The sequence below is a fragment of the Mycoplasma sp. 394 genome (assembly GCF_054353895.1).
On sequence record NZ_JBTHHL010000010.1, the window covers coordinates 1 to 43,459 of the forward strand.

The 43,459-nt window shown below is 26.6% G+C and carries 39 protein-coding genes; 24 read left to right on the top strand and 15 right to left on the bottom strand.

Translation table 4 applies throughout. The features are described 5' to 3' along the window. Window positions 1-108: 108 nt before the first annotated feature. Window positions 109-597, top strand: coding sequence for a hypothetical protein (locus tag ACXYRQ_RS03670; RefSeq protein ID WP_458597758.1), 489 nt, complete (start codon window positions 109-111; stop codon window positions 595-597). A 247-nt stretch (window positions 598-844) separates the two neighbouring features. Here ACXYRQ_RS03670 and ACXYRQ_RS03675 read toward each other — a convergent pair whose 3' ends face one another. Next, window positions 845-1,279: a hypothetical protein gene (locus tag ACXYRQ_RS03675; RefSeq protein WP_458597760.1), complete on the bottom strand. Its 435-nt coding sequence runs from the start codon at window positions 1,277-1,279 to the stop codon at window positions 845-847. Continuing rightward, entirely contained in the window at window positions 1,255-1,932 is a 678-nt protein-coding gene (locus ACXYRQ_RS03680; RefSeq protein WP_458614848.1) for a Fic family protein, read from the bottom strand. The genes ACXYRQ_RS03675 and ACXYRQ_RS03680 overlap by 25 nt, the downstream gene beginning before the upstream one ends. A gap of 140 nt (window positions 1,933-2,072) precedes the next feature. Here ACXYRQ_RS03680 and ACXYRQ_RS03685 point away from each other — a divergent pair, with 140 nt between their 5' ends. Next, window positions 2,073-2,435, top strand: coding sequence for a hypothetical protein (locus ACXYRQ_RS03685; protein WP_458597764.1), 363 nt, complete (start codon window positions 2,073-2,075; stop codon window positions 2,433-2,435). 151 nt (window positions 2,436-2,586) lie between these two features. Here ACXYRQ_RS03685 and ACXYRQ_RS03690 read toward each other — a convergent pair whose 3' ends face one another. Both ACXYRQ_RS03690 and ACXYRQ_RS03695 read right to left on the bottom strand, forming a co-directional pair. Next, complete coding sequence (locus tag ACXYRQ_RS03690; RefSeq protein WP_458597766.1) at window positions 2,587-3,321, bottom strand: MAG0110 family membrane protein; 735 nt, start codon at window positions 3,319-3,321, stop codon at window positions 2,587-2,589. Between the two features lie 8 nt (window positions 3,322-3,329). Then, entirely contained in the window at window positions 3,330-3,863 is a 534-nt protein-coding gene (locus ACXYRQ_RS03695; RefSeq protein WP_458614849.1) for a hypothetical protein, read from the bottom strand. A 44-nt stretch (window positions 3,864-3,907) separates the two neighbouring features. Here ACXYRQ_RS03695 and ACXYRQ_RS03700 point away from each other — a divergent pair, with 44 nt between their 5' ends. Next, complete coding sequence (locus ACXYRQ_RS03700; protein WP_458607528.1) at window positions 3,908-4,513, top strand: ribonuclease HII; 606 nt, start codon at window positions 3,908-3,910, stop codon at window positions 4,511-4,513. On the opposite strand, the gene ftsH is transcribed toward ACXYRQ_RS03700, so the two are convergent. From ftsH to ACXYRQ_RS03720, 4 genes are read right to left on the bottom strand one after another with little or no spacing between them, the layout of a single operon-like run. Next, entirely contained in the window at window positions 4,510-6,498 is a 1,989-nt protein-coding gene (ftsH, locus tag ACXYRQ_RS03705) for an ATP-dependent zinc metalloprotease FtsH (protein ID WP_458614850.1), read from the bottom strand. The genes ACXYRQ_RS03700 and ftsH overlap by 4 nt on opposite strands. 36 nt (window positions 6,499-6,534) lie before the next feature. Further along, the gene (gene tilS / locus ACXYRQ_RS03710; protein ID WP_458614851.1) at window positions 6,535-7,389 is read right to left on the bottom strand and encodes a tRNA lysidine(34) synthetase TilS; all 855 of its coding nucleotides are present in this window, start codon (window positions 7,387-7,389) and stop codon (window positions 6,535-6,537) included. A gap of 7 nt (window positions 7,390-7,396) precedes the next feature. Further along, window positions 7,397-7,957 (bottom strand): aminoacyl-tRNA hydrolase, encoded by a 561-nt coding sequence (gene pth, locus ACXYRQ_RS03715; protein ID WP_458614852.1) that lies wholly within the window; start codon window positions 7,955-7,957, stop codon window positions 7,397-7,399. A gap of 1 nt (window position 7,958) precedes the next feature. Further along, entirely contained in the window at window positions 7,959-10,355 is a 2,397-nt protein-coding gene (locus ACXYRQ_RS03720) for an ATP-dependent DNA helicase (RefSeq protein WP_458614853.1), read from the bottom strand. 251 nt (window positions 10,356-10,606) lie between these two features. Between ACXYRQ_RS03720 and ACXYRQ_RS03725 the strand changes: the two genes are divergently transcribed. The 12 genes from ACXYRQ_RS03725 to ACXYRQ_RS03780 all read left to right on the top strand — a co-directional run bounded on the left by ACXYRQ_RS03725 (window position 10,607) and on the right by ACXYRQ_RS03780 (window position 21,193). Beyond that, window positions 10,607-12,022: a helix-turn-helix domain-containing protein gene (locus ACXYRQ_RS03725; RefSeq protein ID WP_458597779.1), complete on the top strand. Its 1,416-nt coding sequence runs from the start codon at window positions 10,607-10,609 to the stop codon at window positions 12,020-12,022. 135 nt (window positions 12,023-12,157) lie between these two features. Further along, complete coding sequence (locus tag ACXYRQ_RS03730; RefSeq protein WP_458597781.1) at window positions 12,158-13,276, top strand: DNA polymerase III subunit beta; 1,119 nt, start codon at window positions 12,158-12,160, stop codon at window positions 13,274-13,276. A gap of 1 nt (window position 13,277) precedes the next feature. Continuing rightward, window positions 13,278-13,499, top strand: coding sequence for an RNA-binding S4 domain-containing protein (locus ACXYRQ_RS03735; RefSeq protein ID WP_435129510.1), 222 nt, complete (start codon window positions 13,278-13,280; stop codon window positions 13,497-13,499). A 155-nt stretch (window positions 13,500-13,654) separates the two neighbouring features. Beyond that, window positions 13,655-14,803 (top strand): type 2 glycerol-3-phosphate oxidase, encoded by a 1,149-nt coding sequence (gene glpO / locus ACXYRQ_RS03740; protein ID WP_458614854.1) that lies wholly within the window; start codon window positions 13,655-13,657, stop codon window positions 14,801-14,803. 9 nt (window positions 14,804-14,812) lie between these two features. Next, the gene (locus tag ACXYRQ_RS03745; RefSeq protein ID WP_458614856.1) at window positions 14,813-15,064 is read left to right on the top strand and encodes a hypothetical protein; all 252 of its coding nucleotides are present in this window, start codon (window positions 14,813-14,815) and stop codon (window positions 15,062-15,064) included. After that, complete coding sequence (locus ACXYRQ_RS03750) at window positions 15,055-16,203, top strand: MFS transporter (protein WP_458597789.1); 1,149 nt, start codon at window positions 15,055-15,057, stop codon at window positions 16,201-16,203. The genes ACXYRQ_RS03745 and ACXYRQ_RS03750 overlap by 10 nt, the downstream gene beginning before the upstream one ends. Continuing rightward, window positions 16,196-16,924 carry a glycerophosphodiester phosphodiesterase family protein gene (locus tag ACXYRQ_RS03755; protein WP_458614857.1) on the top strand — a complete coding sequence of 243 codons (729 nt, stop codon included), beginning with the start codon at window positions 16,196-16,198 and terminating at the stop codon, window positions 16,922-16,924. The genes ACXYRQ_RS03750 and ACXYRQ_RS03755 overlap by 8 nt, the downstream gene beginning before the upstream one ends. A gap of 10 nt (window positions 16,925-16,934) precedes the next feature. Further along, window positions 16,935-18,452 (top strand): glycerol kinase GlpK, encoded by a 1,518-nt coding sequence (gene glpK / locus ACXYRQ_RS03760; RefSeq protein WP_458613970.1) that lies wholly within the window; start codon window positions 16,935-16,937, stop codon window positions 18,450-18,452. A 7-nt stretch (window positions 18,453-18,459) separates the two neighbouring features. Next, window positions 18,460-19,218, top strand: coding sequence for an MIP/aquaporin family protein (locus ACXYRQ_RS03765; protein WP_458613969.1), 759 nt, complete (start codon window positions 18,460-18,462; stop codon window positions 19,216-19,218). A 9-nt stretch (window positions 19,219-19,227) separates the two neighbouring features. After that, window positions 19,228-20,211, top strand: a complete 984-nt coding sequence (gene dhaK, locus ACXYRQ_RS03770) for a dihydroxyacetone kinase subunit DhaK (protein ID WP_458597797.1) — start codon at window positions 19,228-19,230, stop codon at window positions 20,209-20,211. Next, window positions 20,202-20,813 carry a dihydroxyacetone kinase subunit DhaL gene (gene dhaL / locus ACXYRQ_RS03775; protein WP_458614858.1) on the top strand — a complete coding sequence of 204 codons (612 nt, stop codon included), beginning with the start codon at window positions 20,202-20,204 and terminating at the stop codon, window positions 20,811-20,813. Before dhaK ends, dhaL begins: the two co-directional genes overlap by 10 nt. Continuing rightward, window positions 20,813-21,193 (top strand): PTS-dependent dihydroxyacetone kinase phosphotransferase subunit DhaM, encoded by a 381-nt coding sequence (locus tag ACXYRQ_RS03780; protein ID WP_458597801.1) that lies wholly within the window; start codon window positions 20,813-20,815, stop codon window positions 21,191-21,193. The genes dhaL and ACXYRQ_RS03780 overlap by 1 nt, the downstream gene beginning before the upstream one ends. Window positions 21,194-21,219: 26 nt before the next feature. Here the strand turns inward: ACXYRQ_RS03780 and ACXYRQ_RS03785 are convergent, their stop codons facing one another. Continuing rightward, window positions 21,220-26,988: a coiled-coil domain-containing protein gene (locus ACXYRQ_RS03785; protein WP_458614859.1), complete on the bottom strand. Its 5,769-nt coding sequence runs from the start codon at window positions 26,986-26,988 to the stop codon at window positions 21,220-21,222. A 203-nt stretch (window positions 26,989-27,191) separates the two neighbouring features. On the opposite strand from ACXYRQ_RS03785, the gene upp reads away from it, so the two are divergent. The 8 genes from upp to der all read left to right on the top strand — a co-directional run bounded on the left by upp (window position 27,192) and on the right by der (window position 37,185). Beyond that, window positions 27,192-27,818 (top strand): uracil phosphoribosyltransferase, encoded by a 627-nt coding sequence (gene upp, locus ACXYRQ_RS03790; protein ID WP_458613965.1) that lies wholly within the window; start codon window positions 27,192-27,194, stop codon window positions 27,816-27,818. A gap of 7 nt (window positions 27,819-27,825) precedes the next feature. Further along, window positions 27,826-30,141 (top strand): class I tRNA ligase family protein, encoded by a 2,316-nt coding sequence (locus ACXYRQ_RS03795; RefSeq protein WP_458614860.1) that lies wholly within the window; start codon window positions 27,826-27,828, stop codon window positions 30,139-30,141. A gap of 8 nt (window positions 30,142-30,149) precedes the next feature. After that, window positions 30,150-32,840 carry an endopeptidase La gene (lon, locus tag ACXYRQ_RS03800; RefSeq protein ID WP_458614861.1) on the top strand — a complete coding sequence of 897 codons (2,691 nt, stop codon included), beginning with the start codon at window positions 30,150-30,152 and terminating at the stop codon, window positions 32,838-32,840. Continuing rightward, complete coding sequence (locus ACXYRQ_RS03805; protein WP_458597810.1) at window positions 32,840-34,330, top strand: APC family permease; 1,491 nt, start codon at window positions 32,840-32,842, stop codon at window positions 34,328-34,330. Before lon ends, ACXYRQ_RS03805 begins: the two co-directional genes overlap by 1 nt. After that, on the top strand, window positions 34,300-34,740 hold the full coding sequence (gene msrB, locus ACXYRQ_RS03810) for a peptide-methionine (R)-S-oxide reductase MsrB (protein WP_458613961.1): 441 nt from the start codon (window positions 34,300-34,302) through the stop codon (window positions 34,738-34,740). The genes ACXYRQ_RS03805 and msrB overlap by 31 nt, the downstream gene beginning before the upstream one ends. A 64-nt stretch (window positions 34,741-34,804) precedes the next feature. Further along, entirely contained in the window at window positions 34,805-35,227 is a 423-nt protein-coding gene (locus ACXYRQ_RS03815; protein ID WP_435129568.1) for a hypothetical protein, read from the top strand. Then, a complete protein-coding gene (cmk, locus tag ACXYRQ_RS03820; RefSeq protein WP_435129571.1) occupies window positions 35,217-35,885 on the top strand; it encodes a (d)CMP kinase in 669 nt (222 codons plus the stop codon). The genes ACXYRQ_RS03815 and cmk overlap by 11 nt, the downstream gene beginning before the upstream one ends. After that, the gene (gene der / locus ACXYRQ_RS03825) at window positions 35,878-37,185 is read left to right on the top strand and encodes a ribosome biogenesis GTPase Der (RefSeq protein ID WP_458614862.1); all 1,308 of its coding nucleotides are present in this window, start codon (window positions 35,878-35,880) and stop codon (window positions 37,183-37,185) included. Before cmk ends, der begins: the two co-directional genes overlap by 8 nt. A gap of 247 nt (window positions 37,186-37,432) precedes the next feature. On the opposite strand, the gene ACXYRQ_RS03830 is transcribed toward der, so the two are convergent. The 4 genes from ACXYRQ_RS03830 to ACXYRQ_RS03845 all read right to left on the bottom strand — a co-directional run bounded on the left by ACXYRQ_RS03830 (window position 37,433) and on the right by ACXYRQ_RS03845 (window position 41,027). Further along, window positions 37,433-39,298 carry a GmrSD restriction endonuclease domain-containing protein gene (locus tag ACXYRQ_RS03830; protein ID WP_458597819.1) on the bottom strand — a complete coding sequence of 622 codons (1,866 nt, stop codon included), beginning with the start codon at window positions 39,296-39,298 and terminating at the stop codon, window positions 37,433-37,435. A gap of 91 nt (window positions 39,299-39,389) precedes the next feature. Continuing rightward, the gene (gene frr, locus ACXYRQ_RS03835) at window positions 39,390-39,941 is read right to left on the bottom strand and encodes a ribosome recycling factor (protein WP_458607544.1); all 552 of its coding nucleotides are present in this window, start codon (window positions 39,939-39,941) and stop codon (window positions 39,390-39,392) included. Continuing rightward, window positions 39,941-40,660, bottom strand: a complete 720-nt coding sequence (gene pyrH, locus ACXYRQ_RS03840; RefSeq protein WP_458614863.1) for a UMP kinase — start codon at window positions 40,658-40,660, stop codon at window positions 39,941-39,943. Before pyrH ends, frr begins: the two co-directional genes overlap by 1 nt. A 211-nt stretch (window positions 40,661-40,871) precedes the next feature. Beyond that, on the bottom strand, window positions 40,872-41,027 hold the full coding sequence (locus ACXYRQ_RS03845; protein ID WP_458614864.1) for a hypothetical protein: 156 nt from the start codon (window positions 41,025-41,027) through the stop codon (window positions 40,872-40,874). Between the two features lie 111 nt (window positions 41,028-41,138). Between ACXYRQ_RS03845 and ACXYRQ_RS03850 the strand changes: the two genes are divergently transcribed. After that, complete coding sequence (locus ACXYRQ_RS03850) at window positions 41,139-42,350, top strand: IS3 family transposase (protein ID WP_458614865.1); 1,212 nt, start codon at window positions 41,139-41,141, stop codon at window positions 42,348-42,350. Window positions 42,351-42,386: 36 nt separating this feature from the next. Here ACXYRQ_RS03850 and ACXYRQ_RS03855 read toward each other — a convergent pair whose 3' ends face one another. Both ACXYRQ_RS03855 and ACXYRQ_RS03860 read right to left on the bottom strand, forming a co-directional pair. After that, window positions 42,387-42,944 (bottom strand): hypothetical protein, encoded by a 558-nt coding sequence (locus tag ACXYRQ_RS03855; RefSeq protein ID WP_458614866.1) that lies wholly within the window; start codon window positions 42,942-42,944, stop codon window positions 42,387-42,389. 177 nt (window positions 42,945-43,121) lie between these two features. Beyond that, on the bottom strand, window positions 43,122-43,459 hold a 338-nt coding region (locus ACXYRQ_RS03860), incomplete at its 5' end, for a hypothetical protein (protein ID WP_458614867.1).

Sequence of the window (43,459 nt, forward strand, 5' to 3'; positions counted from 1 at the left end):
TAATAAAACAAAAAGATTAACAGAATTAATTGTTAATCTTTTTGTCCTACTTTAAATTTCTTTGTTTTTTTTTTTTTTTTTTGTATTCTAAATAAAGAAAGGATTATAATGCTTAAAGCTTTGCAAAAACTCAATTTATCTGCTGCTATTTTGTCAGTTATTACTATAACTTTATGAATATTAACAACTATTTTATATCCTATCAAACAAGTTATTGATAGTAGAACATACAATGCATTATTCATAAATATGTTTAATGTTATTCCCACTTATGCTTCTATAACTGTAATAAATGTAGTTATTTATTTAGTAATATTCATCTTAATTATAATAATTTTTATATTATCATTTAGTCAGGAAGCTTCTGAAATCGGAAATATAAAAGTTATGATATTTGTTAACCTTGGATTAATAATTTTTTCACAATTTTTTGCTTGAATCCCAATGATTTCTTTATCAGCTATGTTTATTCATATTGCTATTACAGTAATGTTATTTATATCATCAATAGAATTAGAAGATATAATTAAGCAACAGACATTCAAAAAGACAACAACAAAGATGCATTTCAAAAAGTTTTGGCATAGTAGAAATTAATTTTGCTCAATTTTAGTATTTATGCATTTTTGCTTTAATATAATCAAAACAAAGTATTTCTTGATAAATTGCTTTGTTTTGATTATATTTAATATTTATACACAAGATATTAGATATTTGGTTTAGTTATAATATAAATGACTATCCTAGAATAATATTAAGTTTGAAAAAATACATATAATACAAACAATTAAAGTCTATATAGAATAGTAAAAGACCAAATAAAACAACACAAAATTGTGTTGTTTTATTTGGTTAAAAAATTAAAGTCATAATACTCATACTTATAAAAAGAATCAAATTCTTTTTTGTTAGAGAAATTCTTATTAAAATTAAGTTGGTATAATGGTGATTTATAGTTATTTAAACATATTTGATTATATAAAATAAAACTCTTATAATTACTCAATTTATAATTTTGGACTTTTTTATATAAATCAAAATGATTTTTATAAATTATTCTAATGTTATTTATATTTAAAAGTTTTACTGATTCTTTATACATCTTCACCCATTTTAAAATTAAATTAACATTCATTTTAAAGTCGGGTTTAGTATATATCATTTCTTCCTTTAAAAGTTCAGAAACAAACCGATAATTATAATTATTTTTATCTTTTACTTCATAAAAATATATATATTTAACTACTAAATCTTCTATAATATCTTGTCTTTTAAACATATATTACCTTTAGTTTTTAAAACAAGTCGTTTTAGCGGTTTAATATCACCTCTAATATCATACTCACTTAATGCTTGATAATATTCTTGTTTATAATCTGGATCTATATATAAAATATCCAAATTATGTTGAAGTTGCATCAAGAATAATATTGCTCTTCCTGTCCTTCCGTTTCCATCACTAAAAGGATGTATTTTTTCAAAATTACAATGATATTCTAAAATATTTTCTAATTTTTCGGTTGTTGTTTTTATTATATTTTCAAATTTAGCATTTAAGTTTTGTAATTTATATTCTACAACCGAATAATCACAAAGTCTAACATACGAACCACTAATTGCAACATTATGTCTTCTAAATAATCCTTTATTTTCTATAATATTATTCATTATAATACTATGAATTAGTTTTATTGTTTCGTTATCTATTTTTAAATTATTATAATTATCCAAAATATATAAAATTACTTCTTTAAAATTTAGTAACTCATACACTTCTCTTAGTTTTTTAGTACTGTATTCATTAAAATTTATTTGTTTTTGTGATAATAATTCCTTTGTTTGTTGATATGTAAATGTATTATTCTCTATCGCACAAGAACTATGAGTTAATTTTAAAGCAAGTATTTCGATTTCTTTTTTGTTTTTTTTCATCTTTATTTAATTATATATAAAAATATTTAATAATAAAGCAGTAAAGTAGGACGTCGGGGTGGTGCTCCCGAGCGTCATTCTTTAATATTTTGCTTCAGTTTTTTTTTTTTTTGTATTATTAAGTTATAAAGAAAGGAAAAATGAAAAAAATATCTAAAACTTATAATTTATCATTAACATCTACGATATTAAGTTATGTTATCATCTTATTTATAACACTTGTTTTTGTCTTTTACTTAGCAATGATATTTGGCGGTTTTCCATATGTATATATTGTGTTTTTGGTTTTTGTTATTCTATCTATATTAACTTATATACCAGTGCTTGTTTTAAATACAATAATATTTGGTTACCAAATTAATAACAAAGAAAAACAAGATATAACTTATTATTCTATATCTATATTTGTTCTTACTTTACTTGTTCCGGTTTTATTTGGTTTATTTATTATCCCTGTAGCAATATTAAATACTATGTTATCTACTAAGATTAATAAAAACTAACAATTTAAGTGAGAAATCAAAACCATTTGAACAAAAAGCAATATAAAACATCACAATGTGATGAACCAAAATGCAATCTAAAAAGCTACACTATAAAAATTAAGTTATTGTGTAGCTTTTTAGATTGCATTTTGGAAATAAGTATAACCACTTATTTTTTACTTGCTCCCATTATTAACATTAATAATTGTAATAATATCGATGCTGCATTAACAAATAATCTTATACCAACACTTAATGCATATTTAAATTGAAAATTAGAATCTGTATAGACCACATAATTTAATTCTTTACGTACTTGATATATATCAGCTGCTGTCATCGCTGCAATCAATACAATAGCAACTGCTGAATAATATCAAGTAATACCAAAAACAAATATTGATATAAAAAACATTACAATTAAAGCAATTGATAATACACCTATGAAAGCATATAAGAATTTTATTTTAATTACTTCAAAATAACCTATTAATCCAAAAACTCCAATAATTAAAATTGGTAATAAACTTATTCCTAGAAATCTAACTGTATCTAATTTATAAACTTGTAAAAAGAAAAATAAAATTCCCGTAAATATTAGTATCCAAGTCCCTAACTGAAACAAATAATAAAAATAAATAAATTTACTTTTAATTTTATATAAAAAACCTGATACAAGCGATAAAACAAACAATGCTGCTAAACCTACTCATAACATTATAAGTGCTATTTGGGGGTTATTATTTCTTCTTAAAAAATATTGAATCACTAACGAAATTGTTATAACAAAAGCAAAAGAAAAACCTAATACTGCTAATGAAATTCCTCATAATTTTGCCTTCTTTTTTCTTTCAATATTTATATCTATTTCGATTCCTGATGCATTTAAATTTATATCATTCATATTACTCCTTACCTCTCTTCTTCATTAATATTTTCAGCTGTTAATTTTAATTCATATGGACATGTTAATAATTTTTGATCCTTGCTAAATTGCACATATTGTGATTGTTGTGGGTTATATCTACGATTATATTCACTTCCGTCTAAAAATTTCACTTTTAACAGCGGAACATTTAGAATATCACGTTCTTCTTTGGGTTTGGATAGAATAACCACAGGATATAGTTCTAACTCATAACCTGTTAATATATTTTTCTTTATCATCTTTATTTCTTCTTCTCAAAAGAAATTAAGAATATTTTGATAATTATGTTTTAATATATCATCCTTTTCTTGATCAGTTAATTTTTGATATTCTACAATATCTTTATTAAATAAATCATTAAAGTATTTATAAAACTCTTCTTCTTTAAACAAGTCCTTTTGTACTTTTTTATACTCACTTAAAAATAAATCGAATAATCTTAAGTCTTCAGAAAAACCAAAAATATAATGAGATGTTCGACCACATTTGTTACATTTTGCAGTTACATATGATGCCATTTTTTCTCCTTTTGTAATTATATAATAAATTATAAAATATTGTTATGTTAAACTTTGAAATAGAACATCTTGGTGAATATGATTATATTGCTGGTTGCGATGAAGTCGGTCGAGGTTGTATCGCCGGACCTTTAGTTGTTGCTTGTGTGATGCTTCCAAAAAATTATCTTAATAAAGATATAAAAGATTCTAAACAAATTGCACCAAACAAAAGAATTCAACTATCTAATCTTATTAAAGATATTGCTATAGAATATAAAATAAAATTTTATGATGTTTTTGATATAAATAACTCAAATCCAAAAGCAATATCAAAACTCGGAATGAAACAATGTATTGAATCATTTAAAAAAACACCCCAGATAACGATTACAGATTATGAAAAAATTGATCTTGATATTAGACAAATAAACTTGGTTAAAGGTGATAATAAAGCTCTCTGTGTCGCTGCTGCATCCATACTAGCAAAAGTTGCAAGAGATAAATATATGATGAATTTACATAAAATACATCCTGAGTATCATTTTGATAAAAACAAAGGATATCCTACTAAAGAACATTTGCAAGCCTTGAAATTATTTGGTATATTAAAAGATTATCACCGAATTAAATATAAACCTGTTCTAAATTTAATACAAAAAAAGAACTAATCTTGTTCTTTTTCTTGCTCTGTTGAGAAGATTAAATCATCAACACTTTGATCACTTGAATCACTTTCTGATGAATTATTATGTTCAGGTGGTAATTCAAGATGTTCAGCTATATAAGATATTTCTTCAGCAATAATTGTTTCCTTTTGAAGCAATAATGTTTTGATTAATTCTAATAATTTTGTATTTTCTGAAATTGTTTGATATGCACGACGTTGTGCTTCTAAAATAATCTTTCTTATTTCTAAATCAATTTCATGACTTACTTGGTTAGATAAAGATGAATTTGTAGCAAGGGTTTTTCCTAAAAACGGACTTCCATTTTCTTCATGATATTTTATCGGACCTAAATCACTCATTCCAAATTCTGTTACCATACGACGAGCAATGTTTGTCGCTTTATCTATATCATCAGAAGCACCTGTTGAAATATTATCTTTTCCATAAATAAATTCTTCTGCTGCTCTACCACCCATAAATGAAGCAATAGATGCTAAAAGTTCTTCTTTAGTATAATTATATTTTTCATTTTCAGGCATCATTAAATTATAACCACCTGCTTGCCCACGTGGGATAATGGTAATTTTTTGAACCTTATTACCTCCTGGAATTCTTATCCCTACAACAGCATGTCCTGCTTCGTGATAGGCAACTGCTGTAAGTTCTTCTTTAGTAATTGTTCTTGATTTTTTAGCAGGTCCTGCCATAACACGATCAATTGCTTCATCTATAATTTCTAAAGTTATTAAATCTGATTTTTCTCTTATAGATAACAAGACTGCCTCATTAACAACATTTTCCAATTGAGCACCCGAAAATCCCGGAGTTCTTCTTGCGATGTTTGAAAACAATACATTTGATGCAAATCTCTTTCCTTTTGCATGAAGTTTTAGAATTTCTTCTCTTTCTTTTATATCAGGTAATCCAACTGTTATAACACGGTCAAAACGACCAGGTCTAGTTAAAGCAGGATCCAGAACATCAGTTCTGTTTGTTGCAGCAACAAATAAAAGTCCTGAGTTTTCTTTTATCCCATCCATTTCAACAAGTAATTGGTTTAATGTTTGCTCTCTTTCATCGTGGCCACCACCTATACCTGATCCACGTGTTCTACCGATTGCATCTAATTCATCTATAAATATAATTGCTGGTGCGTTTTTTCTTGCTTCTGCTATAACTTGTCTTACCCTTTTTGCACCCATACCAACAAATAACTCAACAAAATTAGAAGCAGAAACAAAGAAGAACGGAACATTTGCCTCACCTGCTGTAGCTTTTGCTAATAAAGTTTTTCCGGTTCCGGGAGGTCCACCTAATAATATGCCATGTGGCATTCTCGCACCAGAATCTTGATATTTTTTGGGATTTTTTAGATAATCAACTATTTCAGAAATTTCTTCTATTGGTTCTTTGTTTCCTGCTATATCACTAAATTTTTTATCAGATTTGATTATTTGAGCCGGATTTTTTTCTCCAAATGCTCCACCTTGACCTGACATCATTTTTGCTTGAGCTCGATATACAAAATATATTATTCCAATCAATAACAATGTTGGAATCAAACTAATAAATAAATTTAAAGCAACATTTGGTTTTGGTGCCTGCACTCCCTCTATCCCTTGTGATGTGTCACCAAAAAATGCATCTGATAATTTAATATTAGAGTTTATATCTTTTAAAATTGATTCAAATAAGTTATAACTTCCATAGATAACATAATTACTTTGTATAATAGAACCATCAACCACTTTTTGATTAAAAGTTGCAGATATTGTATTAGAAAAACTATCAACTCTCATTTGTGTAAAATAAGTTGAGTGGTTTTTATCAGAAGCAGCTGCAACTACTTTTTGAGCTAATTGAGTTAAACTAATTGTTTCTTCTTTAGAAGCTAAAAAACTTGTTATTAGAAAATAAAGAATGATTGCGATTATTATAATACTTATAATCGTTCAAAATACTGATTTTCTGTTTTTTGAAAACATTTTTCTCCTTTATATTAAATTATAAATTGTTTTTCTTTATTCTTTTGCAATTATTTTTCCTTTTTTCTTCCGTAATTTGTTTTTATCATTTAATTTAAATTCACTTGTTCTTTTTTTTGAGAGTATAAATTTTTCAATCGCTTGTATCTTTTTGGATGATAATTCAATATTATCAAAATTTGAATGTATAAATTTATATATTAATTCTTGTTTGTTTAAAAAAAAACGAAATATTTCTTGAGCAAAATTTGATTCTAATCATATTTTATATTCTTTTTCTGTTATTTGGTTATTTTTGTGTATTTTTCTGTTTTTTCAATAAATAGTAATTAATATTAGTATTTTTTGAAATTTGGACAATAATTTATTTTTATTTCTTTGAATATTTCTTAAATATTTATTCTGATTATTTGTATAATCAATATGAAAAGGTATATTATATTTTTTACATTTTTTTAGTATAGTTTCCTTAAAATAACGAAAAAGAAATGGTCTATATATATTCATATTAAATAAATAACTTTTTTTTCGTATCCCTAATAAAGAAAATATTCTATTACTTGCTAATTGCATTTGTGCTGTTTCTAAATAATCATCTAAATTATGTGCAATATAAAGTATATTACGATTATATTTATAATAAATTTCTTTAAAAAAGAAATATCTTTTTTCTCTTGCTCAATCTTGAAAATTCCCTGAGATATAATCACTTTTATTTAAAACTAGTTTTTCTAATTTAATTTTGTTTTTATTACAAAAATCTGTAACTATTTGCTCATCTAAATAACTATCTTCCCTTTGATTATAATTAATATACGCAACAACAACATCTAAATGTTTATACTTATTTAACATATACATGCTATCAGGTCCGCCACTAACGGCTAACAAAATTTTTTTATATTCCATTGTTCTTTTGGTTAAACTTATTCATTACTGTTTTTATATCATTAAACGCATATGAGATTGCTGCTTGTGCTGAAATATTTAAAATAGGTTTTATTATTTCAAATTCTTCTTTTGTGAATTTTCCTAGCACAAAATCTTTTAATTCTCCTTGAAAAGGGGTTTTTATTCCTATACGAAGTCTTTTAAATTCCTGAGTCCCTAATTGGTCAATTATATTTTTAACACCATTATGACTTCCTCCAGAACCACCTATTTTAATAGTTGCTCTTCCTAGTTCATAATCTTTTTCATCGTGAATTACCATTACGTCCTCTGGTGATATTTTAAAAAAACTACACATTGAAGAAACAAAGCTACCTGATAAATTCATAAAGGTTTTTGGTTTTGCAATAATTAAATCATCGATTTTTACAAAATCACCATTAAATTTTGTTTTATTTAATGATATATTCAATTTATTACAAATTTCATCTATTACTAAAAAACCTGCATTATGTCTTGTATATTTATATTCAATCCCTGGGTTTCCTAAACCTACTATTAATTTCATATTAATCCTTCAATAAAATCTGCATATTTGTATATATTTCTTTTTCTTTTGTAAATTGCGGAACTAAAAGTTGTGAATATAAAAATTCAGTTGGAGAAAATATTCATATTTCATTTATTGCACGTGAAACCGCTGTATAAACAAGTTTTCTGTTTAACATATGTTTAAAATTATTATTTATTATAAACATTACTGCTTTTGTTTCACTTCCTTGAAATTTATGAACTGTTATAGCATAAGCTAAATTAATTTCAGCATTAAATTCTTCTTTATTATAAATAATTTTTATATTTTTATTTCCTTGTTTAAAAGTCACTGTTATTTGACTCTTACCATCAATTATCTTTTCATCAGTTATATATCCTATATCACCATTTGAAATATTTTTATCATACTTATTAACTAATTGAATTACTTTATCACCTATTTTATAAATAACTTTATTATCATTAAAATTAGTTGAATGAATAATTCTTCCTTTTGGATTATAAAGTTTTTGTATCAAATTATTTATTTTGTTTATCCCATATAAGCCTTTATACATAGGACACAATATTATAGAATCATTAATACCATATTTATTTAGAATTCCTTTATATATATTAACTATATCTTTTTCGAAGTTTTTATAAATAACAAAATTAACTTTTTCTTTCTTTATCGAATATCCCATTCAATCATTTCAGTTATTTTCAAATGTTAGAATCTTATTAAATATATTTGTTTCAGAAGGTAAATAATCTGTTGATACAACCTTTTCATAGAGTTGTTCATTTATATAATTTCTTTTAAATAACTCTTTTATATATTCTTTTATATTTTTTGTATATCTGATATCTTTATAATTACCAAGAAAATTTATAAAATCAACATATGATTTAATCTCTAACGAATCACTTCTATAAAATTTTTCTAATACTGTTGTTTTTATTTTTTTACTATTTATTAAATCATTTAATATATAACCAGGCCCTATTGCAGGAAGTTGATCCTTATCGCCTAACAATACTATTTTTTCTAAATTTGGACAATTATTAAGTAGTTTATAAAACAAATTTATATTAACCATACTAAACTCATCGATTATTATAACTTTTGCTTTTTCTGCATCTTCGTTTTCTAAAACTTCTTCTTTATCATCTTTTATTTTTAAAAAACTATGAATAGTTCTTGCATAAAAATGTCCTTTAGATGATAAATTTGAAGCCGCTCTACCTGTTGGTGCTAAAATAAAAAAATTAGATTCAATTTTATAATCGTTTTGTTTTAAGGTATTATAAAAATGTTTTATCAAACTACTTTTACCTGTTCCGGGGTTTCCCGAAATAATTGAAACATTATGATTTATAAAAGCAAAGTATGCGTCTCTTTGTTCGTTTGATAAATAATTTAATTTATCTTCAGATTCTTTTTTTAGTATCAAAGGTTCTTTTTTATCTATTTTAACTAATTTATCAACTATAAATTCTTCTTTTTTTTGCATTTCGACACGACAATACATAAAATGATCATTAATTAAATATTTTAATTTTGTAAGTTCTTTTAACCTGTTTTTTACCTTTTCTTGGTAATCTGGTAATTTTTCTAAGGACATCATAGTCAGTGTTTTATCAACAATTTCTTTTGAATTTATATAAGTCGAATTATTGTCTTCTAAATCTATAAATGCTGTATGAATAAAAGCATCTAATCTTTCTTCGCACAACTGATTTCAACCAAGCAAAATCGCAAAACGATCTATGTCATATAAATTGTACGAATCTTCAAGGTAAAGTTTATACGGATTAAGTAATTTATATTTTTTTATAAAATCCTCTAAATCTGTTTGATATTTAATTTTTAGAAAAGTATATAAATTTACTAAATCATTACCATAAAAAAATTCAATATTTTTTCTATATTCTTCTGAATCGACAGATGCGGCATTTAACACTTTTTTTACTGAATCACTATTATGTTTATAATATTTAACAGAATTTTCTATTTGAACATCTGAAAGAACACTTTTTAAAATTTTGCTATTCTTTTCTGGATCTTCTAAATAGTCAAAAAACTTCCTTCCAAATTGTTCAAATATTTTTTTTGCTGTTATTTTTCCTACTTTAGGTATCTTTTCTATATGTTGTTTTAATTCAACATCTATATCAACATACTCAATAACAGGTATATATGATGTAAGTTTTATTCCTTGTCTATTATCTTTGTAATTTGATATTTCATAAGTTATTTCATATTTTTTATATAACTCAGGAACATTTTTTCTTGCATAAATTGCTTTTTTTTGTTTTTTTTCTGTTGATTCAAAAATCATAAAAGCTCATCCTTGACTAAAACCACCAGAAATTATTTTTACAAACTTCCCTGTTTCTTTATAAATTGAATCATTTTTTTCTTTCATATATTATTAAATTATACTTTTTTATTTTATATTTAAATGGTTTTAAAGATTAATTATTAATAGACTTATCAACATAATATATTCGATTTTTTATTAAGTTATTAACAATTTAAAAAAATGTTGTTAATAAGTATTAATATATCTATATTTTAACAGTAAAAGTTGTGAATAACTTTTATATTTGCTTGGTATTTTATCATTATTTTTAATTATTCTTGTAAGTGTATATTATTTACTTTATAATTTAAATTATGAATGATGAAGTTGTTAAAAACATAAACAATTATGAAGATGTTAAACTCGATTCATTGACTGAACAACTTAAAAGTTATTTAAGGAACGAAATAACAGACAATGTTATTTGAAAGTCTTTCTTTTTTAAGATGAAAATCATTGATTTTAGTAGAAACATATTAGTTATATATATACCACTAGAACAAGAGCAATCACTTTTAGGATTAAATGGTTTTTATAAAGAAATTTTTGATAAAGCAATAAAGGAAATATTTGGAACACAAGTTTTTTATAAATTAACAATAAAAAACAAAACAGAATATCAAAAAGAAACAGAAGAAGAACAAAGAAAAATCAATTCTAAAGTTATCACAAAAGAAGAAAAGAAAAAATTATCAAACAACTTTGTTCGAAATCAAACATTTGATAATTATTTAAAAGATGGTTTTAATGAAGAAGTTGTTGAAATTTGTCAAAATTTAATTAACAATCCTTTTGGTTTGAATACTTTATATATTTTTGGTAGTTCTGGTATAGGAAAAACCCACCTTTTACATGCGATAGGAAACGAATTTGTTAAAGCAAGTAAAAAAGGTTATTATATTTCTCCAAACTCTTTCACAAGACAAATTTCTTCTTTATTAATGTCAAATGAATCTTTAAAGATTTCTAACTTAATTAAGTTTTTTACAGAATTAGATTTAGTTGTTTTTGATGATTTTCAACTTTTTGGTGATGGACAAAAAAAACAAACTAAAAATTTCATATACGAAATTATAGATGGAAGAATCCAAAGCAATAAACTTACAGTAGTTGCTGCTGAACTTAATATACATGACTTAGAAAATAAATTTGATGACAGACTTATAACAAGATTGGAATCTGGTTTAATTACTAAAATTAAAAATCCAAACGAAAAAGAAATGTATAACTTATTGGGTTTTGTTCTTAATTTAGAAGGTTTTGATTTTCATATATTAGATGAAAATTCAAAACAATTTATAGTTAAAAATCACTTTAGTTCAATTCGTGCTTTATTGGGTGCAGCTAAACGTGTTTCTTTTTCTCGAAACAAACTTATTAATACAAATTATGTTTATGATGTTATTCAAAAAATTTTCGCTGATGTTGTAAGACAACAAGTAGAAATTAATTCAGAAAGTATTATTAAGGCTGTTGCTAAATATTATCGAATATCTGAAAAAGATATATATGGTTCATCTAGAAAAAAAGAAATAGTTGTTGCAAGACATATAGCTATCATATTAGTGAATAGTTTTCTTTCTCTTTCATCCACAGAAATAGGAAAGATATTCAACAAAGATCACACAACCATATTAAATGCTATTAAAAAAATTAACAATGACGGATATGACAAATCAATTCAAAAAACTATCGAACAACTTTCTCGGGAAATCCGTGGTTTAAAATAAACATTTATACATAAATAAATAAGTTGTGAATAATTCAAAAAGTTAAATTTTTAGGGTTTTTATAGCTAATTTTATACTTTTTAGTTTTTAAAGCACTTATTCACAAGAAATTATATAAATAATAAGGAGAAATTTATGAAATTTACAATATCAAAAAATGTTATTGATAATAATATAGATTTTTTATGTTCTTATAACGATAATAATGATGCTTTTGTTCCGTATCGTGGTATTTATTTTAAAATAGATGCTGATAAACTTGTTTTGATTTCAGCAAAAAATAACTTAGCAGCTAGAATTATAATTAATGTAGATGAAAAAGATTTATCAGTAGATGAAGCAGGAATATTTTTAATTAGTTCAAACATATTAAGAACCATAATTAAAAAAATGGATAATAGAATAACATTTGAAAGTTATGGACAAAATATAAAAATTTATGACAAGACAACTAAATATACATTAACACAATTAAATTCTGATTCATATCCTTTTATCAATTTCGATTTAAAGAAAAATCAATTTACTATAAAATCAAAAATTTTAGAAGAAGCAATTAATAATGTTTCAATATCTACTTCACAAGGAACAAACGAAAGATTAACCGCGCTTTTATATAAATGTATAAATATAAAAAATACTGATATAAATAAACTACGTTTGACAGCAACAGATAGTTTTAGATTATCAAGTTTATTAATAAATATAAACAAAGAAATAAATATAAATGTTATTATTGAGGCAAAAAATTTAAAAAAACTTATTTTCAAAGATATGCCAGAGGAAATTGTAGTGTTTTTTGATGAAGAAAAAATTGGTATATCTGCTGATAACTTAGTTATTTTTACTAATTTAACAAAACTAAATTATCTTGATATAAATAATTTTATAACACCTGTTTTTTCTAAAACATTAAGTATAGAAAAAGAAGAATTTTTAAAATTAATAAATAAGGTTGTTTTTTATAACTCTGATAAAGTACGTAGATTATCATTTTTTATAAATCAAGAAGAATTAAAACTAAGTTTTGAAGTCCCTGAACTTGGTATATCTCAAGCATCAACAAAAAATATTACTTATAATGGAAAACCTTTAGAAATGGATATAGATTTTCAATTTATTAAAGATGCTGTTTCTGTATTACCAAACGGAAAAATATACTTAAAAATAAACGAGACAAATGATCGTATTTTTGTTCTTTCAGATGAAAACAAAAATCATATACAACTAATTACTCCTATAAGAAGGTATTAATATGAATATAAAAATAAAAGGTAAGTTTATCAAACTGGGACAATTTCTTAAAAAAATAGAAGAAATAGACTCAGGTGGACAAGCAAAATTATATTTACAAGAAAATAACATAAAAATAAACGGAAAAACCCCGGAAGGAAGAAGTTCAAAAATATATATAAATGATATTGTTTGAGTAAATAATGATGTATACAAAATAACAAGTATTGATTCAGAAATATAAAATCTAAGAAAAATCTTGGATTTTATTTAAAAAACTCATATTTATGGCAAAAATAAGGAAATAATTTCTTTTAAAAACAAAATAATTCAGTTTTTATTATTAATTAATAAAGATAATAAATAATTTTTCTATAATTAATATTATAGGAGGATATTATGAAATATGACGTTGTTATTATTGGTGGTGGTATTATCGGTGCTTCGATAGCATATGAACTATCACAATATAAATTGAAAACTTTACTTTTAGAAAAAAATCCAGTTTTTGCTGATGAAACATCTAGAGGTAATTCAGGAGCAATCCACGGAGGTTTTGATCCAGAACCAGGTAAAGTAGAAGCAAAATTAAATGTTTTAGGTAATCAATTATGAAGAGAAAAAATATTTAAATATTTAGATTTTCCTAGAGCACAAGTTGATTCGTTAATTTTAGCCTTTAACGAAGAAGAAATGGAACATGTACATATGCTTTATGAACGCGGAATTATAAATAAAGTTCCAGCAGAATTTATGAAAGTTCTTACAAAAGAAGAAGTTCTTAAAAAAGAACCTAATGTAAACCCAGAAGTTCGTGGAGCTCTTTTATGCACAAGTTCATGAGCAATAGATCCTGTTCGAGCAACATATGCGTTTTTAGGTGCAGCAGAAAACAACGGTGTTGAATTAAGAAATAATGCAACAGTTAAGGACATCGAGTTTGATGAAACAGACTTTAAAATTCATATAAATAAAAAAGAAGTAATAACTGCTTCTGTTGTAATTAATGCTGCTGGACACTATGCAGACATTTTAGCCGAAAAAGCAGGTTATGGTGATTTTAAACAAACAACCAGACGTGGTGAGTATAGAATTCTTGCACGTTCTGAAGGTGGTGTGGTTAATTCTATATGCTTTAAAGTTCCTACAATTCACGGAAAAGGCGTTATCGTTGCACCTATGCTAGATGGGCATGTAATGGTTGGACCTACAGCAGAAGAGGGTGTTCCAAAAGATCAAACTCGGGTTGTGACAAAAGAAAAATTTGATTATATCGGTCAAATAGGAACAAAAATTATTCCTTCACTTCGTTTAGATCGTACTATTATGACACTTGCCGGATCGCGTCCAATTGACATAGAAACAAATGATTTTGTTATAAGACCAGCAAAGAAAAATGCAAGATTTATAAATGCAGCAGGAATGCAATCACCAGCTATTGCTTCTGCTCCAGCTATTGCACAAGAAATAGCAAAATTAGTAGAAAAAGCGGGATTGGGATTAGAAAAGAAAGAACATTTCAATCCTAAATACAAAGTTAGATTTTAAAAGGAAGATATGATTAGTAAATTTAAAGGACTTACATACAAACAAATCATTGCTTTAGTTATTTTAGCAGCTTGTGATGTGTTTGTAATTGCAGCTCCATATTATATTAAAAATATAATACCTAATTTACACACATATTTGAATATACGTGAAGATCAAGTTGCTTCCCTTACATCGATAATAGGATGAGTTACCTTAGTTACTCAATTACCGGGGGGGTCCTTGCCAACAAATTCAGTTCAAGATGATTGTTGTTTATAGCAGTATTTTCAACAGGAATAATAACTTTTTGGTTTGGTGGGGTGATTTGAAACTCAAGTACATATTCAAAAGAAAGTGTGTTTATTCAATATTCAATTATATTTGGATTATGAGGTGTTTCATCAACACTAGTATTTTGAACACCTTTATGAAAACTTGTTTCCCAACAAACAACTAAGGAAAATCAAGGTTTAGCATACGGGATACAGGGAACAGCAAACGGTTTAATCGGATTATTATTTGTGTTCTTTATTGGAATTATGATTACTACATACTGAGCACCAAAGGATGTTAGTTCACATATACCATTTTCAACTTATGCATTCTTAATAGCATCATTTTTAGTGGTTACATCAGTGCTTGTATTAGTTTTAGTTCCTGAAAAACCAATGCAAAAGAATAATGATAAACTTTCTTGAGCAAAGGTTAAAAAGAACATTTTAGAGGTTTATAAAGCCTTAAAAAACTGAAAATTATGAGCTTTATCATTATTTGTAATGGGTATGTATACTTTCCAAAGTGTCTTTGCTTACTATTTGTTACAATTGATTCAAAATTCATATTCAGCACCCGTAATACTTGTAACTGTTTTGGGTGGATTAAGAACATATGGACTTAGAACGATTGTATCAACATTTATAGGTCGTTGAGCAGACAAATTCAGAAGTTATATATTATTCTTATTAATTACAACAGGAATAGGTATTATTGTTTTAGGAATTATTATTCTACTGGGATTTGCACCTAAATCAGCCTCTGTTGCTGTGATAGTGATAAGTAGTATTTTATACTTATTAGCAGGAATTTTATCTTGAGCTATGGTTACATTAAGATATACACAAGTTGGTGAAATACATATTGAAAAGAATTCTTATGCTTCATCGATTGGGATTTTATCATTCATTGGATTTTCAACAGATGCTTGATTATATAATGTAACAGCTGCAGTGGGTAAAAGATATACAGAAAATAATTCGACAAATACATCTCAAACAGGATATCAAATTATTCTTGTGATTACACTTGCAATAGCGATTATCGGACTAATTGCAGGTGTTATAGTTCATATCGCTAACAGTAAAGAACTAAAGAAACTCGGAAAAACAAATTATAGATGGAGAACATTAGAAAATGCTTAGTAAACAATTAATTTTAGGACACAGAGGTTATTCGGGTATTGCACCTGAAAACACAAAGTTGTCATTTGAAATGGCATATCAATTTAATTTTGATGGAGTTGAACTTGATGTTCATTTAACAAAAGATAAAGAACTTGTTATCATCCATGATGAAACAACAAATCGAACATCATTGACATCGAAAGAAATTGAATTTACAACATTAGCAGATCTTCGTAAAGATGATCATTCAAAATTCTTTAAATTTAAAACTCAACCACAAACAATTTTAACCTTAGAAGAATTTTTAGATGCATATATAGACAAATTTAAAGTAATTAATGTGGAAATTAAAACCGATCAAAAAGAGTATAAAGGGATTGAAGAAAAATTACATAAATTATCCGAAAAATATGGTGATAAATACTTTGAAAAAATAGTATTTTCATCATTTAATTTCCAAACCTTAAGAAATATGCACAAAATTTCTTCAAAATACCGTTTAGGATTTCTTTTTTGAACACAAACACAATTTAATTCTATTTCTGTTACAGAGATTAAAGAAATTTGCGAATTCTTAAATCCTCGATGGGTTTTATATGATAAAGATAAAGAAAAATATAAAAAAATCAACTTACCTTTGATGTTATGAACATTAAAAGACAAGAAGAAATTTGATGAATATGCTAATGATTCATTGGTTTATGCTCAAATAAGTAACTATAAATTCGAAAAGAAATAATAGAGGTTGTATGACAGATAAATATATTATTACACTTGATTCAGGTACCACATCATGTCGCACATTAGTAGTCGACCATGATGGGAATATAAAAGCAAGTGCTCAAAGTGAATTTACTCAATATTTTCCTAAATCAGGTTGAGTAGAACACGATCCACTTGAAATATGAAATACACAACTTTCAACTATGCAAAGTGCTAAACATGCAGCAAAAATTAAATCTCATGATATTGCAGCATTAGGAATTACAAACCAACGTGAAACAGTGGTTTTATGAGATAAAGAAACAGGATTACCTGTATATAATGCAATTGTTTGACAAGATCGCAGAACAGCTGAATTTTGTGACACCTTAATAAAAGATGGTAAAGAAGAAATGTTTCGTTCTAAAACAGGATTAATTATTAATCCATATTTTTCAGGAACAAAAATTCGTTGAATCTTAAAAAATATTAAAGAAGCTCAAGAAAAACTTGCACAAGGAAAATTGCTTGCAGGAACAATTGATACATGACTAATATGAAAATTAACAAATGGAAAAGTACATGCAACTGATGTATCTAACGCTTCTAGAACATTGTTATTCAACATTCATACACTTGATTGAGATCAAGAAATTTTAGATTTATTAGAAATACCAAAATCAATTCTTCCTAAAGTGAAATCATCATCAGGACACTTTGGGGTGGTAAGTCCACACCATTGATCAAATAAAGCATTAGGGCAAGTTCCTATTACAGGCGTTGCTGGTGACCAACAATCAGCATTATTTGGACAATTATGTACTGAAGTTGGTATGGTTAAAAATACTTATGGTACAGGATGTTTTACACTTGTAAATACCGGTAATGAGGCAGTTGATTCAAAAAACAAACTTCTTACTACTATTGCTTGAAAACTAGGTGATCAAAAAGTTGTTTATGCCCTTGAAGGTTCGGTTTTTGTTGCCGGTGCAGCGATTCAATGACTTCGTGATTCGGTTGGATTGTTATATAACGCAGCAGAATCAGACTTTTTTGCTTCATTAGTAAACGATGATCAAAGAGTTTATGTGGTTCCATCATTTACTGGTTTAGGAGCACCATATTGAGATTCATATTCTCGTGGAGCAATTTTTGGTTTAGAACGTGGAAGCAAACGTGAACATATTATTAAGGCAACCTTAGATTCTATTGCTTATCAATCAAATGATTTGATTTCGGCGATGCAAAAAGATTTAGGTAAACCAATTGTGGCTTTAAAAGTTGATGGAGGTGCATCTAATTCTAACTACTTGATGCAGTTTCAAGCTTCAATTTCAAATTTAAAAGTTGAAAGACCTAAAAATATTGAAACAACTGCCTTAGGTGCTTCATATTTAGCTGGTTTAGCGGTAGGTTACTGGAAAGATTTAGAAGAAATTAAACAAATAAATCAAATTGACCGTGTATTTACACCATCATTTAGTCAAGAAAAGATTAATCACTTGCTTAAAGGTTGACAAACAGCGGTTAAAAAGACATTAAATTGAACTAAAGATATAGAATAGGAGAAATATGGATTATCATTTTTGATTAACGGTATTATCAGAATTTTTAGGTACAATGGTGCTTATTATTTTAGGTAATGGTGTTAATTACTCTGTGTCTGGTAGAAAAATGTTTGCAAATCAACCAGGAAAATGAACAGTAATCATTTTTGGTTGAGGTATAGCAGTTATGGCGGGTGTTTTAGTCTCAAGATCTCTTGGTGGTTTCGGACATTTAAATCCTGCTGTAAGTATTTATGGTGCGATAAGCAATAAAGATGCAACCTTATTGATATATATACCGTTTCAATTATTAGGTGCGATGGTAGGGCAAATAGTTTTAGATTTTATAAATTGAAAACACATTCAAGAAACAGAATTATCCGCTATACGAAGTTCACATTGCACCGGACCAGCATATGATAACAAAAAAGACAAAGCATTAATTTTTAACTTTTCTTATGAATTAGTAGGAACATTAATGTTGGTTGGAGTTATTTTAGCATTTAATCGTGGTGCAGCAGCAAAAGATGTTGCTAGTTTAGGTCCTTTACCTGTAACTTGATTAGTTGTAGGTATCGGTGCTTCTATCGGTGCTTCAACTGGATATGCTATTAATCCGGCACGTGATTTTGGACCAAGAATAATTTATTGATTCTTAGAATCGATAATTCTTAAAAAACGTAAAAGTGAACATATAGGAGCAAACTGAAAATATTCATGATTACCTGTAGTAGCACCATCATTAGCAGGAGCAATAATTGGACTGTTTGCGTTAATTCATTAGAAAGTTATTATGAAGAAAATATTAAATAACCCACAAAACATAGTTGATGAAATGTTAGAGGGTTTTGTAAAAGTTAACAAAAATGTTAAAAGAGTTACTGGATTTAATGTTATTTATAATCCAAACTTTGATAAAAACAAAGTTGCTTTAATTTCTGGGGGTGGTTCAGGACACGAACCAGCACATGCCGGATATGTAGGACAAGGAATGCTTGCAGCAGCGGTTGCTGGTGAAGTATTTACATCACCTACACCTGATCAAGTTGAATCAGCAATCAACCAAATAGACTCACAAGTAGGAACATTACTGATTATCAAAAACTACACAGGTGATAAATTAAACTTTGAAATAACTAAACAACTTGCACAAGCAAATGGAAAAAATGTTGAAAGTGTTTTAGTTGACGATGATGTTGCTGTTGAAAATTCAACTTGAACTATTGGTCGTCGCGGAATTGCTGGAACAGTTTTTGTACATAAAATAGCAGGTGCGGCAGCTGAAAAAGGATTAAATTTATCAGAAGTAAAAAGAATCGCAGAAAAAGTAATTAAAAATGTAAGAACATTCGGGATTTCACTAAATTCAATTTTTATTCCTACCACAGGTAAAGAATCGTTTTCTTTAAAAGAAGATGAAATAGAATTTGGATTAGGGATTCATGGAGAACCTGGAGTAAAAAGAGAAAGAATTAAATCATCAAAAGAAATAGTTAAAGAAATGTTAGATTTAATATTAAATGATTTAGATTATAGCAATTCTGATGTAGCTTTAATGGTAAATGGACTTGGTGGAACACCAGAAATGGAATTATATATTGCTGCTAATGATATTCATAATTATCTACAAACAAAGAATATAAATATTTATAGCAGTCATTTAGGTAATTTTATGACTTCCTTAGAGATGCAAGGATTTTCTATTTCACTACTTAAATTAGATTCTGAACTAAAAGAAATGCTTGATGCACCAACCGAGGTAAGAAATTGGAAGTAAAATATCAGAACTTAGTTGATGCAATGCATCAGATAAATATAGATTTGCAAGATAATCAAGATTATTTATCTTCGCTAGATCAAGCGATAGGTGATGGTGATCATGGATTTAATATGGTGCGGGGTTTTGTTAAAGTTGCTGAAATTAGACCTAATAACCTTGATTTAAGTGGTTATTTAAATCAAGTTGGTAGAACTTTGATGTCAGTTGTTGGAGGTGCTTCTGGACCTTTGTATGGTATGGCATTTTTACAAAGTGGAAATACACTTAGAGGAAGTGAGAAGTTTGACTTTGTTGAATTTAAAACCTTAATTAAAACCTTTGCAGCTTCACTTGAAAAACTTGGACGAGTTATACTAAATGAAAAAACAATGTATGATGTTTGAAAACCACTTGCAAGTTATTTAGAAAATAAAAATAACTTGCAGCAAAAAGAAAAAGATAACTTAATAGAGTTTGTCAAATCACTTTCTGATAAAACTAAAGAAATGCAAGCAAACAAAGGAAGAGCATCATATTTAAAAGAAAGATCGATTGGAACTGTTGATCCAGGATCTTATTCAAGTTATTTAATACTTAAAAACCTAATTAAGGTGCTTTAATGAAATTGTTTATTATTGTTAGTCATTATTTAAAACTTGCACAGACTATTAAAGAATACTTGTTAAAAATGTTGCCTATAAAAAAAGAAAATGTTAAAATAGAAGCAATAGGTGGGATAAATGAAGAATTAGGTACAGATCCTTTTAAAATTTTAGAAGTAATCAAATCTAATCCTGATATAAGTGAAATATTTATCTTCCCTGATTTAGGTTCTGCTGTATTATCAGCTGAATCAATGATACCTATGATAGAGGATAAAAAAGTATTTATCAGTAAGGGAGCAATTGTTGAAAACACATTTGCTGCATATGTTTTAGCCAATGCAGGTGCAGACTTTGAATCTGTTTGTCAAGCAAGTTTAGCACCTTTACAAAAATAAAACCAAGTTTATAAAACTTGGTTTTATTAATTATCAAATGGTTTAAAAAACCAAGGAAGTGGGTACATATTTGGATTTATTGCATTCATTTTCATCATATATGAAGCAAGTGATCTAGTGTTATTTAATATTAATGGATTTTGTCCATCTCAGTTGATCCCAAAATAATTATAAAAGTTTTTGCTATAGGTTCAACTTTGTAAAAATCTTAAAGGAGCACCAGAATTTATAGTAGAAATATAAATATTATCAGCACCCATAACACCTGTACCAGAATTACCGGCATTAAAATATGCAGGTGTATATCCATCTTGTCGGTTAAATCCGACATTTTGATCACTAAAGATAGCGCGATTTAATAAATATCCATTTTCTTTTGCATAAGGATAACCATTCATTACAAACTGAGCCCGAACTGAGGTGAAGAATTCTAGATTTTGCCCATTGGTATTAAGTTTTAATGGAGGTAATTTATATCAGTTTTCAAACCATGCTGCTCGAACGTATAGTCCACTGTTATAGGCTTGTTCGATTACAGGTTTAATATCAACGATAGCAACTGTCATATCAGCAAATGCAGGATTTTGTCCATTTAAATCAAGTTGTTTTAAACCTGTTCAAACTATAGCAGCTTTAATGTTTTTTGGTGTATAAACATCGTTTTGACCAGCATCAACATTGTTTGAATAGTTATCTAAAGCGATATTCATATATCTACCTGCTTCAAAACGATTAGGTAAATTGTTTCCTTGCAGCGAATCTATATTGAATTTATTACCACCTTCAACATGGTTGTTAGTAATAATGTAAAATAAACCACTGTTTGGATCATCATTTACTTTTGCTAGCATTGTAGCAGTTCCGCGAGAATAACCAAACGTTCTAGATTTTGCATTATTAACTAAATCTATATTTACATCATTTTCTTTTCAACTACGATGTAAGAATTCGTTATCTTGCAAATACCCATCATGTAGTTTAAAATCAACATTTTGGTTTGGATTATATCAACTTAAATCGTATGCTTTCGGATCACTTATGAATGTTATCGGTTCGTTTTCTTGGTTGTAATCTAATTTTGTATAATCAAAAATATTTGTTTTTACACCAAAATTTTCTTCAACATTGTTTTCATATTCAATATGTATTGCAGCAGCATTTGATGCAAGCAGAAATGCCTTGTTTGGATCAAATTCATCAAACTTATCACTGTTATAAAATTTCGCATCACCGATTCCGTATAAGTATCTTAATAAGTTACCAACAACTAATTTATACTTTGCATCAGTTAACTCGAAAACAAAATTAATATCACCTGAGTCATTTAATGTAGTGGTCAATGAAAAAGGTATATGAGGAAGTTCTTTTGAAACTTTTTCATAAAAAACATTCGATGTATGTGAATTTATAGTGATGGTTTTTTGGGTTTTTAATTTATCGTAATCTATTTCAAAATCATATCCACCTTTATTTTGGTGATCTCTATCAGAAATTCTTGATTTTCTTTTTGCGTTTTGAACTAAAACATTTCCAAAAAGATGTAAATATATTTTTCGATGGTTTGAATTATTGGATTCAAAAGTTTTAGCAAGATATTTAGATTTTAAAGTTCAATGAGCAGCATTATTTTCCTTGTCAAAAGTTCATAATGCATCTTTATAATATAATTCAATTTCCCTACTTCTAAAAATTGAATTTTTCTTGTATACAGTTGTTAAAGGTTTTTCTTTTGAAATATCTAAATCAACTTTAACTTCATTATTAGAGTTTCCTAATAAATATCATGTTCTACCGAAAATAGTTCTTCCTGGTTTCTCGTATTTTAAGGTTATATAGATATTATCGCCTGCATGAACAAGTTTATCAAGTTTAATATAATCTTTTGCAACCGTATAATCATTGTATGTTAGCGCTCTTGGATTTATGGTAATAAATTGACTAAAATTGCTTGCAGAAAGATTTTTAGCAACAAAGATGCTTGATAAAGTTAAATCGGATTTTTTAATATTATTTAATATAACTTCAGGATATAATTTATCTTTATAATCGTTTTTTAAATTAACCAATGTGATAGAGTGATTAATATGATATCTTTTGTTTGTGTTTGTTTTATCTATAAATCCTAATTTAAATATCATCTTTCCGTATTCAGGATTTTGAACATCGTAGAAATAAATAAAATATTTTTTATTTATTTCATTCAAATTTAAATTATTTGAAACATCTGTTGATAAAGATATATCATCTTGATTGTATTCGTTTTTGTTGACATTTTCTTTTTTGAAATTATCACTTTCATCTTTAAATTCTTCGTTTTTTTCAACAGATACAGCCGTAGTGTTTTTAAAAGTAAGTAAGTAATTAAGCATTATCTGTGCATTTTGTCTCACTATATCAGTTGGATCTAAAACACTGTATTTAACTTCGTTGTGTCCTGTAAATTCAGCAAGGACTTTGCGATATTCAAAGTTTTTACTATTAATTTTATTAATGGTATCTTTATCTTTTTGATCAATTTCGTTATTTTCTCTTCGTGAAGGTGTTGGTTTAAAGTCATCATCAGTAAATTTGTTATTATTTTTAGGTTTTATATCGCGATATTGAATAGGTTTTCAATATTTGATATCTAGCGTTAAATTATCATAATCACTTTGATTTAATTTGATTTCATTACCATTTTCATCCTTAATTGAGAAAGTAATTAAAGCATTATTGGTAAAATGCTTACCAACTGATTCGATAGTGGATGATTTAGCATATATCTGATATTCACCTATTTTAGGAAGTATATAGACATCATTAAATGTATCTTCAGGGTTCCTTTGGATAATTGAATAATTATTATGTGTGTTATTTAGGTTTTTGATTTTTATAAGGTTAAAGAGTTTTGAACCAGATTTATCCTTAAAAATTTCAAAAATCTTATCAAGTGCTTTTTGCTGTTTTTGTGTTAAATTATCAATTCTATCAAAATTTTGTGTTGTAAAACGAAGCGAGATTTCTTTTTTTAATTGTCCTTTTGTAACAATGAAATTAAATATAGCAGATGATTTAGTTGGATCTCCTGGATCGATTTCGAAAAGATGATTATTGGTGGTTTTTAAATCAATCGTAGCATCAGAAGATATATTATAATTAACTCAAGGATTGTTTTCTTTAAACCACATTAAAATAATGTTTTTTATTTGCGTTGCTGAAAGTTTATTTGAATGATCTGCTGCATCATCAAGTAAAGGAAAATTTTTCTCGTTGTTTTTTGTTGTTGGTTCAACAAAAAAATCTTTATTATTAAATTGACTCTTTATTTTTTCATAAAAAGGTTCAATGTTATGTTTTCAAAATCATCATCTAAATAAACCTGCTTTTGTAAAAGCATTGTGGTATTCTTTGTATTGTCCATTGCTTCCTGTTTCGTTGTAATATTTTGTGTTACCTAAATAAATAGGGTTAACATAAAGATTTACAGGTTTATAATAATCGCTTTGTTTGAAAGCATTATTTAAGGAAATAGAAGCATCAAAAGTTTGATTATCTTCAGGTAAAAAATATATTGAGTTTAAACTTGATACATTTAATGTTTTAATTATATGATTATTAAATAGTAGTTCTATATTCAAATTTAATTTATTATTTAAATCAAAGAAAGTAGTTGAATTTTCTTTGATTTTAAATTTAAAGTAGTTGTTAATATATGTTTGTTTGATAGATAAGTTATCTTTAAGAATTTGTAATGTAATATCACTTTTTTTATAAAGACCTAAATTAAAATAATTAATATTATAGATTTCATCGAGATTTTTAATCGACGATTCATTAATAATGTTATTTACATCTTTTTCAGTATTATTAATGCTTAATTCACTTGTTACATCACCGCTTCAGACATTATTTTTAGCAGATGCATGATATGTTAAAATCAAAGTATTTTTATTATCATCTTTTAAATTTATATCAGTTAATTTATAGTTAAATTGATTACTTTTTGGCTCTTGTAACCATAATTTTGTATTTTTAAGATTAAAAGAAAGAGAAGTTAAATAACGATTTAAATCATATTTTGAGAGTCGATCATCAAGTTTTACATTAAGTTGTTTTTGTGCTTGTTTCTGATAATCATTGTTATTTTGATTATCTTTTTTATCTAATAATGAATCGAGTTTTTGCTTTCATAGAGCTAAGTTATTAATAAGTGTTTCCCTTAGATTCAAGATATGATTTAGATCGAATGTTTTAAGTTTTAAATCAGAAGAAAAAAACCTTAAAACAGCAGCAGAAAGTGAATTTAATTGATTTAAATCATCTTGACTGATATTGGATTTATCTAACTGTAATTGAGTGCTATAAGTTATGTTCAACTTGTTAAAAATATCTATAAACGAACTTAATTGATTGGTCTTTTGATTAATATCAGCAGCTATTTTTTGTGTTGATATATATTCATCAAGTTGCTTTTTTAAATCATCTGAAAAATTATTATTATCTTTGATTTTGTTAAACTCAGATAAAGCATTTTGGTAAACTTGATTACCGTTTATATTGTTTAAAAAAGAAGAAATTAAACTTATATATGTATTTAGTTTTTCTAGATAATTGTTATCTGTGACTATATTTTCAATGTTTTTTAATAATTTTGAATTAGAAGCATCATCAAATGAATTTTTTGAAATTTGTTCATCTAATTTAGTTTTATTATCGCTGTTTATATAGTTAATATCATTATCTGTTTTTAATTGATTATATTTATCTAAAAGTATATTTAATTTTTCTTTTTCTTTGTTTAATTTATTTGCTCTACTTAAAAGTGTATTAATTTCATTGGAAATTAATACATTATCAATAGCATTAATAAATTGTGATTTAGTATCGTTTGTTAAAAGATTGAATGAAGTTATTTGATTTTTTGCTTGATTTTTAAGATTGTTTAGTTGAGTATTTGATTTATTTTTGTTTTTTAAACTATCAATTTCAGCATTTATTTGCTCTAAAATACTTTGATATTGTATAGTCAATTTGTTAATATCATCAAACTTTTTTGTTGATATATTTAATGTGTTAAATTGTTCAAAATATTGCTTGAGTTCTGGAACATTTTGATGAGAATTTTTGATATTGGAAATTTCATCAAAAACAAATTTATTTGACTGTAAAATAGTCAAAAAAGAATTAAAACCGTTAATTCCATTTTGTTTTAGTAAAATTTGTAAAAATTTATCATTTGATAAATCATAATATGAAGAAAATTTACTTATTTCTTGTAAAAAAGTGTCATATTTTGCTTTAAATTTTACATAATTATCAATGGTAGAACTAATTTGAGCATCTTCATTAATAATTTTGTCCTTATATTCATCTATGTTTTTTGAATTCACACTTTTCAATTGATTAAGCAACTGGTTAATTGATTCATCTACATTTATATTTGAATTGATTAACGTAAAATATTTGGAAATATTTGCATCTGATAAATATGTTTTTAACTGTGAAACCTTTAAAAAAGCATTTTTTCAGTCCGTTAAATAATTTTTAAAAGATGTTAAAAACTTATTGAAATCTTTTTCTTTTACATCCTTTATAATCTTTCTTAAATCAGGTTTATAAGCGTTTGTTTGTGTTGGTAAACCTTTTCATTCTATAGTTTGTTCTATTTTAATAACAGACTGATTTTGATATTTCTTTTGTGATTCCAATGTTAAATTATTATGAGTTAAACCCACTCCTAAACCTACTGCTGTTGCTAAAACAGCAGAAGATGCTAATGTAGCAGCAGTTATAATTATTTTTGTTTTCTTTTTCATAATTACCTATATTTATATATTTATATTTTAGATTATTTAAAAATATAATGAAATTTCTTATAAAGTTCGCATTTAGTCCTTTTTTTGGTTCTCTTTCGATAAAAATAAATAATAAAAATGCAACTGCATTTATAAATAATTAGAAAAATATAAAAAAGTATATAATATAAAAATATTTATATAATGTGAAATTAGGAGAAATGATGCTTAAAATTTTAGAACACCCACTTATTAAAATAAAACTTACTAAATTACGTGATAAAAATACATCACACAAAGAATTTAGAAGTAATTTAAATGAAATAGGTTCGCTAATGGTTTATGAAATTATGCGAAATTATAAAACAAAACCTAAACAAATTACAACTGCTTTAGGACAGGACTTTGTTGGTGATACATTTTCAAATGAAATAGTTTTGATACCCATTTTACGTGCTGGATTAGGTATGACAGAAGGTTTACTTAATTTAATTCCACAAGCAAGAGTAGGACACATTGGAATGTATCGAGATGAAGAAACCTTACAACCAAACGAATACTTTTTTAAGATGCCTAATGTTCCAAAAGATAGTTTAATTATAGTAGTTGATCCGATGCTTGCTACAGGAAATTCAGCAGTAGATGCGATTAGACGGATTTATCAAGAGGGTTATACAAATGTACAGTTAGTGTGCCTAGTTGGAGTTAAAGAGGGTGTTAATAATGTTTTAAGTCATTTTGGAGAAGACTTTCATATATATTTATCTGCACTTGATGCTAGGTTGAATAATAAAGGTTATATCGAACCTGGTTTAGGTGATGCAGGGGATAGAATTTTTGGAACAAAATAGGAGCAGAATGTCTTATAAATTTGAAGAAATAGAAAAAAAATGACAAAAATATTGACTTGATTCTAAAAATTTTGAACCTTCAAATAATTTTACATTACAAAAGAAATACATAGTTAGTATGTTTCCGTATCCTAGTGGGAAAATCCATATGGGACATGTTAAAAATTATGCTATAAGTGACGCGATGGCACGTTTTTATCGTCGTCAAGGGTTCAATGTATTTCATCCATTTGGGTGAGATGCGTTTGGTTTACCTGCTGAAAATGCAGCAATAAAAAATAATATTCATCCTAAAAAATGAACTTATGAAAATATTAAAAATATGGATGCTGAGTTAAAAAGACTTGGTTTATCTTTTGCCTGAGATCAAGAATGTATTACAGCAGATGCAACATATACAAAATGGGAACAATTTTTATTTATTCAACTTTGAAATAAAGGTTTGATTTATAAAAAGAAGAGTTTGCTTAATTGATGCGAAAATGATAATACAGTTTTAGCAAATGAACAAGTAGTTGATAATAAATGTTGACGTTGCAATGAAAATGTTGTGCAAAAAGAAATGGATACATATTATTTAAAAATAACTGAGTATGCTGATGAACTTTTAAATGATTTGAAAACATTAGAAAATCATTGACCCCAACAAGTTTTGACAATGCAAAAAAATTGAATTGGTAGAGAAGAAGTATATAAAATTATCTTAGAATCTGCAAATAAAGATTTTGAAATAGTTGTTTTTGAAAAAGATTATCAAAATATTGTAAATGCAGACTTTTTGGCTATAAATTTTAAACACCCACTTGTGAAAAAACTAAAAAATCAGGGATTTTTTAACGAAAAAAAACAAAAAATACTTGGTGAAATAAATAATTGTGTGATTAACAAAATTTTTGGTAAGAAATTGTCAATAAAAACACCATTTCAAGTTATTAATCCAGTTACTCATGATTTTTTAGACGTTTATATATCAGATTTCGCAAGTTTTTCTGCAAAAGAAGCACAATTTGCTTCAAGTAAGAATGAAAGTCATTTATCATTTATGAATGCAAATAGCATAAATGTAAAAAATACAAGTAAAAATTATGTTGTTTTAGAAAGTGAATTAAAAAAGGTAGTTCGATATAATCTTAGAGATTGAGGAATTTCAAGACAAAGATATTGAGGAACACCAATTCCGTTGATTCATTGTCAAGTGTGTGGAACTATACCAGTTCCCGAATCGGATTTACCTATATTATTACCCGAAAAAGTTGAATTCACTGGAAAAGGAAATCCTATTTTAACAAACAATGAATGAGTAAAGATTAAATGCTATCGTTGTGGTATGGGTGCAAAACGAGAAACAGATACACTTGATACATTTTTTGAATCAAGTTGATATTGAATGAGATATACAACACCGCAAAAACAAAGAAATAACAACTTATTTATCAATGAAAATCTAAATTACTGAAATCAAGTAGATGAATATATTGGTGGTATAGAACACGCGATTTTACACCTTTTATATGCTAGATTTTTTTCCAAAGCACTTTCTGACCTTGGTTTAATAAATTATCGCGAACCTTTTTTAAATCTTTTAACACAAGGAATGGTGTTAAAAGATGGTGCAAAAATGTCGAAATCAAAAGGTAATGTAGTTGAACCAAAAGAAATGATAGAAAAATATGGTGCAGATGCAACCAGATTGTTTGTTTTTTTTGCTGCTCCACCAGCAAAAGAATTAGATTGAAGTGATGCAGGACTAAATGGATGTTTTAAGTTTTTGAATCGACTAAGTGATAGGATTAATGAATTGCCTGAAAATACAACCTTAGATGAAATAAATATAGAAAAGTTATCTTCACAAGAAAAGAATGCAAGAAGAAAACTTTATCAAGGGATGCAAAAATATTTAGATGTCTTTAACAAAAGAGAAAATGAATATGCATTTAATACTGTTATTGCATGAGTAATGGAAACATTTAATGAGTACGATACGATTAAAGATGTTGCTTTATTAAAAGAGATGTATTATGTCGTTTTGAATATTTTAGAACCTTTTGCTCCACACCTTGCTTGAGAATATTCAGAAAAATATTTTAATTTAAGAAACTTAGATGATTTTAGTATAGATGAATCAGCATTAATTGTGAACGAATTAAGTTATGGTATAACCGTAAATGGTAAAGTCCGCGGGGAAATATTGGTTGATATAAATTCAAGCGAATCAGAAGTTATAGAGAAAGCACAAAAAGAAGTTACAAAATGATTAGAAGGAAAACAAATTATTAAAAAAATATTTATACCTAAGAAATTAATTAATTTTGTCATAAAATAAGGAGAATAATGAAAAATAAAAACATATACCCATTATTAGTTGTTGATACAAACTGAATGTCTTTTCCAAAAGGTATTCATCAAATAGAAACAGATGCATTTAATTTGTATTCATCTGGCGCTTTAGTTATTCCTAAAACAAATATAGAACATAAATTTGTTATTTCGTTTACAAATAATGAGCATGAATTAGAAAGTAAAGCAGTATTTGTTAAATTCTTAAAGGCAGAACCACTTGAACCTCCTGTAAAAGATTCAGAACGAGATCAAAAATGTATGTTGACATATGAAGTTTTAGGTTTTTTTAACATAAAAGAATATGGTTTCGCAGAAACAGATGAAGATGGTTATGTTTTGTTAGAAACTTATCAACCTGTTAAAGAAGGAGATGGAGATAAACTATATGAAGAACAATTAGTCAGAGTTTGTTCGGGTGAAGTAAAGTTTGTTCCTGAAGAACCTAATTCTGATGAAACAAATGAAGTTTATAAATTTGACTTATTACCACAAAATCATGATTTAGATGCAATGCTTTCTGCTTTAAAAGGGATAAGGGATACTGAAAAAATCCCTGGTATAAAAGAAACACAATCAGTTAATATTATTTTTCAATATAATCCGATAACAAAAAAACCATATACAACCGATGACCTTTCTGCACTTATTAATTCATATTATCCGAACTTTGAATTAAAAACAAGAGAAGAAAAAATTAAGTTTTTATTTACTTTTTTATCATTTTTATCACCCGAAATAAATGAAAAGTTTGCTGCATTTTATAAATTTAACATTATTTCTTTAATGAAATTAATTGCATCCGCAACAGGTATGATGAGTCAAAATGTTGATATAGAATCACAAATGACTCAAAAGATGACAGATAAAATGGCAAGTCAACATAAAGAATATGTACTTCGTGAAAAATTAAAATATATACAAGATGAATTAGAAGGAATGAATGTTGATCCAAGCGATGATGATGATTATGCAAAAGAGTTAAAAGATAAAAATAAATCTTTCCGTTACCCTGAATCAGTAAAAAAAATTATTGCTGAAGAAACAAAGAGAGCGAACGAAATGATGGCTACATCACCAGAAGCAAATATTTCAAAAACTTATGTCAATCATCTCAAAAGACTACCATGAAGACTTACACAAAAAGAGTTATTAGATTTAGATCATGCTAAAAAAACTCTTTCTAAGTATCATTATGGACTTGAAGAAGTTAAGCAACGTGTTTTAGAATATATCGCTGTTATTATTAATACAGAAAGAAATAAAAAGAAAAAAGAAAATAAATTACCTTATGATGAAAATTATGAGATTGATATGAATTTGTTTAAGGATTCTAATAAACAAAATGATAAAACATTTAATAATGTCCCTATTATTTGTTTAGTTGGGCCACCTGGGACAGGAAAAACATCGCTTTCTAAAGCAATTGCAGAATCATTATCCAGAAAGTTTGTAAAAATTTCTCTTGGAGGAGTGCATGATGAAAGCGAAATCCGTGGACACAGAAGAACCTATGTAGGAGCAATGCCGGGAAAGATTATTAAAGCTATTTCACAATGTTCTGTTTCTAATCCAGTTATCTTATTAGATGAAATTGATAAAATGGCTTCAACAAATAAAGGGGATCCGGCATCTGCGATGTTAGAAGTTTTAGATCCAGAACAAAATACAAAGTTTCAAGATCACTACTTAGAACATGAATACGATTTATCTAAAGCAATTTTTATTGCGACTGCTAATTATTACGAAAACATTCCTCATGCTTTAATAGACCGAGTTGAAGTTATCGAATTATCTGCTTACACATTAACTGAAAAATTAAAAATTGCACAGCAACACTTGATGCCAAAAGTAACAGAACAAGTTGGGGCAAGTAGCAACTTTATGCAGATTTCTGAAGACACAATGAAATACATTATTCAAAACTATACCAAAGAAGCCGGAGTTCGTGGATTAAAACGTGTCTTAGATAAATTAGCACGCAAATTCGTGCTTAAAAAACTCGAATTACCAAAACTAAAAAATAAACAATTCGAGGTAAAAATAAATGATTTAAAAGAACTTTTAGGACCCGAAAAATTTAAAGATAATGAAAATGATGGATACAAAACCCCTGGTGTAGTTAATGGTTTAGCATATACATCAGTTGGTGGATCAACCTTGCAAATTGAAGTTAATACTTATCCAGGAAAAGGAGAAATTAAATTAACAGGTTCATTAAAAGATGTTATGAAAGAATCTGCTAATATATCACTTTCATATGTGCGTGCAAATGCTGCTAGATATGGTATTACAGACTTTAATTTTGATGAAACAACAATTCATATTCATGTGCCTGAAGGAGCAGTACCAAAAGATGGCCCAAGTGCAGGAGTGACATTTACCACTGCATTAATATCAGCATTATCACAACGAATTGTATCATCTGAAATAGGTATGACAGGTGAAATAACTCTTAGAGGTAATGTTTTAGATATCGGTGGCCTAAAAGAAAAATCATTTGCTGCCGCTTCTAAAAACTTAAAATATGTTTTTATACCTACAGGAAATGTAAAAAACTTAATTGATGTTCCTATGGAAATTAAAGAAAAGTTAACTTATATTCCTGTATCTAATTATGAAGAAATATATGAAGTAGTTTTTGAGAAGAAGAAACCCAAAAAACAATTAGAGTTTAAGCAATAGTGAAAAAACATTTTAGTGAAAAATCATTTACTTTTTTCACTATTAACTTTATTGTTGGTTTAGGTTTCCTTACAACTTTTTCAGAAATACTAAATATAGGATTTTACGGATATTTAGTTATTGCTCTTTGCTTGCTTACAATGACAGGAACAGCATTAGTATTTGCTCGTTTGGGGAATGCTTTTAAAGAACATTATGGTGGTTCATATGCTTATGCAAGACACCTTGATTCAACCTTGTTTGAAGAACAGTCAAATGTTGAAAACAAATGATATAAATTTAAAAAAGGTTTTGTAAAGAATTTTTGTTATTTCATTGGTTGAAATCAATTCTTACAATCACCTGTTTTATCATCTGTGTCACCTTTGTTTTTAGCGCAAACTTTTGAATTAGTAATACCTAAAACTATTTCAAATTATATAACTATAATATGGATTATAAGAGTCATTGCATTTATCTTCTTTGGTGCATTGATATTGATATCAACCAAAGGATTATCACTTAATACAAAAGTTGTATTTTTAACATCTGCTGTAAAATGAGCATTTTTGTTGATAGGTTTTGTAAACTTAGTATATCTTTCGGTTATAAAACCTGGTGGATATACAGTTGTTTATGAAACAACAAAAAAAGCAACATCTACAATGATTTTTGGAAGTATTTTAGTTTTTATTTTTGCTTTTGCAGGAATTGAAGATATGGCTTCTATGGCAAAGGACGCAGAATTTAAAAATTTTAAAAGAATTTTATTTGTTTCCCTAGGAATTGTAGCAGTTGTTTACCTAGCATTTTATAGTGTTTATTTAGCAATAAAGTTTGATTCAAATAACAATGAATTTTCACAAATTTATTATCTTGTAATGAATATTACAGGAACGATTGTGTTTATTATTGGATTTATATTTAATGATATAGGGTATAAAATTACACAAACGGTATCTACAGCAAGAAAGTTAATTCCGCTTGCATTAGATAATCATATTAATCCAAAATATGCAGATCATAATAAACACGGTGAATACCGTAATGCAATCATTTTAACAGCAGTTATTACATTTATAGCAATGCTTGTTTTATGATTAGTACCAACCCTTTTAAGCAAAACAAAAGATAATGATAACCCGTTCTTTACAGCTGTTATAAAAGTAAATAGTTTAGCACTGTTAATTGAAGATACTTTAACAGCTGTTGTAGCATTAATTTTAGAAAAAAAGAAACAAATATCTAAAATCCCGTGATGAGAAAAAACAATATATATAGTTAATATTTTATGAATTTCAACTTTAATTTTATTTTTCTTAGTACCAAACATATTAGGTAACAACTGAGATGAGACCAACACCTTTGTTGTAGTTGTATATCTATCATTTGTTTTGATAGGATTTATAATAAAATGAATGTGAATTTATAAACAAAAGAAACCGAACAACTTAAAAAAGATAATTTTTTGAAAGGAAATATGGAACAAAAGAAAAAAGAACAACGTTTAAAAGAACTTACAGAATTACAATATAAAGTAACTCAAGAAGGATATACAGAACATCCATATTCGAATGAATATGATGAACATTTTGAAGAAGGAATTTATGTGGATATCGTTGATGGAACACCACTTTTTAAATCACAAGATAAATTTAATTCAGGATGTGGGTGACCAGCATTTAGTAAACCGATAGATGAATATGTTGTAACAGAACATAGCGATTATTCACATAATATGATTCGAACTGAGGTAAAAAGTAAAAATGCTAATTCACACTTAGGACATGTATTTAATGATGGTCCAAGAAAATTAGGTGGACTTCGGTACTGCATTAATTCTGCATCATTGCGTTTTATTCCCGTAGATAAATTAAAAGATGAAGGTTATGAAGAATACCTTGAATTATTTAAAAAATAACTGTAAAGCACTATAATGTGCTTTTTGTTATTTCAAAATATAAAAAATAAAGTAAAATAACTATATGAATTTTAATGGTTCAAAAGTAGATGATTCAAACGAAGATAAGGATGTTTTAGATAACCTAATTCTGCTATCTCAATCAGGAAATGATGAACTAAAAAAAGAGCAAAAATGATTCAAAAAGAACATTAATTCAGCTTATAAATATCAGCAAAATGTTAGTATCGAATCCAAATTAATAGAAAAACAAGAAGTTTTTGATTTCGATTTTAATTATTTGTATAAAGAATTATTACAAGGTTATATAGACTTAAAAATTAAATTCGATAAACAAAACGACTCATATGTAGATGATATAGAATTTATTGAAAAAGATAAAGCACAATATTTAATTGATACATTAGCTTCAGAAGAACACAATATATCAAATACTACAAAAGTAAGAATAAAGAAAAAGAAACTTGGAGGTAGTGATGAAAGTTAATATTGCAATAGATGGGCCATCTGGAGTAGGTAAATCCACAGTAAGTAAGCAAATAGCAAGCAGATATGGTTTCACTTTTATAAATAGTGGTAGTGTATATCGGGCAATCGCAAAAAACACCATTGATAATGGTGTTGATTCTCGTGATCAAGAAAATGTTATTAAGACATTACAAAAAGGTATGATTAAACTGCTAGAAAATGACAGAATTGAATTAAAAGGAATTGATGTATCAAAAGCTATAAGGGCCGATTATATCTCACAAATAACTCCGTCTGTGGCTAAAATTCCTGCAGTGCGAGAGTTTGTGGTTGATTATATTCAACAACTTACTAAAAAACGTAAAGGATATATTATCGATGGGAGGGATACAACTTTTAAAATTATGCCCCATGCTGAAGTAAAAATCTTTTTATGAGCAGAAGAAGAAGAAAGAGCAAAGCGTAGAATGAAGCAAAATCAGGAATTAGGTTATAATACAGGTTTTGCAGAAGTGCTTTATGAAGTAAAAAAACGAGACGAACAAGATATGAATCGTGAAGTTGATCCGTTACATAAAACTGAAGATGCAGTATTTATTGATTGTACTAATTTAGAGATAGAAGAAGTGATAGCAAAGATTATGGATTTGGTTAAAGAAAGGTCAAAAGATGCATAATACAGTTGCAATTATCGGAAAACCTAATGTAGGAAAAAGCACCTTATTTAATCGTATTATAGGTAAAAAGATATCAATTGTTTATGACCAACCAGGTGTTACAAGAGATAGATTGTATGAAAAAATTACTTGATCAGGTCATGAAATCAAATTAATTGATACCGGCGGAATTGAAATTGAAAATAAACCTTTTCAAGAACAAATCCAGATTCAAGCAAAAATAGCGATTGAAGAAGCAGATGTTATTGTTTTTATTTTTGATGGGACAAACGAAATAAGTAATGATGATTTATTCATAATGAATATTTTAAGAAAGAGCAATAAACCTATTATTGCTGTGGCAAACAAGCTAGAAAACAACCAGCAATTTGATTATGGATGATATGCTTTAGGAGTTGAGCATATTTATTCTGTTTCTGCATTACAGGGTGAAGGTGTTGGTGAAGTTTTAGATAAGTGTTTAGAATATCTTGATTTCAGCGATGAAGACCAAAATGATTATTTTAATTTAGCGATTATCGGAAAACCTAATGCTGGTAAAAGTTCGCTACTTAATAACTTGACTAAAGAGTATCGTTCAATTGTTTCAGAAATTGCAGGAACCACACGAGATAGTGTTAAATCAACTGTTGAAATAGACCATAAACTATATAATGTGATTGATACAGCAGGAATAACAAAAAAATCAAAATTAATTGAAAGTGTTGATCATTATGCTTTAATGCGAGCGATGAATTCGCTATCAGAAGCTGATTTGTCTTTGATAGTAATCGATGCGACACAACAAGAAGTATCACATTTTGATTCTAGAATTATAGGATATGCATTAGAGAATGAAAAACCAATAATTGTGGTAATAAATAAATGAGATTTAGTTGAAAAACAAACAAATACAATGGCTGATTATGAAAAGAAAATGAGAAATAAATTTCATTTTGTTCCATGAGTTCCTTTTGTATTTATTTCAGCAAAATTTAATCAAAGAATTAATAAGTTGATAGTAACTTTATCAGAAGTTCGTGAAAATATGGAAAGAGATATAAAACCGTCGTTGCTTTCTAATTTAGTGCTTGAAACACAACTTATTCAACCAGCACAACCGTTTAATGGTGGAAGATTAAATATTTATTATGTTCGTAAAGAATTATCAAAAATACCTACTTTTACATTCTTTGTAAATAATAAAAAATTCTTACACTTTTCATATCAAAGGTTTTTAGAAAATCAATTGAGAGCTACCTTTAATTTCAAAGGTTGTCCAATTAAGATGTATTTTAAGAATAAGAATGGGTTGGAGTAAAATTGGTTGATAAAAACTAGAGTTAGTTAACATTTTCTTTAAGAAAAATAATTAAAATAAAGTAAAAGGTTATAGTGGCATTGATTAGAACCTAAATTTTTGCTGTTTTTATACCTAGCAAAAAAAACGGCATATTTTTAAAATAAGACGCCGAGTGGTCCCTTAGGCGTCCTACTTATGAATAGTATAAGGATTTTATTTATTAATGTGGTATTAAAGAAAGAAAATTTACATAATACTTTAAAATCTAAATATTCTCATATCATTTTTTAATTTTTTTCGCCATTAATTTTCTTCTTTCAGGCAAAAATTTATCTTTATAATCTTTATATGTTCAGTTTATTATATCTTTTGGAATACAGTTTTCATCGAGATTTTCATCCAATTCTTCTAAGGAAATCTTTCTACCAAGGAAAAGAGAATTATTTGTTTTTATATCTTGAATTATTTCTTTAAAATATACATTAGGTGCTTTGTCTTTGATCTTAATATTTATATTCTTTTCTAAATATACTAAGTTAGCAGAATGGTTGTATCATTTTTTCTCAGATAAAAATGAATATTCATTAAATTCATTAGAAGAATTAATTAAATATTGTTTGGGAAAAATATGGTGTTTGTCACTGATTAAATTTTTTAACATATCCTCTTGTGTTAATCAAGGAGTAAGAAATCCTTTATTGCCGTTAGCAACTGAGGCGGCATAATAACATTTTAGAAATGGATTTTCTTGTATACTTGTATCTAAGAGTTCAGGAAGTCTTAGTTCTCAAAAATCAGTTGTCAATTCTGTTTGATCTATTTTTCTTAATATCACTTCGATTCCTAATTCTTTTATATTTCTTAAATCATTAATAACTTGATCAACATAACTATCTTTATATCTTTTTGTTAATAAAGACATTATATACCATTTAACAGTGTATTTTTTAACTTCTTCCATACCAAGACGAGAAAGTTTTCTAAGCTTTAAAAAGACTATATAAGCAATATTTATTACAACAGAATTTTTATTGATTTTTATATTTTTAAATCCTATATTTTTGATTGCTTGTGTAAAAGTATTGAAATTATATTTGTCTATAAAACTCGAAATTCCATTAATAATTTTTTCAAAATTACTTTGTATATTTTCTGGAATATATTCTCTTTTTTCGAAATCCCTACCAGATAATAATTCAACAAGATCGCTCATTTTTGCTCTATCAAAAATATGAGAAAATGAAACAAATAATATATCATTCACTGATGGTTTATAAATATAATCATTATTATTTATATTACTAAGTCAAGTAATTTTCTGACCCATTTCAGTTTTAAAAAAATCTGGATCAATTTTTTCAATCTCTCTGTAAATATTATTATCGGTTTTTAGGATTTCAGAAAAATAATTCATAACTCTAATTATATTTGTTCCGTAATTTTTATTTGCAGAAATTTTACTTATTGAATAATCCAAAAGCTTTAAAGGTGTCCCTTTGGAATTTATCCTTATAAAAATTTCTGTAAGCGTTTCCAGATCAACATATTCTTTTATTTCAATTACCCCAATATTAGTTGATCATATTTTATGTTTTAAATTATCTATTTTGCTATCGATATCTTCCATAGTTATTTCTGGATTATCATTAATATATTTTTGACAAACTTTATAATGAGAATGACCTTTAAATATATCTGAAATATCAGATATTCATTTTTTACTATTTTTTGTATATGCATTTTGTATTTTAAAAATCTCTTCATTTTTCTTAGGGAAGGGGTTAAAAGAAACAATTATTCTTCTTTTTTTATAATTTTCATCCAAGACTTCTAAACCATTAATTATTGCATTTAGAGCAGTTAACCTTTGTTGACCATCAATCAAAACAGTTTCAAAATCATCATTTGAAACATAACTCTTCCGTTTTATATCATTATTACGAGGTCTGTTTGTTATTATATAACCTATTGGGAAACCATGATATAAGGAATCGAACAAATCACTTACTTGTTTGTCTTTTCAAACATAAGGTCTTTGCATTTCGGGAATTATAAGTTTATCCTGAGAAAGTTCATAAATAATATCTTTAATTGTTCTTTGTTTTAGTTCATATTTAGTATTATTTTCCATAATCTTCCTTGTATAAATGTGAATATTTCCTTTATTATATACAAAAAAAAAAAAAAAAAAAACAAACCACAAATTTTTGCACCGGAGCTTGTTATTTGTTTAGTAGTTCGTTTTCTTTTTCTTTGGTTAATTGAACGACTTTTTCAATTAATAAATCTACTTCTTTTTGAACAGCATCTAAGTATTTCTTTTCTTCATCCTCAGAAAGTTCTTCATTTGCTTTAATCATCTTATTTATTTCTTGACGAGCATTACGGATTCCTATTTTAGTTGCTTCAGTTAGTTTTGCTAAGTTCTTGATCATCTCTTTACGACGTTGAGTTGTTAAAGATGGAAATGTAAGTCTAATTTGATTACCTTCATCAACGGGGGGAATCCCAAGATTTGCTTTATCTAAAGCTTTAGCAATTTCTTTTACTGATGCCATATCATAAGGCTTAACTAAAAGTTGTTGTGGTTCAGGAACTGAGATGTTTGCTAATTCATCAAGTGGAGTGGGAACATCATAATAGTTTACCCGAATCCCTTTAATAAGTTGTGGATTGGCTCTACCAGTAGAAATTTTTGACATCTCAAATTTAAAATGACTAATTGCTTTTTCAGATTTTTCTTGTAGTTCTAATAAATAAGTTTCTATATCCATTATTTAATTACCTCTGTGTGTGTTATTTGTCCTTTTAAAACTTTTAATATTGAATCTTCTTCGAGTAAGTTAAATATAATTAAATTAATATTGTTATCACGAGCCATACTAGTGGCAGTTAAATCCATAACTTGTAATTTTTTTTCAAGTATTTCATTATATGTAATTTTATCATATCTTTTTGCATTCGGATTTGTTTTAGGATCACTATCATAAATCCCATCGGTTCCATTTTTACCCATTAAAATAACTTCTGCACCAATTTCAGATGCATATAATGTAGATGCAGTATCAGTGGTGAAATAAGGGCGACCAGTTCCACCGACAAAGATTACAACCTCTCCATCTTCAAGGTATTTCATTGTTTTTTCATTTACATAGTTTTCCGCAACACGAGCATCAATGTTCAATGAACTTTGCACCCTTGCTTTAAGTCCCACAAGCTCAAAACCACTACGAAGCGCTAAACCATTCATTATGGTAGCGAGCATCCCGATGTAATCGGCACGATTACGAGGAATACCATTTTTTTCAGCAGATGCACCTCTTCAGAAATTACCACCACCAATAACAATAGACACTTGTACACCTTGCTTTACAATTTCTTTTAATTGTATGGCAATTTTCTTAACAAGTGCGTTATCAATTGCTAGGTGTTTTTCTTTGTTAGCAAAACCTTCACCAGAAAGTTTTATTAAGATTCGTTTATATTTAATCATTTTTCCTCTAATATAATTTATTTATCATATTATAAACAAATTTTATGAATTGTTATATTTAAATATAAAAGGACATTTAAAAATGTCCTTTTATTAATTCTTGTTATCATTTTTTATTAAAATTTTAAGGTATTTATAAAAGTTATTTGTATTTTTATGACAAGTGAATTCAACTTTTTATATTACGACTTTATGTGTTTATATAATAAACTTATACATCAGCTTTATCAGTTGTTATAATTGAAGGTAAATATTTATAAAGATTCAAAATTTCTTGTTTTGTAGCTTTTTTAATCGTTGCTGATTTGCTTTTGTCAATATATTTTATGTTCATTAACAATTTTGGGTCTCTATTTTTATAATCCAAAGGAAGGTTTTTCACCTAATAAATAAAAATCAACAACAAAAAATGTCAATAAAGTAGGACGCCGGGGTGGTACCACCCCGGCGATTTTTTTGATAAAAAAGGAGTAAAAATATGGCAAAACACCTAACTCACGAACAATGAAAATTTTGAATCGAAAAATATCAAAGTTGTAAATCTAAAATTGAAGTAAATATTTTTTGAATTGAATTTTGCAAAATTAGAAATACAAAATTAACAAAAGAAGTAATTAAAAATTTCAAAAATAAGATAAAAATGTACAATTTAAATATGAATTTGAGCAGCAAGACGGGAAAGTCTTTGAAGAAAAATAAAGGTGTCGGAAGAAAGAAAATTAAGTTAAACATTAAATACGATGAACTGAATAATTACAGCAAAGAGTTCGTGATAGAAATTTTGAAAATTTTTACTGAATCCACAAATAATGAAATAGATTTAGATGAAGCAATTTCAAAAATTAAGAAGTTAAATTCTTATGTTTCGTTAAACAAAATTCTTTACCTTTTAGGTATTTCAAGAACTAGTTATTTCAGATGAAAGAAACAAATTAATTTACCAAAACCAGAAGCTAAAAATACTTCTGATGAAGAACTTGTTATTAAATCTTTCAAAGAAAATAAAGGTTTATATGGTCGTGTAAGATTATCGATTTACATCTACAAAAAATATAAAATAAACCTAAATTACAGGAAAATAGGGAGAATAATGAACAAATTTTCTTTAAAATGTCTCGTTAGACAAAAGAAAAGAAAAAAAGAAAAAAAGGATACAAATGTAAAATTTATCGATCTTGTGCAAAGAGATTATAACGGTGAAAAGAATAACATTGTTTCTACAGATGTTTCATATATTACTGCTCCAAAAGATTCAGAATCAAATCATTTATATTTATCAGTTGCAATACATCACAAAACAAAAGCTGTTGTGTCTTGAAACCTTTCAGAAACAAATGACACAAAACTTGTTATTGAGCATATTTCAAAAATTCATTTTAAAGATAAATGAATACTTCATTCCGATCACGGATATCAATATTCTTCAAAAGAATATATAAAGTTAACACAAAAATTAAATGCTCAAATTTCAATGTCACGAATAGGAAATTCATTAGACAACAGAGAATCAGAATATTTCTTTTCTGTTATAAAATCAGAATGCTTAAATTTATACAACTTAAATAAATTAACATTTAACGAAATTTATCAATTAATTGATGAATATATAAATTTTTATAATAAAATTAGATTCCAATCAGTTTTAAATTGGAAAACTCCACAACAATGTTGGAGAGAATTCAATTTTTAACAAAACACATTTTTAGTACCACAAAAGTGTCCATGTTTACAAATTATTTTCACCTTTACTTTTATAGTCAGGAACTAATACCAAATTTGGAATTTTATCATCGTTTACTCAAACCTCATACATTAATAAATTTTTCGTTTTAAAGAATTCAACAATATCTTGGTTATTTAAATAAATTTCTTTAATCTTTTCTAGATTAATTTCCTTTAATTTTTCTTCTGTTAAATTATTTATATCAAAAACTACCTTGTCTTTGAACAAATTATAGTATTTCTTGACAAAAGACAAATTAAACTTATCTAAAAACCGTTTATTTAATTCTTCAACTGAATTAATATATGAATATTTATTTTTTAATAAATATTCAAATTTACCAGCATCTTCTTTATTGTTTTTCCACATATAATAAAAATAATTATCGTTAATATCTTTAATCATATTGTCTTTTTTATAAGACAGTATATATGAATAAAAATTGCCTATATCATCTTTATTATATTTATTAGAGTCTTTTTGTGAATATGAGCAAGAAGTAACAAGTAAAGAGAAAGAAGCAGAAGAAATAGATAATATTTTTTTAATCTTATTTTTCAATATAATATCTCCTTATCATAAAATTTTGTAAGAAATTAATTACCTATATGATTTCTTACATTTTTATTTTATAAGAAAAGAAGAAAGTAATCTAGAAAAAGATATAAAAAGTCATTTAAACTTTTTATATCTGCAATTTTATGGAAAAGAAATATGCACTTATACTTACTATACAAATTACACCAGCACCTTATTAATAATTTCTTTAGCCTTTATTTTATTATTTTTAGCTAGTTCTTTTTTATAATCGCTATAATTAATTCTATTTATCTTATCTAAATTATTTTGCGCATAAATAGTATTTAAATAAGTAAATAAATAGTTATATGATGCAACATTAAATGCTATATTAGCATCTACATCATACCCCAGCAAGAATCCATCAAGTAATGTATCTTTTGCTTCACCATTACTTAACACAGTATACCACCCCAGCACTTCGTTATTTAGTTTTTCATTAGCATCCTTATACATAAACTCGAAATTACTATTTTTACCATAAGGTAGCATATCCA